Genomic DNA, 57,502 nt, shown 5'->3' on the forward strand with positions numbered 1-57,502 from the left:
CCACTCGAACACGGCGCCCCGATATTCGGGGCGGGTCATGCTGCCCACCACCCCCTGTGGCCGCCGCGGTGCGCCGCGGAATCGGCCGGTCGCTTTGGTGGCTTGCGGCATGCCCGTCCACTAGGGAAGGATCATCCCCTACGTCCCAGGCCGATGGAATGTGCCGTCGGCTGACGGGCCGGACAAGCTTCGCAATTTTAGAAAAACGGAATATGGAGGCTGCTATGCAGCCACAGGAGACTATCGAGCGGTTCGGGTACCGCCAGGAATTGCAGCGGGGCGTCGGCCTTGCCGATCTGGTCTTCTACGGCCTGGTCATGATGGTACCGATCTCGCCATTCGCGATCTTCGGTGACGTCTATCACGTGTCGAACGGCATGCCCGCGCTGGCGTACCTGATCGGGATGGTCGCGCTGCTCTTCACCGCGAGCTCCTACGCGCAGATGGTGAAGGCGTTCCCGCTGTCGGGATCGGTCTACAACTACGCGGGCCGCGGCATCGCGCGCCCGGTCGGCTTCATGACCGGGTGGGCGATTCTTCTCGACTACCTCCTCGCTCCCACGCTGCTCTATCTGCTGGCGTCGATCGCCATGAACGCCGCCGTGCCCGCTGTGCCGATCTGGGCATGGCTGGTCGTGTTCGTGATCGTGAACACGGTGATCAATCTGCGTGGCATCAGGGTGACTCTGTCGCTCACCAAGGCCATGATCGTCGCGGAGTTGATCGTCCTCGCGCTCTTCCTCGCGGCCGGCGTGTGGGCGCTCATGCAGGGCAAGGGGCAGGGCTTCAGCCTCGCGCCGCTGTTCAGCGCGGACACGATCTCCTGGCCCGTGGTGTTCGGCGCGGCCTCCTTCGCGGTGCTGTCGTTCCTCGGCTTCGACGGCATCAGCATGCTGGTCGAGGAGTCCAAGGGCGGCTCGGCCCAGGTCGGCAAGGCGATGAAGGTCGCCCTGATCCTGGCCGGGGTGCTGTTCATCGTGCAGGTGTGGGTCGCCGCCCTGCTGGTGCAGGACCCGGCGGCGCTGCTGGCGGAAGGAGACCACAGCACCGCCTTCTACGACGTCGCCGCCGTCGCCGGCGGCAGTTGGCTGCAGCACACGACGTCGATCGCGACCGGGATCTCCTGGGGGCTGGCCAACACGATGGTCGCGCAGGTCGCCGTGTCACGCCTGCTCTACGCGATGGCACGCGACCGGCAGCTTCCGGCCTTCCTGGCGCGGGTGTCGGTCAAGCACTCGGTGCCGGTCAACGCGACCCTCCTCGTCGCCGCCCTGTCCGTCGTGCTCGGAGTGTGGATGTCCACCCGCGATGACGGTGTGAGCCTGCTCGTCAATCTGATCAACATGGGAGCGCTGGTCGCCTTCATCGTCCTGCATGTGTCCGTTGTCGTGCATTACGTGATCCGGCAGCGATCGAACGATCTCGTGTCCCATCTGATCGTGCCTCTGATCGGCATGTTGATCCTCGTCTTCGTCGTGATCAACGCCAGCGTCATGGCGCAGTGGCTCGGGCTGATCTGGCTGGCCGTCGGCGCGCTGATCATGATCGCGGTGTACGTCAGGGGCCGCCGGCCCGACCTGTCCGGCCTCACCCAGTAAGGGAGCACCCCGACGTCATGAACCGGCCGTCGCTCCATCAGGAGCTGTACCTCATCGCTCACGACGACGATGGCAAGCCGCTGATCCAGCCGCCGTCCCTGCGCCTCGGACTGGCCGGTGCGGTGCTGCTCGACCTCGCCCTGAACGGCCGTGTCAACGTCACCCAGGGCCGGATCGCCGTCTACGATCGCAGCCCGATCGGCGACACGGTCGCCGACAGCCTCATCCCCGCGATCCTGAACGACCGCGTCAACCGCGACCTCAAGCTCTGGATCAAGCAGATCGCCGAGGACATCTACGACCGCACCTGCGGAAGCCTGGTCGCCGCCGGCGTCCTCACCAAGGTGACCAGGCGCCGCCTGGGCGTGCTCGCCCAGGTCCGTTACCAGCCCGTCGACACCACCCCGGCCGTACGCGCACGCGCCGGGGTGCGCGAGGCCACCACCGACGCCCGAGGAACCCCCGACGCCCACTACGCGGCGCTGTGCGGGCTGGTCGGCGTGCTGCGCCTGGAGTCGACGCTCTACATCAATCAGCCGTCGAACCGGCTCGTCGGCCGCCTGCTCACCATCGCGGGCGAGTACTCCCGGCCGGTCCAGGAGATCACCCAAACCGTGGACACCCTCATCGGCGAGACCGCCGTCGCGGCCTACCGGTGACCTCGGGTGCCGCGACCGCGCCCACCGGTCGCCCATGGTCACCATGGGTATTGTCGCGACCGCGTCGCGTGACATCGTTTAACCTTTACCTGTGACGGTTAGAGTAAAGGTTATGGAGCGCCGCGAAAGGACACGGGCCAGGCGGGCGGGGCCCGCGCGTATCTCCAGCAAGAACCAGGTGACCCTGCCGGCCGCCGTGCTGCGCAAGCTCGGCCTGGGGCCCGGTGACCCGATCGACATCACCGAGGAGGGTGGCGACATCGTCATCCGGCGACATCGCAGCCGCTTCACGGGCGTCGTCGGCACCGTTCCCGGTTTCGCCGAAGCCGTGGACGTCGAGGCGAGTCGCGAAAGCTGGGACTGACGGCGTGCCCACGGTGATGCTGGACACGAACATCGTCGCCGGTCTCCTCGATCCCGGCGACGCGCTCCACGAGGGAGCCCTGGACGCGGTTCGCCGCTGGGAGGGGCGGGCGGCGAGCTTCGCCATCTCCGTGATCACCTGGAGCGAGCTCCGGGTCGGCGCCGTCCGCAGGGGGCCCATGGCCGAGAAGGCGCTCGCGGAGTTTCGGTCCGCGGCCGTCGATCGGATCGTCGCGGTGGACGAGGCGGTGGCCGAGAGCGCGGCTCTGCTCAGAGCGCGAGACCTGACGCTGCGGATGCCTGACGCCCTCATCATCGCGACCGCGCGGGAGGCCGGCGCCGAAGCCTTGCTCAGCGGGGACCAGAAGTTCCTCGGCGCCGCGCCCGATCTCGTGGAGCTCGTTCGCGCGTGCTGATCCGGACGGCAGGCCGGGCTCACGCGCGATCGAGGCGAGCGGTGGCGTTGTCAGGTGAGCGTGCGGTTCTTCGTCAGTTGGAGGGTGCGGACGCGGAGGACGAAGCGGGCGCCTTTGGGGGAGTCCGCGACGGTGAGGGTGCCGCCGTGGCGTTCGGCGATCTCGCGGGCGATGGCCAGGCCGAGGCCGGTGCCGTGTTTGTCGCGTTCGCGGCTGGCGGCCAGGCGGGTGAAACGCTGGAAGACGAGTTCGCGGTGCTCGGGGCGGATGCCCTCGCCGTCGTCCACGACCTCCATCACCGCGTCCTCGCCTTCGCGGCGCAGCGCCACGGTGATGGTGGAGGCGGCGTGCCGCTCGCCGTTGTCCAGCAGGTTGGTGAGCAGCCGGGCGAGCTGTAGCCGGTCGCCGCTGACCACCACGCCGGGCTGCAAGTCCAGCACGAGCCGCTTGCCGCGTGCCCGGCGCCCGGTCTCGGCGCGCACCAGCTCGGCGAGGTTGATGTAGTCACGGGTGACCCGTCCGCCGGCGTCCAGGCGGGCGATGTCCAGCAGGTCGGTGACGATGGCCTGTACCCGGTCCAGGCTGGCCATCACCGCTTCGGCGATCTTGGGCCACTCGGCGTCCTCCGGGTGCGCCAGGGCGTCCTCGACCTGGGTGCGCATGGCGGTGATGGGGCTGCGCAGGTCGTGGGAGGCGTCGAAGGCGAACCGGCGCTGCCGCTCGGCCGCCTCCTGGAGCCGGTCCAGCGTCTGGTTCACGGTCTCGGCGAGGTGGCGGATCTCGTCGCGGTGCGGCGGCAGGGGCACGCGGCGGCTGAGGTCGGAGGCGGTGATCTCGGCCAGCTCGGCGCGCACCCGGTCGACGGGGGCGAGCGTCCTGCTCACCATGCGGTGCGTGCCGAACCCCGTGACGGCGACCAGGGCCAGCGTCCCGGCGGAGAGCAGCGCGAACAGGCCGGGGTCGACGTACCAGGGCGGCGTGCGACCGGCGGCGTAGACCAGCCAGTCGCCCTGGCCGTCGTTGGCGTGCCGGGCCACGACCACGTGCACGCACTCGCCCGGGAAACCCGGCGCCGAGCAGACGGCTCTGGCGATGTGCGCGAGATGGTCGGGCGGAACGAGGCGCGTTATCAAGGGCTTGCCGACCAGGTTGGGGGAGGCGGCGGCGATCCGGCCCTTGCCGTCGACGACCTGGATGCCGTCGGCCGCCCGGTCGGTGATGACCGGGGGCAGGTGCCCGTGGTTGATGAGCTGCGCCAGGCGCAGGTGGACGAGCGTGATCTGATGGAGCCGGTACTCGTGGACGGCGTACCGCATGCCGACCAGGACGAGCGTGCACATCCCCGCGCACGCCAGTGCCATCACGGTGCTCGCGACGGCCGTGAACCGAGTCCGTACGGACCGGTCGCGCCAGAAGACCACCGCGCCCCCCTGTCCGCCTCATGATCACACTAAATGTGGATCGTTCGAGGTCAGGGCCGCCACGGGGCAAGGGGCGCGAAACTATGGGTCAAGGACGAGAAGCGCGCCGGGCGCTCGGGTCATGGCGCGGGCCCCGGTCTCTGTACATTCCACTACATCTCCCACCCGCGCTCCGTAAAGGTCGGGCACGTGGATGCCGGGTTCCACGATCATCGTCATGCCCGGGGCCAGGACGGTGCGGTCGTCCGCGGCGAGACGGAGGCCCTCGACCGGCTCCAGGCCGACTCCATGGCCGAGCCCGGGGGAGACGTAGGCGCCGTACCCGCTCTCGTCGAGCACGGCCTCGGCCGCCGCGTGGACGTCGGCGGCCGTCGTGCCGGGCCGCACGGCGTCGGCGGCGGCGTCGCGCGCGGCGAGCAGCACCGCGTACACCGCGTCGAAGTCCTCGGGCGGCTCCGCCACGACGAACGCGCGGCCCGCGTGGGCGTGGTAGCCCTCGTGCCGGGCGGTCACCCGGATCGTGACCGCGTCCCCTGGGTTGATCACCCGCTCGCCCGGCAGGTGGCGCGGACGCGCGGTGTTCTCGCCCGCCGCCACGACGACCGACACCAGCCCGGACGCGCCCGACTCCCCGGCCAGCCGCGCCGCCATGGCGCGCTCGGTGCCGCCGAACCATCGCAGGTGCGGCGCGGTGGCGAGCACCAGGTCGGCCGCGGCGGCGGCCCGCGCGATCGCGGCCAGCTCCTCCGGCCGCTTGACGGCGCGCAGCGGCGCGAGGACGGCGGAGGCCAGCACGAGGTCGGCGGTCAGGCCGAGCGCGAACAGCTCGCGCACCCGCATCTCGGGGTCCACGGCGACCCGCGACGCCGTCCGGGGGATCAGCGCCGCCGCCCGCGCCGCCTCGGTCGCGAACCCGGGCGGACGGCCGGGGGCGAGGACGAGGAAGCCCGAGGCGTCGTGCCCGGCCACGTACCGCAGGTCGGTGGAGGACCGCAGGACCAGCGCGTCCAGCCCCGCCTCCGCCATCGCGGCGAGAACCGCGGCCGGCACTCCATCGGCGGGCGACCAATCGGCCCGCACTTCATCGGCCCGCACTTCATCGGCCCGCACTTCATCGGCCGGCACCCCGGAGGCGGGCACTCCATCGGCGATGGTTAACCCATCGGTGCTTACCCCGTCGGCGCTCAAACCCTCGCCGTGCCCCTCGGCCTTGTTCGTCACGGGTACAGCCAGCAGGACACCGGTCCCGGAGCGGGCTCCTTCTCCGCGCAGACGTCCATCGCCATCGGGCAGCGCGGGTGGAAGCGGCAGCCCGGCGGCGGGTCGGCGGGGTCGGGGACGTCCCCGGCCAGCTCCTGCGGCAGCCTGCCCAGCCCGTCGGCCTCCGGCACGGCCCGCAGCAGCGCCTGGGTGTACGGGTGGCGGGGGGCGGCCCAGACCTCGGCCGTCGGCCCGGTCTCCACGATCTTCCCGAGGTACATGACCGCGATGCGGTCGGCGATCAGCCGTACGACGGACAGGTCGTGGCTGATGAACAGCAGCCCGGCCCCCGACTCCACGGCGAGGTTGCGCATCAGCGTCGCGACCTGCGCCTGCGCCGAGGCGTCCAGCGCAGAGATGGGCTCGTCCCCGATGAGCAGGGTGGGACGCGCGGCGAGCGCGCGGGCGATGGCGATGCGCTGCCGCTGCCCGCCGGAGAACTCGTGCGGGTAGCGCGAGGCCATCGCGCCGGGCAGGCCGACCCGCTCCAGCATCCCCGCGGGCGTGGTGCCGCGGTCGCCCGCGATCTCCAGGCCGTCGGCGATCTGCGCGCCGACCCGCCGCCGGGGGTTGAGGGAGGCGTACGGGTCCTGGAACACCATCTGGATCTTGGTGAGGGCCTTGTCCCTGCGGCGCAGGCCGAGCCGGGTCACCGTCCCGCCCTCGAACCTGATCGCGCCCCCGCCGGCGGGGACGAGCCCGCACACGGCCCTGGCCAGCGTGGACTTGCCGCACCCCGACTCGCCGACCAGCCCGACGACCTCGCCCGCCGCGACGCTCAGGCTCGCGCCCGCGACGGCCCGCACGGCGGGGCGGCCCGGCGTCCGGTGGTCGACGACCAGGTCCTCCACGGTGAGCAGGCTCACTGGCCCTCCCTCGGCAGCGCGTCCAGCAGGGCGCGGGTGTAGGGGTGTTCCGGCTCGCGCAGCACCCGGCCGCGCGGGCCGGTCTCCACGACGAGGCCGTCCTTCATGACGCTGACGTCGTCGGCCACGGCGGACATGACCCCGAGGTCGTGCGTCACCAGCAGCACGGCCAGCCCGAGGTCGTCGCACAGGCCCCGCAGCAGCCGCAGGATGCCGGCCTGGACGGTGACGTCGAGCGCAGTGGTGGGCTCGTCGGCGATGAGGATCTTCGGCCCGCAGGCGAGCGCGACCGCGATGGCGACGCGCTGGCGCATGCCGCCGGAGAACTGGTGCGGGTAGCGGTCCACGGCCGCGGCGGGCCCGGGGATGCGCACCTGGCCGAGCAGGTCCACGGCCCGCGTCCGCGCCTCGGCCTTGCCGATCCCCAGGTGGTGGCGCATGTGCTCGGTGAGCTGGCGTCCGATCGACAGCATGGGGTGCAGGCTGGTGGCGGGGTCCTGGAAGACCATGGCGATCTCGCGGCCCCGCACGGCGTTCAGCTCCCGCGGGCGCAGCCCGAGCAGGTCGCGGCCGTCCAGCAGGATCCGCCCCGAGGCGCGCGCGCCGTGCGGGAGCAGGCCGAGCGTGGCGAGGCCGGTCATGGTCTTGCCCGAGCCGCTCTCGCCGGCCAGGCCATGAACGCGGCCTGGGGCCAGGGCCAGGTCCACGCCGCGCAGGATCTCGTGCGGGCCGATGCCCACCGTCAGGCCCTCGACGCGCAGCACGTCACCGGAGGGGCTCACAGTGCACGCTCCTTGATGGCGCGGGCGGTGCGGGGGTCCAGGGCGTCGCGCAGGGTGTCGCCGAGGAAGTTGAACGCCAGGACCACGGTGAGGATGGCGAGGCCGGGGAAGGTGGCGACCCACCAGCTGTCGAAGACGTCCACGCCCGAGGCGACCATCGCCCCCCACTCGGGGGAGGGCGGCTTGGCGCCGAGGCCGAGGAACGACAGTCCGGACAGCAGCAGCAGCGCCGTGCCGATGTCGAGGGTGGCGAGCACGAGGACGGGTCCGGTGACGTTGGGCAGGACGTCCACGCGCAGCGACCGCCAGGCCGAGAAGCCGAGCAGTCGCCCGCTGAGCACGAACTCGCGTTCCCGCATGCCGAGGACGAGGCCGCGGGTCACGCGGGCGTAGGCGGGCCAGGCGACGACCAGGACGGCGAGCACGGCGTTGGTGAGGCTGGCGCCGAGCGCGGCGGCGACGACCATGGCGAGGATGACCGTGGGGAAGGCGAAGACGAGGTCGGCGAGCCGCATGATCGCCTCGCCCACCCATCTACCGAAATATCCGGCACAGGCGCCGAGGACGCCGCCGATCAGCAGCGACATCGCCACCAGCAGCAGCGTCAGCGGGATCGACACCCGCGCCCCGTACATCACCCGCGACAGGATGTCGCGCCCGAGCTGGTCGGTGCCGAACCAGTGTCCCGGCCCGGGAGAGGCGAGCCGGGGCAGGTCCTGGGCCAGTGGGTCGTGCGGCGCGAGCAGGGGAGCGGCGACGGCGATCACCAGCCAGGCGGCGGCCACCACGCACCCCGTGACGGCGAGCGGCCGGCGCCACGCCTCGGGCAGCCGGGAGAGGATTCTCATCGCAGCCCCACGGTTGGACGCGGATGTGTCACGACAGTCTCACTCTCGGGTCGATGACCCCGTACAGGATGTCGACCACCAGGTTGATCACGACGTACACGCAGCCCACTACCAGGCCGACCCCCATCACGGCGGGCAGGTCCAGGGTGGTGGCGCTCTTGTAGGCGTACTGGCCGATGCCGGGCCGCGCGAACACCGACTCCACCAGCACCGTGCCCGACAGCAGGCTGCCGAACGCCAGGCCCGCCACCGTGATGATCGGCACCAGCGCCGAGCGCAGCACGTACCGGAAGAGGATCACCCGTCCCGGCAGGCCCTTGGCCCGGGCGGCGCGCACGTAGTCCTGCCCGAGCACCTCCAGCACCGCCGAGCGGGTGAACCGGGTCAGCAGCCCGATGGTGTACGCGGCGAGCACCAGCGCCGGGGTGATCAGGTGGCCGACCGCCGAGGCGAACACGTCCCACTGGCCCGCGAGCGCGGCGTCCACGGTGAACAGGCCGGTCACGGCGGGCGGCGCGCTCATGTCGGGGTTGATGCGCCCGCTGCCCGGCGTGAGCTGGAGGCGGAAGAAGAACACGTAGAAGGCCACCAGGGCCAGCCAGAACGTCGGCACCGAGATGCCGATCAGGCTGAGCACGCGCAGCGCCTGGTCGGAGGGCCGGTCCCGGCGCAGCGCGGCGACCACGCCGAACGCCACGCCGACGACCAGCGAGACCAGGATCGCGCTCCCGGCCAGCTCGATCGTGGACGGCACGAACTCGGCCAGGTCGGTGAGCACGGGGCGGTGGCTCTGCTGGCTGACGCCGAGGTCCCCTTGCAGCAGCCCGCCCAGGTAGGTCAGGTACTGCTGGGGCAGCGACTTGTCCAGGCCGTGCTCGGCACGCCACTGCGCGACGATCGCCGGGTCCCCGAGCGCGCTCTGCCCGAGGTTGGCCGTGACCGGGTCGCCGGGCACCAGGTTGGTCAGGACGAACGTGACCAGCGTGATCCCGAACGCCAGCAGCACCGCGATCGCGACGCGGCGCAGCAGGAAGCGGGCCAGAGGGTGGCGCGAGCGGCCCGGGCGGGCGGCGCGGCCCGGTGCGCCGCCCGCCCCGGCCTCACTTGGCGCCGAGGGCTGCGACATCGACCGTCCACACGGGGTGGAACGCCAGGCCCGTGACGGAGGCGGCCGTCACGATGTTCTGGCTCGGCTGGATGAGCGGGACGAACGGGCCGGTGGCGTTGAGCTTGGTCTGGATGTCGGTGTAGAGCTGCTTGCGCGCGTCGTCGCCGATGGTGACGGCGGCCTTGTCACCCAGCTCCTCCAGGGCCTTGTCGGCGCCCTTCTTCCAGCCGGAGCGCAGGCCCACGGTGTTGCCGGGGAGGAAGACCAGGTAGTCGGTCGGGTCAGGGTAGTCGGGGCCCCAGTACCACAGGCCGAGCTCCTCCTTGCCCTTGCGGTAGTTCTCCAGCGCGGTCGCCACCGGGGCGGGGGCCAGGTCGACGGTGATGCCGACCTCCTTGAGGTTGGCCTGGATCCGCTCGGCGAACGGCTGGAACGACAGGCCCTGCAGGGTCAGGTCGCTCGGGTACTCCAGCTTGAGCGTCGGGTTGCTCACCCCGCTGGCGGCGACGGCGGCCTTGGCGCCCTCGACGTCCCGCTTGACGGCCTGGTCGGGCGGCAGCGCGCCGAGCAGCATCGTCGGGATCACGCCGGGGGCCTGGACCGAGCCCTCGCCGGCCAGCTCCAGCAGGCCCTGGTAGTCGATGCCCTTGCGGACCGCCTCGACGATCTTGGGGTTGCTCGACGTCCTGCTGACGGCCGTGTCCTGGTTGGCGAGCAGGAACACCATGTTGGCCGAGGCCGTCTTGGTGGTCTGCTGGCTTCCGCTCACCGTCTTGATCTGGTCGCCGGACAGGTCCAGCGCCACCTGGCTGTCGCCGCGCTGGACGTTCAGCTTCTGGGTGGCCGACTCGACGTTGCGCAGCACGACCTTGCCGTAGGTGGGCTTCTTCTGGCCCCAGTACTTCGGGTTGGCGGTCAGCACGACCTGCGACTGGGCGTTGAACGACTGCAGCGTGTAGGGCCCGGACCCGGCGGAGGCGCCGTTCAGGTACTGCTCGGCCTTGTCCGAGGAGTCCTCGGCTCCGCCGTTGGCCTTGACGACCTTGGAGTTCAGGATGCCGAGCGCGGGGTTCGGCAGGATGAACGGCAGCGCGGGCTTGGGGGTCTCGGAGGTCAGCGCGACCGTCGTGTCGTCGGTCTTGGCCACCTTGACGCCGTCGAGCAGGAAGGACGGGTTCCCCTTCAGGTCGCGCACGCGGTTCAGGGAGAACACGACGTCGTCGGCCGTGACGGGCGACCCGTCGGAGAACGTGGCGCCCTGGCGCAGCTTCAGCGTGAGGGTCTTGCCGTCGGAGGACTGCTCGTAGGACTCGGCCAGCGCGGGGACGGGCTTGGTGACGTCCGACCCCTCGAAGGTGAGCAGGGTGTCGTAGAGGGCCTTGCCGATGATCAGGCCGGTGGGCTCGTAGTTGCGGCCGGGGTCCGCGGTCTTGAGGGTGAAGGACGCGTCCATCACCAGGGTCTTGCTCGCGGTCCCTCCCGCGCTCTGCGCGGGCGTGGTGGACGTGCCGCCACCGGAGCAGGCGGCGAGGGAGAGGGCGCCCGTGAGCAGGACCGGCAGCAGAGCCGCCCTCGCCTGCCGTGCCGGACGGCGCCGCATACGGGTCGCCATGCTGTTTCCTCCGGAAATGGTGCTATGTAGACGATTGGTAGCGTGTCGTCCAGGATTGTCCGCTAGAACGTCCAGCTCATGGCAAGAAGGCGAGACGAATATGACGCCGAGGATGCACCCATGACCGATATGTCAGGCTCGCCATCGCCCGGGACCGGCGTCCCTGGACGGATCGGCATCGGCCTGCAGCTCGACGCGATCCACATGAAGATCCTGGAGGTCCTGCGCGAGAACGGCCGCATCTCGGTCGCGGCCCTCGCCGAGCGGGTCGGCATCTCCCGCGCCAGCGCCTACACCCGGTTCGAGGCGCTGCGCGCCGACGGCGTCATCAAAAGGTTCACCGCCGAGGTCGACCACCTCAGGGCCGGCCTCGGCATCACCGCGCTCGTCTTCGTGACCGTGCGCCAGCAGATGTGGAAGCAGTTCCGCGCCCAGCTCGCCCAGATGCCCGAGGTCGAGTACTGCGCGATCACCACCGGGCAGCACGACGCGATGATCCAGGTCAGGATGGCCGACGTCGCCGCCGTGCACGCGCTGGTCACCGAGCGGCTGGCGAGCATCCCCGCCGTCAAGGCCACCGAGACCGTGTTCATCCTGGACGAGGTGCTGCGCCGGCCGTACGTGCTGCCCTCCGACCGGCGCCAGGGACGGCCGCAGCACCGCGCCGCCCCGGCCGAGCCCCCGCCCCCCTCCGGCGTGCCGCTCGGCAAGATGCGCTTCACCAGCGCCGCCGAAGGCCGCGCCTCCATGCACAAGGAGCCCTGACCGTCAGACCTCCTCGCACACGCTGACCTGCGGCGTGTCGTCCCCGTCGAAGGTGAACTCCTCCACGAGGCGCAGGCGGCCGTCCGGGAGCGTCTCGATGCGGCTGGAGCTGCGCCCCCCGGCCCGGCCGCCCGCCTTCAGCGCGTGCACGTACGACAGCTCGACGCGGTCGTCGTCCCGGGTGCCGACGAAGCGGCCCTGGATCACCGTGTCGCCGTCGTAGCTGCCCCAGATCAGGCCGTCGGCCTCCTCGTAGGAGAACCGCGTCGGCGCCTCGGCGTTCACCTCGCTCGCCGTGGAACTCACCATGATGAAACGCCGGCCGTTGAGAAGATTCGCACTCGTGTCGCTCACGTCACCGCATCGTGCCCTTCCCCGCCGACGGCGCAACCAGGGCTGGACGTTTCGCTCCCGGTTCCCGGGACGACGGGGTGATCCGTCTGGCCGGCGGCGTCTCAGGCGGGGATCCACTCGGTGGACGTCGTCACCTCGCGCAGGACGCCGGCGAGCGGCGCCACGCCGAGGCCCGGGCCCGCGGGGACGGGCAGGTGGCCGTCCCGCAGGACGAACGGCTCGGTGACGTCGGTGGCGAAGTAGCGGCCGGAGGCCGAGGTGTCGCCGGGCAGTGTGAACCCGGGCAGGGCGGCCAGCGCGACGTTGGCGGCCCGGCCGATCCCGGTCTCCAGCATGCCCCCGCACCAGACCGCGATCCCGTGCGCCCGGCACACGTCGTGGACGCGCCGCGCCTCGATGTACCCGCCCACGCGCCCCGGTTTGATGTTGACGATCGAGCACGCCCCGAGCGAGATCGCCGCCGCGGCGTGCCCGGCCGAGAGGATGGACTCGTCCAGGCACAGCGGCGTGTTCAGCCGGCGGGCGAGCGCGGCGTGCTGGACCAGGTCCTCCTCGCCGAGGGGCTGCTCGATCAGCAGGAGGCCGAACTCGTCCAGCCTCGCCAGGTGCGGGGCGTCCGACAGCGTGTAGGCCGCGTTCGCGTCCACCTGAAGGAGCAGGTCGTCCCCGAACCGCTCACGCACCGCGCGCACGGGAACGAGGTCCCAGCCCGGTTCGATCTTGAGCTTGACCCGCACGTACCCCGCCTCCAGATAGGCGGAGACCGCGTCCAGCAGCCGCGGCACCGAGTCCATGATGCCGACCGACACCCCGCACGGCACCCGGTCGCGGGCCGCGCCGAGGAAGCTCCCGAAGGAGCGCCCCGCCGCGCGCAGCTCGGCGTCGAGCACGGCGCACTCCAGCGCGGTCTTGGCCATCCGGTGCCCCTTGAACGGCGCGAGCGCGCGCTCGACCCCGTAGGCGTCCACGTCCGGCAGGGCGGTCACCGCCGGGACCAGGAAGCGGCGCAGCACGTCCGCGGCGCCGTCGGCGTACTCCGAGGAGTAGAGCGGCTCGGACATCGCCACGCACTCGCCCCACCCCTCCGACTCGGGCGTGACGACCCTGACCAGCAGCACGTCCCGCGCGGTCTCGGTCCCGAACGACGTGCGGAACGGCGCGACCAGCGGCATCGCGATCCTGCGCAGCTCGACCCCGGTGATCTTCATGATCGCGTCCCGTCCACCACATGTCCTCTCAAGAGCGTTCCACGACGTACTCGCCCGCCGCGGTGAAGCCGGTGATCCGGGCGCCCTCGTCCAGCAGCGCGCCCAGCGTCTCGCGCACCGCCCGCCGCCACGCCGTCGCCATGGCCGGATCCTCCCGGCGCAGCCTCTCGGCGTCCCGCGGCGTGCCGACCAGCAGCGCCCGCCCGTCCATGATCCCGCGGACCGGACGGTCCTCCCGCTCGGCCAGCGCGGGCACGGCGTCCCGCGGCGGCACGGCCGGACCCGGCCCCGCGTCCGAGCCCGGCGCGGCGATACGCCAGACCGCCAGCAGGCGGTCGGACTCGTCGCCGGCGTTCACCGCGTCCTCCATGCGGCCGTAGAAGGACGGCAGGTACCGTTCGGGCCGCGCGCCCAGCTTGGCGATGTTGAAATGCGCGTTGCGGCGCACCAGAGGGTCGTACGTCCAGGCGATCTTCTCCAGGCCCCGCGCCAGGGCCCACGCCCGCTGGTGGAGCTTGAGCGCGAGGCCGATGCCCCGGCCCATGACGGCGCCGGTGACGTGGGAGTGCAGCCCCGTCCCCGGCGGCCCCGACAGGAAGCCGACGCTCGCGCCCACCAGCCGCTCGCCCGCGTACGCCCCGGCCACGTAGTTGCCGCTGTGCGCGAAGGCGGCCATCAGCTCCACCGTGATCGGCACGCCCGAGGGCGGCGCCTTCCATATGGCGTCGAACAAGGCGGTGACCTGCTCGAACTCCGCGATCTCGCGCAGCTCGCGCACCCGCGCCCCGGCGCGCCGCGCGGCGTCCTCGTACGCCTGTGTCACGCCGGCCCCGCCAGGACCGCCGCCACCAGCCCGGCCAGCAGCGAGCAGCGGCGCGGCATCTCCTCGACGATCACGTGTTCGTGCGCCGCGTGCGCGCCACCGCCCACCGCGCCGAGGCCGTCCAGCGTGGGGCAGCCCACCCCCGCCGAGAAGTTGCCGTCCGAGCCGCCGCCCACCGCCACGCCGCGCAGCGGGCCGAGCCCGCGCTCGGCCGCGATCCGCTCGGCCAGCTTGAACAGCGCGGCGGACGACGCGGCCTCCATCGGGGGCCGGCTGAGCCCGCCGGACAGCTCCAGCCGTACGCCGGGGACCTTGGGGGTGAGGGCGCGCAGGCGGGCGTCCACCTCCCGCTGCGAGGCCAGGTCCACCGCCCGCACGTCCACGGCGACCGATCCCCGCGCGGGGACGGTGTTGACGCTGGTGCCCGCGCTCAGCAGCGTCGGGGTCACGGTCGTGGCGCCGTCCCCGCCGTCCATCGCCGCGATGGCGAGCACCTGGTGGGCCACCTCGATGCCCGCGTTCCGGCCCTTGTGCGGCTCCAGGCCCGCGTGCGAGGCCAGGCCCTCCACCTCCAGCCGGTAGTGCGAGACGCCCTTGCGCGAGGTCTTCAGCGCCCCGCCGTCCGCGCTGGCCTCCAGGACCAGGGACGCGGCGCAGTCCCGCGCGATCTCCTCGATCAGCGGGCGGGAGGTCGGCGAGCCCAGCTCCTCGTCCCCGGTGACCAGCACGCACACCCCGTCCAGCGACGGTAGCGAGCGCAGTGCGTGGAAGAGCTGTACGAGCCCGGCCTTCATGTCGAACACGCCGGGACCGCGGGCGACGCCGCCGGTCACCGAGAAGGGATGGGCGCGCAGGGAGCCGGTCGGCCACACCGTGTCGTGGTGGCCGAGCAGCAGGACCCGGGGCGTGCCGAAGCTCCAGCGCAGGTGGGTCACGCCCTCCACGACCAGCGTCTCCGGCTCGGCGCCGAGGTGGCGGACGCCCAGCCTGGCCACGACCGCCGCGCTCGCCGCGACCGCGCCGTGGTCGGAGGAGAACGACTCGCACAGGACGAGTTCCTCCAGGTCGTCCAGCATGGCGGGCAGGTCGCCGGGCGTCATAGGACGTCCTCCGGCTTGCTCTCGGCCGGACGGCCCAGCTCGGCGCGGAACAGCCGCATCACGTTCCCGCCGAGGATCTTGCGCACCTCGTCCTCGCCGAAGCCGCGCCGCAGCAGCTCCTCGGTGACCAGCGGCATGCCCGACGGCCCGTCCAGCCCCGGCACCGACGCGAGAACGTCCAGGCCGGTCGTGCTCGGGCTCTCGCACGGCGGGGTCAGGTCGTCCATCACCTCGCGGACGAAGTCCGGGCCCAGGCCGACGTGGTCGATGCCCGCGACCTCCGCGACGTGCGCGATGTGGTCGCCGAGCCGCTCGATCGTGTACCCCTCCGGCTTCTCCGCCAGGAACGCGGCCAGGAAGTTCACGCACACCACGCCGCCGCCCGCCGCGACCGCGCGCAACTGGTCGTCGGTGAGGTTGCGGTGGTGGTCGCGCAGCGCGCGGGCCGAGGAGTGCGTCGCGATGACCGGCCGCGTGGCGATCTCCAGCACGTGCGCCACGCCGGACGCGCCGAGGTGCGAGATGTCGAAGACCATGCCGAGCCGCTCCATCTCGGCGAGGGCGGCCACGCCCTCGCTGGTCAGGCGGCTGCCGGTGCCGTCCTGGCCGCTGCCGTCGGCGAGCGGCGTGCGCCCCCAGTGCGCGATGGAGGCCACGCGGACGCCCAGGCGGTGCAGGGTGGGGATCAGCTCGACGCTGGCGTCGACGCCCGGCATGCTCTCCAGGGCGATGACCAGGGCGATCCTGCCCAGCGCCACGGTCTCGTCGATCTGCGCGCCGTCGTGGCAGATGCCGACCTCGCCGGGGTTGCCCTCCGCGATGACGTGCGCGCACTCGATCATCCGCAGGGTCTGGCGCAGCGCGCCCTCGGGGCGGTACTGCGCGTCGATGAAGACCGGCAGCACCTGCACGTCCACGCCGCCCTCGCGAAGCTGGGGCAGCCACCGCTCACGGAAGAACGACGCCCACCGCTCCGGCGGCCTCGCCGCGACCGCCATCAGCAGGTCGTTGTGGGTGTCTGCCACGATCGCGTCCCGGTGGAGGTCAGCGAACACGTGTGGACTCCTCTCGCCGCCGCGCTCCCGGCCTGACGCCAAAACCCGCGCGGAGCAGGCCGGGCTCGTCCTGGATGGTCCGATGTCCTCGACGGTATACGCACGATGCGGCGAAGAGAAACGTGGCCGGGACCTCAGCCGAAGGTGAAGGAGCCGGGGCGCGGCGCGCGGGTGATCCGCCGGTACGCCGACGCCGGGCCCGGCCAGTTGTTGACCACGCGCCCGGCGGCGTTCTTGTACCAGCTGTCGCAGTCGGCCTGCCAGACGGTCCGCGCGAGCGCCCGCTCCAGGGCGCGGCGCCAGGCGTCCATGGCCGCCGGGCGCACCTCCATGGGGCCGTGCGCGCTCAGCAGCGGCAGGCAGCCCATGATGTAGCGCACCTGCGCCTCGATCATGAGGATGATCGAGTTGTGCCCGAGGTTGGTGTTCGGGCCGTACAGCAGGAACAGGTTCGGGAAACCCGGGACCGCCATGCCGAGGTAGGCCTCGGCGCCGTCCTTCCACGCCTCGCCCAGGCGCCGCCCGCCGCGTCCGACGACCTCGATGGGCGCCAGGAAGTCGGTGGTCAGGAAGCCGGTCGCGAAGATGATCGTGTCCACCTCGCGGAGCGTCCCGCCCGCCGTCTCGATGCCGTTCCGGGTCACGCGGGTGATGGGGTCGGTCACGACCTCCACGTTCGGCCTGGTCAACGCCGGGTAGTAGTCGTCGTCCAGCACGATGCGCTTGCAGCCGATCGGATAGGCCGGGGTCAGCCTGGCCCGCAGCGCCGGGTCGGGCACCTGCCGGTTGAGGTGCTCGGTGGCCCGCCGGGTCATCAGCGGCCGGCTCCAGCCGTCCACCAGCGCCGGGTACACCACGCTCTCGATGAACCGGTTGACCCTCCGGCGGTTGGCCGAGCGCAGCGGCGGCAGATGGCGGAACGCCGCACGCAGGCCGGGGCCGTACGCGCCGTCCGGCTTGGGGATCACCCAACTCGGCGTGCGCTGGTAGACGTCCAGATGGGCGACGACCGGGGCGACGCGCGGGATGAACTGCGCGGCCGAGGAGCCGTTGCCGATCACGGCGACCCTGCGCCCGGCGAGGTCGTGGCCGTGGTCCCAGCGCGCCGAGTGGAAGCTCGTCCCCGCGAACTCCCGCAGGCCCGGGATGTCGGGCAGGCGCGGCCGGTTGAGCTGGCCCACCCCCGACACCACCACGTCGAACGGCCCGTGCTCGCCGTCGGCCGTCGTCACCCGCCAGCGTCCGCCGGCCTCGTCGAACACCGCGGCCGTGACCTCCGCGCCGAGCCGCAGCCGCCGGTGCACGCCGTACTTGCCCGCGCACCGGTCCAGGTAGGCGAGGATCTCCGGCTGGCGCGGGTAGCGCCGCGACCAGTCGTGGTCCTGCTCGAACGAGTAGGAGTACAGGTGGGACGGCACGTCGCACGCCGCGCCCGGATAGGTGTTGTCCCGCCACGTCCCGCCGAGGCGATCCGCCTTCTCGAAGATCGTGTACGTGGTGACGCCGGCCTTCCGGAGCTGGATCGCCATGCACAGCCCGCCGAAACCGGCCCCGATGATCGCTACGTTCAGTGCCATTCGGCGGCCCCCCGGGTGTCAGGACCTCCTCACGCTAGGACGTGCCGGTAGTCTGCGCACGTGTCCCCGACGACCTTGGCCGCGATCATCGCGGAACTTGAATCGGCGTATGACCCCGCTTGGGCCGAGCCCTGGGACGCCGTAGGCCTGGTTTGCGGAGACCCGGGGCGCCCCGTACGCAGGATCCTCTTCGCCGTCGACCCGGTGGCGAGCGTCGGCGACGAGGCCGTGGCCTGGGGCGCCGACCTCATCGTCGCCCACCATCCCCTCTACCTGCGCGGCACCACCACCGTCTCCGCCGCCACCCCCAAGGGCGCCCTCGTGCACCGCCTGATCAAGCACGACATCGCCCTCTACACCGCCCACACCAACGCCGACGTCGCCGACCCCGGCGTCTCCGACGCCCTGGCCAGGGCGGTCGGCCTGACCGGCGCCCTGCGTCCCCTCCAGCCCTCCGCCGAGGACCCGCGCCGCGGGCTCGGCCGCGTCGGCGACCTGCCGGCCCCCATGACCCTGCGCGAGTTCGCCGCCCAGGCCGTGCGGGGGCTGCCGCGCACCGCCTGGGGCCTGCGCGTCGCCGGCGACCCCGGCCGCACCGTGCGCACGGTCGCCGTCAGCGGCGGCGCGGGCGACTCGCTGCTCGGCCTCGGCGCCGTGCGCGCCGCCGACGTCTTCCTCACCGCCGATTTACGGCACCACCCCGCCGCCGAGTTCCTGCAGGCGGGGGAGTCCGGCGGCGGCCCCGCGCTCATCGACGCGGCCCACTGGGCGACCGAATGGCCCTGGCTTCCGCAAGCGGCCGACCTGCTCGCGTCCGCATTGGCCGCCAAGGGGATTAATGTTGAGACGCGCGTATCGCGGACGGTGACGGACGCCTGGACCACAACAGCACAGTGCGAGGATTAAGTGAAAGCAGCCCCGGAAGCCCAGAAGCGCCTGCTCGAACTGGCCGAGCTCGACGCCGTCCTCGACCGGCTGGCCCACCGCCGCCGCACGCTGCCCGAGCTGGCCGAGATCGAAGAGCGCTCCGCCCGGCTCGCCCGCCTCGCCACCGAGGTGATCGCCGCGGAGACCGAGGCGTCCGACCTCGCCCGTGAGCAGGCCAAGGCCGAGTCCGACGTCGAGGCCGTGCGCGTGCGCGCCGAGCGTGACCAGAAGCGCCTCGACTCCGGCCAGGTCGGCTCCTCCAAGGACCTGTCCAACCTCCAGTCCGAGATCGCCTCGCTGCACCGCCGCCAGGCCGACCTGGAGGACGTCGTCCTGGAGATCATGGAGCGCCGCGAGGCCGCGGACGCCGCCGTCGCCCGGCTCGGCGCCGAGCGCGCCGAGATCGGCGCGGGGCTGTCCACGCTGGAGGAGAAGCGCGACGCCGCGCTCGGCGACCTCGACCGCGAGAGCGCCGAGACCAAGGGCAGGCGCGGCGGCGTCAGCCCTGACATCCCCGCCGACCTGCTCGCCCTCTACGAGAAGCTGCGCGAGCAGTACGGCGTCGGCGCGGCCATGCTCCAGGGGGGCCGCTGCCAGGGCTGCAAGGTGTCGCTGTCCATCGCCGACCTCAACCGCATCCGCGCCGCCGCCAAGGACGAGGTGCTGCGCTGCGAGGAGTGCCGCAGGATCCTCGTCCGCACCCCCGAGTCGGGCCTGTGAACCTCGTCGTCGAGGCCGACGGCGGCTCCCGCGGCAACCCGGGGCCCGCCGGATACGGCGCGGTCGTCAAGGACACCGACGGCCAGGTCCTCGCCGAGGCGGCCGACGCGCTCGGCGTCACCACCAACAACGTCGCCGAGTACCAGGGCCTGATCGCCGGCCTGCGCTCCGTCCTCGCCCTCGCCGGGGACGGCACCGCGGTCGAGGTCCGCATGGACTCCAAGCTCGTCATCGAGCAGATGGCCGGCCGCTGGAAGATCAAGAACGAGGGCCTGCGCCCGCTCGCCCTGGAGGCCCGCGGCCTCGCCGGCCGGCTGCGCGTCACCTGGCGCTGGATCCCCCGCGAACGCAACCGCGACGCCGACCGCCTCGCCAACGAGGCCATGGACGCCGCCGCCAAAGGCACCCACTGGCAGTCCAAGACCTTCCCCTCACCCCCCGGAACTCCAGGCCCCGGCACTTCCATTTCCGGCGGCCCTGGTAGGGGCGCCCTGCCTTCGGACGCTGCCGGCTCCGGCGGCCTGGGTTCGGGCGGCGCGGGTACGGGCGGTCCCGGCTCAAGCGCCCCGGGCATGGCTGCTTCAGGGCCGACTGCTTCAGGCTCGCGTACCGCCGGCGCGAAGACCGCCACTCGGGCCGCCAGAGGGTCCGCCTCGAATGCCGGCCGGGCGGGAACCACCGAAGCCCTGTTCGACATCCCCTCCAGCGCCGCGGAGACCGCCGCCCCTGAAGCCACGGCCGGCGAGGTGGTGACGAGTTCCGTGTCCGCCGAGCAGGCTCGCGTCGTCGCGGCGAAGCCCGCCGCCACCAGCGGCTGGCAGGCCCCCGCCCCCGCCACCTCCCTCCTCCTGCTCCGCCACGGCGAGACGCCCTTCTCCATCGACCGCCGCTTCTCCGGCACCGGCGACCCGGACCTGACGCCCGCGGGTGTCGCCCAGGCCGAGGCCGCCGCCGCCCGCCTGTCCCGCCCCCCGTACGCCGTCGAGGTCATCGTCAGCTCCCCCCTGCGCCGCGCCCGGCAGACCGCCGAGGCCGTCGCCGCCCGCACCGGCCTGACGGTCGCCGTGGACGAGGGCCTGCGCGAGGTCGACTTCGGTGACTGGGAGGGCCACACGTTCACCGAGATCCAGCGCCGCTGGCCCGGGGAACTCGCGGCCTGGCTGGACGACCCGTCCGTCGCCCCGCCCGGCGGCGAGAGCTTCGACCGGGCGGCCATCCGCGTGGAGGAGGCCAGGGAGCGCCTGCTCGCCGACTACCAGGGCAAGAACATCCTGGTGGTCTCGCACGTCACCCCGATCAAGCTGCTGCTGTCCTCCGCACTGCTCGCCCCCCTGGCCGCGCTGTACCGCATGCACCTCGACCTGGCCTCCCTGTCCTCGATCGACTACTTCACCGACGGCCCCCAGCTCGTCCGAGCCTTCAACGACACCGCCCACCTACGCTGAGCCCGCCCCTTCGCCCCCGCCCTGATCGATCGGATAGGGCTCCGGCCCTACGACCCCTGCCCCATCGGATAAACTTGCCCGGATAGCGGACGAGTCGGCCGGGCGACCGCGTCAGGGCTTTCGGGCCCTGCCGAGGAAGGTCCGGGCTCCACAGGGCAGGGTGGTCGGTAACGCCGACCCGGGGTGACCCGCGGGACAGTGCCACAGAGAACAGACCGCCTCCCCTCGCGGGAGGTAAGGGTGAAACGGTGGTGTAAGAGACCACCAGCGCCCACGGCGACGTGGGCGGCTCGGTAAACCCCACCCGGAGCAAGGTCAAGAAGGGACCCTCCCCGGAGGGCCCCGCGCGCGGCGTTCGAGGGTGACCCGCCCAAGCCGCGCGGGTAGACCGCTTGAGGCCGTCGGCAACGACGGCCCTAGATGGATGGTCGCCCCTTTGCACCGCAAAGGACAGAACCCGGCCTACAGGCCGACTCGCCCGCTCTCACCCCTGACCTGCGGCGGAGCTCTCCTTCAGGGGGCTTGAATCCCCGAGAGGGCACATTCAGGTGAGTTGAAGCGCGGTGGCGAAGGCGTTGCCCGGCGCCGTCCGCGCCCGCTCGGACGCCTCCCGAACCAGATGTCCGTACAGATCCACGTGGATGGTGCCCATGGTGGTGGAGTAGTGGTGGGACCAGGTGGAGAGGTGGCCGCGGAAGCCCAGCATGTGGGCCCACTGGGTCAGCCGCAGGTCGGCGTATTCGTCGAGGTCGCCCAGGCGCACGCAGTCGAGGAGGCTGCGGGTGCCGTGGGCTCCGGAGTCACCGCCGAGGCTGGAACCTCTCCGGTCGGTACGTCACGGGGTGACCTTCGCCTGGACCGCCGAGGCCGTGCCGATCCGGACATCTAGTAGTACTTCGTTAGGTTGGTTCTGGTGGGTGGTGTTCTGGCCGGACTGAGCCGGGAAGGGGATCGAGCCCGTCTGGCGGCCCGCTCCGCAGGTCCGGGTAGCCGGGGATGAACGCCCCGGCCTCCCGGAGTTCGCGGACGATCTGGACGAAGGCCAGGACGGCGGGATCGGTGGTGTCCCGCCGCCATACGATGCGCTGGTCGGCGAGCGGGCTCGGCTCGGTGAAGGGCCGATACACCACGCCGGCGAACGGCCGGGCCGCGGCGGAGGCCGCGACCGTGATCCCGATCGCCGCGTCGGCGAGGACCAGCGGCAGCAGCCGGTCCAGGCTGGAGATCTCCCGGTGGATCGTCACCACGGTGCCATGGTCTCGTAGGTGGCCGACGATGTGGTCGTACAGCCAGGGGCTGAGGTCCCGCTCGTGCACGATGATCGGCTGGTGGGAGAGCCGTACGGGATCGATGGCGGCCTCGGCAGCGAGGGGATGGGTGGCGGCCAGGGCGAGGACGAACGGTTCGCGGACCACCAGCAGCGAGTCCAGCCCTGACCGGGCCTCGGCGTTCCAGCAGAAGCCGATGTCCAGGCGGCGGTCCTCCAGTGCGGCAAGCTGGTCGGCGGTGGCCATCGGACACGGCGCCAGCCGTACCTCGGGCAGATGCGCGCGTAGCGCGGGGATGACGAGCTGGAACAGGCGGAGGCCGAGGTCCGCGGCGTGACCGATGCGAAGTTCGTCGGCCGGGCCGGCGGCGCGGCGTCCGACGTCGAGCGCGTGGCGGACGGCGGCCACCGCCCGGCGGGCCTCGGGCAGGAACGCCTCACCCACCGCGGTCACGGTGACGCGGCGGCTGGTGCGGACGAACAGTTGGGCGCCGATCTCCTTTTCCAGCCGGCGGATCTGCTCGCTGACCGATTGCTGGGTGACGTGCATCCGGGCCGCGGCCTTGCCGAAGTGCAGTTCCTCGGCGACCGCGATGGCGTATTCAAGCTGGCGGAGGTCCACGCCTTCATGATCTCAGTGCGCTGACAGGCGCGGACAGGATCGACAGGCGTGGCCTGTCAGACATACGCCGATCAGTCGTTGATCCTCGCTCGGTCCTGGGCTGACATTTAGACAAATTAGACCAATGCCCTCCGTTCCACCCGATCGACATCGTGATCACCCGTGCCCGGACAGAACCGCCGAGTGGAGGTTTCGGATTTCTCCTCTAGGCCGTCAGGGCTGTTCCGCAATGCCCCCGATTGGAGAACTTCATGGACCGACTCCGAACATTCACCATGGTGGCCGGGGCGATCATCACCGCCCTGGTGAGCATCACCCCGAGCGGGACGGCGAGCGCCGCCCCGTCATCCTCCGGGCTCGCCCAACCCGGGAGCGGGACCCAGGTGTCGGAGGTCTACCCCGGGTGCGAGGTGTTCTTCGAAGATCCTCACATGGTGGACGGCAAGGTGCGCTTCAACGGCGGCGCCCGATGCTCGGAATCCGCTCCGGCCACCGTTGACTGGCTGCTCGTCTGGCTCACCCCGCAGAACAACGCGCCCTACGACGAAGCGGTCGGCGAGGGAAGGGGCCCCAGGAAGTTCCACTCCGCGAGCAGTACCGTGCCATGCGTCGGCGGCACCTACCAGGGCACCATCTTCGCTTCCGTGTTCGGGAACAAGGGCGTCGACCAGATGTGGGTGGACCGTGAGGTGACCATCGACTGCTGACCGTTCGCCTGGAGTACGACCTCGGGTGCGAGCAGGCGTTCTCAGCCGGTGGAGCTCACCTGCCGAGTGACCGGTCGCGCCTGCGGGCCGGGGCCTGGCGCGGGAAGCGCGGCAGGCCCCGGCGGAAGCGGCGACCGATCGATGACCCGCCCGGCCGTGCCGTCGCCGACGCGGCATTTCTCACCGTGTGGCGTCGCTGGGCTGTGGACAACGCCCCGGCCCGCGGCGCCCAGGCCGTGAGGTTGAGATCTTTTCACCGCCTCGCGGGTCGCCGTGGTTCCGGGACATCCGGGTGGCGCCCGGCCCGGCAGAACTGGAACGGCGGAGATCATCCGGCCCAAAGCATCGAATGAGTACCTGACAGGGGCGTTTCGGAGGGCCAGCGTGAGGCGTGGGCGGCGGGAGACTCGCCGTGCCGTCACGGCCCTTTCCTCCGCGCCCGGAGTATAGGAACCCGCGAATACCACCGACATGTCTATATGTGCTCTGTTAAGAGCACGCTGTGAAACAGCGTCCACCCCCTTGCTCAGCCGCAGTGGCCTGGCCTGGAACACCACCCGGCTCGTCGCGATCGTGGTCTCCGTCGCGCTGGTCCTTACCGGCATCGCCGCACCCACGCAGGCGGGCGTGCAGGCCCTGTCCGCGTGCGAAGGCGCGAAACGCGCCGGCGCCCAGCTGGCGGCCAGTAAGGGAGGAACGATACGCCTGATGTGCGCGGCCGACGCCCCGGCGAGCCTCGCTGCGCTGGCCGCGGACGACGACGACCTAGTGGCGACCATCAAGGTGGAGGGGGACCGTGCGTACCTCCAGGCGGAGGGCGACATGGCCCACAAAGCGCAGGCGGCGGGCAAGCCGCTGGGCGACTATCTCATTTCATACCTCAAGACATATGAGGTGGGCGTCTACCCAATCGAATGGGAACTTTCGGGTTCCACGGCTCCATCGAGCTGACTCCCGATGGAGTGGCCATGGTGATATCGGCCGACCAGGTCGGCACGGAGGCGAACTGGTGGCAGAAGGCTCTCAGCACAGCTGTGGCAGGAGTCGCCGGTATTGCGGCCACGATGGTGTGCCCTGTGCTCGTCGCTCCCGCCGGGCCAGGATCCGGCCAGTCTGGGCCAGCACTGGCAGGCCCGCGGCGTCATCCAGCCCCAGGGGCTTTCCGATGCGGTCAAGTTGTGGATGACGGACGGGAGGAGCGGGAAGCCCGTCGGGGCGCACAGGAAGGGCCGCTGGTGGGCGGCCCATCCTGTGGTGTGAGGTCAGCGGCGGATCTGGTCGGCGGGGCGGCCCAGGAGGGTTTTGTGGGTGGGGGTGAGGGTTGCGGTGTAGGCCAGGGCCATGGTGGCCAGGGCCATCGTCGCGTAGGTGAGGGAGGGGATGTGGGGGAGGGGGGAACCCGTCAGGCCGTAGGTGAGGGCCATGAGGGTGGGGGCGGTGATCAAGGTGCCGGTTACCACTGCGAGGGCGCCGATCAGGAGGGCTTCCCAGCGGACCATGGCGCGTACCTGGCGGCGGGTGCCGCCGACCAGGCGGAGGAGGGCGAACTCGCGTACGCGTGCGCCGGTGGCGGTGACCAGCGTGTTCACCACGGAGATGACGATGAAGACGATGATCATGCCGAGCAGCAGGCGGTTGACCCAGTCGTTGAACTCCTGCGCCGTGTCGATCGCCGCGCGGGCGGCGGCCCGGTCCAGGACGGTGAGGCCGGGAGCCAGTGCGGCGAGACCTTCCTTGGCGCCGCCCGTGACGTACAGCTGGGAGGACATCCCGGACGCCGAGTGGTCGCGGGCCAGCGCGTACGGCAGCGCTACGTCGCCGTAGCCGAGGCCGCGCTCGTAGAGGGCCACGACGGTCAGCCTGACCGGGGTGCCGTCGCCCATGAGGAGACGGACCTTGTCGCCGACCGAGGCGCCGAAGCCGCCCGCGGCGAGCGTGCTCAGCGCGACCCCGTTCCCGCGGAGCCGGTCCAGCGAGCCGGAGGTGACGCCGAGGTCGATTCCGCGCACGGGGACGGTGAGGCCGATCGCCGCCATGGGCTTGAGCGTGCGTGATCCCAGTTCGGTCGTGTCGCCGATCACCTTGGTGCGGATGGTCTCGGTCACTCCCGTGACGCCGGGCAGCTCGCGCGCGGCCCGCGCGACCTCGGGAGGCAGGCCGGGCCCGGCCGCCTGCAGGATGTGGTCGGCCCGGTTGCCGTCCAGGGCCTGCCGGGTGGTGGCGTGCGCGATGGTGGACTGGGAGAACAGGGTGGTCGCGGCGAAGGCGAACATGAGGATGAGCGGGCCGGCGACGGACGCCAGCCGCTTGGCCGCCGTCCGGGTGTTGGCCACGGCCAGGTAGCCGCCGACCGGGGAGGTCCGCCCGATCACCCCGCCCGCCAGGCGCGCGGCCAGCCGGACCAGCCAGGGGCCGAGCAGGGTGGCGGCGGTGATGAGCAGGAGCACGATGGCGCCGGCGGTCGCCGCGGCCGTCTCCCCGGCCATGTACATGGCCATGGCGGAGGCGGACAGGCCGAGGGCGAGGAAGACGAGGCCGGCGATCATTCGGCCGCGGCCGAGCTCCCGGCGCTCGGCGGCGGCCTCGCCCAGCGCCTCGGTGGGCTTGACGCGGGCGGCGCGCCGTACGGCGCCGCGGGCGGCGAGCCAGGCCGTGGCCAGCCCGACCGCGGCGGCGACCAGCAGCGGAAGGGGGCCGGTCACCGGGGTGAATCCCCGCGGCAGCATGCCGCGCGCGACGAACTGGTCGAACAACCACCTGCCCAGCGCGACGCCGAGCGGCAGTCCCGGCACGACGGCCGCGACCCCGATGACCAGCGACTCCTGGCCGATCATGGCGCGGATCTGCCGGGGCGTCGCCCCGATGGCCCGCAGCAGGGCGATCTCGCGGTCCCGCTGCCGGACGGCGAGCCCGAACGCGCTCGCCACCACCAGCACCGCGACCATGAGGATCACGCCGCCGAGGCTGCCGCCGATGGCGATGAGCATCTCGCGGCCCTCCCGCGCGGTGACGTCCTCGGCCATCCCGCGCCGGTCGCCGGCGTAGACGGTCACCGTGTCGCCGAGCGCCCGCTCGACACGCCGCGCCAGCTCTTCGCTCTGGCCGTCGCCGAAGACGCCGAACGCGAGCACCTTGCCGGGGCGGGCGAACAGCTCGGCGGCGCGCCCGGGGGTGAAGAAGACCGACGCCCGCCCGTCCGCACCGGGTCCGTCTTCACCGGGTCTGTTCGTGCCGGGCTCGGCGGTGCCGGTTACGGTGTACTCGCGTAGGCCGTCCCGGCCGGTGACGTGGAGCTTCTGCCCGATCTCGTGGCCCAGCGTGACGTCCGTGACGATCTCGTGCGGCGTGGCGGGCGCGCGGCCCTTCTTCAGGGTGTACGGCGTGAGTGCCGCCGATTCCCAGGACCGCCCGGTCACAGACTCCCGCGCGCCGGTCAGGCCGACCGGGAAGCCGATCTCAGGCACGACCTTGGCGACGCCCGGCACCTTGGCGATCTCTCCGGCGAGGGTGGCCGGGATCGCGACCGGCTCGGTCAGGGGCACTCCCAGGAAGTCGTCCTCGGTGGCGAGTACGGCCTGTTCCAGGCCGGCCACCACGACCGGGGCGGCGCCGTACCGTTCGGCGGGGACGCGGGCGCGCAGGCCGCTCTCCATGAGCATCCCGCACGCGGCGACCAGGGCCACGGCGAACATCAACGCGACGAACGAACCGGCCAGGGAGGCCATGCGGCCGCGCGAGGCGGCGAAGGCGAGCCTCAGCACGCGACGGCCCTGCGGCGGCCGAGCGCGGTCACGCGCTGCGCGATGGTCTCGGGTCCGGCGGCGTACACGTCGTCCACCAGCGCGCCTTCGGCCAGGAACAGCACCCGGTCGGCGTAGGAGGCGGCCACCGGGTCGTGGGTCACCATCACCACGGTCTGGCCCGTGGCGTCGACCACCTGGCGGAGCAGGGTGAGCACCTCGGCGGCGGTCTGGGTGTCGAGCGCGCCCGTCGGCTCGTCGGCGAAGACGACCTCGGGCCTGGTCACCAGCGCGCGGGCGATCGCCACCCGCTGCTGCTGCCCGCCGGACAGCTCCGAGGGCCGGTGCCGTGTGCGCCCGCCGAGCCCGACCCGTCCGATCACCTCGTCGAGCCAGGCGTGGTCGGGCCGCGTGCCGGCGAGCCGGAACGGCAGCAGGACGTTCTCGGTCACGCTGAGCGCGGGGATCAGGTTGAACGCCTGGAACACGAAGCCCGCCTTCTCCCGGCGCAGCTCGGTGAGCTGGGTCTCGTTCATCCGGGACAGCTCGGTGCCGCCGATGTGGACGGTGCCCGACGTGGGGGTGTCCAGCCCGGCCGCGCAGTGCAGCAACGTGCTCTTGCCGGACCCCGACGGGCCCATGATGGCGGTGAAGTCGCCGCGGGGCAGGTCCACCGAGACGCCGCGCAGGGCGTGCACCGCCTTGCCGTACGTCTTCGTCACCGCGTTGAGGCGTACCGCGTGCGTCGCCATTTATCCGTCCCTCGTTTCAGCGCAACTCTCGTCAAGGCCACCCTCACGGTAGGGATCCGGACGTTCCGGGCACGAGCCCGCGGGCTGGACAGCGATGGTAGGGCTGGCTGTACCACCGGTGGTGGGGACGGGCATAGGACGTGGGGATGTCAAGCTGCGTGGTGGTCCGGGCGGAGCGTGATTCCTACACTGTGGCCACGCGCCATGTAATGCCCGTAGTCAGGACGGAGCGCCAGGACCCCGGCCACCCCTAGGAGCCCTCTGTGACCATCAAGCGAGCCGTGTCGCACGCCCTGCTCGTCACGTGCGCCTTCGGCCTCTCCCTGACCATCGCCACCCCCTCGGCCGCGGGGACCTCGTCGTCGAGCCGCGCCGCGTTCACGGTGACGAGCACCGCCTTCACCGAGGGCGGTCTGATCCCCAAGGTGCACGAATGCACCAGCAGCGGCACCGGCGACCCGCGCCAGAAGAACGAGTCGCCGCCGCTGGCGTGGAGCGGCGCGCCCGCGGGCGCGCAGAGCTACGCCATCGTCATGCGCGACCTGGACAACAACAACCTCATCCACTGGGTCATCTACGACATCCCGCCGGGCGTGACGTCGCTACCGCAGAACGTCGACCACGCCTACCGGCCGTCGGTGCCCGCGGGATCCCGGCAGATCTACTACCGCGGGAGCGCGAGCCTGTACGGGTATCAGGGGCCGTGCTCGCCGAGGACGGTGAACACCTACGAGTTCGTGGTCCACGCGCTCAACCGGGCGACCCTGTCGGAGCTGACCTCCTCGTCCTCGACGACCACCGCGGCCCGGGTGATCGCCGGCGCCTCGATCGGCTCGGCGAGGATCACCGGCGAGTCGTGAGCCGGCGACGTCACATCTGCGTGCGGTTGTGACCGGCCCCCGTGTCCCGCCGCGGATCCGTCCGCGGGGGAGGGGCCGGCCACAACCGGTGGCGGCCGGTCAGGCGACCAGGACCTTGGCGGCCTCGCGCGTCTCGTCGGTGAACGGCGTGGGGCGCAGGGTGGCGGGGTCGAGGTTGACGTTCACCCGGCGGCCCTCGGCGTGCACCGTCGCGCCGTCGGGTGACAGGACGCGGAACCCGTACACGCCGCTGCTGGTGCCCAAGTGCTCGATCCAGAACTGGACCAGCGGCTCGCCCACGCCCATGATCGGCACGTGGTAGGTGATCTGGAACTCGCGGACGGCGAGGAAGACGTCCTTGAACCGGGAGCGGGCGGGGTCGAAGTGCCAGCCGAGCTCGCTCCAGAAGGCGCTGATCGCGCGCTCCACCAGCACGCCGTAGCGGGCGTTGTGCAGCAGGCCCATGGCGTCGAGGTCGTCGAAGTGGACCTGGACGGGACGGGTGTGGGACACGGTCAGTCCTCCGGGAGGATCGAGGGGTCGGTGGCGAGCGCGCGCAGCCGGTCCAGGACAGCGGTGCGGGCGCGGCGGTAGGCGGCGTCGCCGGAGCGCATACGGGAGTGGGTGACGGTGGCCTCGCCCAGCGCCTCGATCTCGTAGGCGAGCTGGGCCGGGTCGGCGGTGAGCTCGCCGAGGTCCACGGCGTCCTTGACCCGGCGTTCCAGGTAGCCGAGCCAGTCGCCCATGGCGGCGGCGACCGCGTCCCTGACCGGGCCGGGACGGTCGTCGAACTCGACCTGGGCGACGAAGAAGAAGCAGCCGCCGGGCAGCACGCCGTCGGCGTAGAAGGCGAGGCGGGACTCGTGGAGGGCGAACAGCCGCCGGAGGCCCTTGGGGACGGTGGCGGTGGGCGCGATCACGCGCTCCTCCCAGAGGCGGCGGGCCCAGGCGACGCAGTCGAGCTGGAGCTGCTCCTTGTCACGCCAGTGGGCGAAAAAGCCTGACTTGCTGACCCCGGCGGCCTCGGCCAGGCGCGCCAGCGTGAGCCCGCCGAGGCCGTCCACGGAGGCCAGCGCCACGGCCCGTTCCAGGATCGCCTCACGGCTGCGCTGGCCGCGCAACCTCCGTCCATCGTGCATGGGGGCACGGTAGCACAATACGAACGATCGGTCGTTTAGTTTTCTGGCCGATGGCGTTCGAGCGCCCGGCGCTCTCCGCCGGCGGGCTTCCGGCCGGCCTGGGCGACGGACGGCCCTCTTGTCGAGGAGCCGGGGGGAGGCCCGCGGGGTGGCGGGCGTGCCCTGTCCGTCGCTTCCTATTTGTGGTGCGGCGTCGTGAAAGATGGTGAGCGGGGGATTTTATGCTCGACGCCGGTATTGCGGCTCTGTGTGCCGTTAGAAGGCAGAAGCGGGATTGGACGGAGATTGCGGTGGCCGTGGTGACTTACGCGGTGAGAAGCGGATGAATTCGGTTATCGGGGCTTCGGCAGGGAATCCAACCCACGCTGGCAGACGGCCCACCGAATCTCCTCGCTCCCGGCGTCCGAAAGCAGGACGCTGGCCACGATCGGGTCGTGACACGGTGGGGTTCCGTGCTGGCTGCACCCGCCCTCGTAGGCCGTCGTGCCCTCCCGGTACCACTCGCGCGGCTGGGGTTCGAGTATTGACGTGATGGTTGACTTCATGGGCTGAAGCCTAAGAAACCCGGCCATTCTCCGCAACGGCCGTGCTTGTCGTCCCCGTGCCGTCCATTTTCCCTATCGGTACTTCCGCGTCGCGTCACGCCGGGGCCGGACGGGTATTCCACGGGCGCGGTGCCGCCCATGGGGCACGAGAAATATGTGATGTGTACGGAATCAAGGGATATGGGGGGACCGAGTGATTCCTCGGGGACAAGCGCTTTTCGCAGGTACATGGGTCGCGGCGCTCGCGCTCGCGGGAGCGGCCGTGACGCTGTCCGCTCCGGCTCCGGCGAGCGCCGCGACGGCGGGTGACCACGGCCGGCGGGTGTCGCAGGACGTGGGCCACGCCGCGCCGGCCGTCCCGCCCCGTCCCGCGGGCGACGACGAGGACGAGGTCGTCAGCACGAAGAAGAGCTGCGCGAAGTGCCCACCCGGCCCTCCGGGCCCGCCCGGACCTCGGGGCGCCTCCGACGGGATCGACTCGGCGGTGGCCACGCCGACCGGCCTCACCGCGCCGGCGCCCCTGCTCTACGTCGCGGTGGCCCAGCCCAACGGCGTCGTGCTGGTCCGCGACCAGACCTCGCTGGGCCCGGCCAACCCGCCCTGGCACGACCTGTCCACGGTGACGAACCATCCGTCCGGTGTCACCGACGTCACGCTGGCCGCCGACCCACGCGGCAACGTGTTGAGCGTCGCGGTGCGTACGCGCACGGGGTTGGTGCGCCGGAGCGACTGCACGTTGTCGGTGAACGTGACCTGGCCCGCCAACTGCACGGCCTTCATCGACATCACCCCGCCGCTGTAGACCGCACCGCACGCCGCAGGGGTAAGGGCGCGCGCCGTCGCCACGGCGCGGCGCGCGCCGTTCCTCTAGCCGCTCAGCGCCCCGTCGATGACGACGCCCGGCGGCACGAGCAGGAAGACCTTGTGGGCGACGCGGTCCATGTCACCCCGGAGGCCGAGGACGAGCCCGGCGGCGAAGTCCACCAGCGGCTTGGCGTCGGCATCCGCCAGGCCGGTCAGGTCCATGATCACCGGCAGGCCCTCGCGGTAGTAGTGCCCCACGAACAGGGCCTCGTTGTAGTCCCGGGGGTGCAGCGTCTTGATCACGGAAGGGTTCGGCCGGGGTGCCAGGGGGGCCGCTGGGGACGTGCGCGCGTCGGCGTCGCTGAAGCTCCGGGGGTCTGCCACGTCGCCGACGTTAACACCCGCCCTCCCCGTTCGGCGGTCAGCGCGCCGGGCTTCGGCGGATTCGCCCCGCTTATCCCGGCCGTGGCGGCGTACGGTCAGCGGGCGTCCCACTCGCTCAGGATGCGCGCCTCCTTGTCCGGCGCCATGCCGTGCCGCCGCCAGTGCGGGAGCCGTTCCTCCAGGGCGGCCACGTCGCGGTCCTTCAGCCAGTCCCACGTGTCCCGGACGGTCTCGCGCACCGGACGGCACCGCAGCCCCGCCGCCTCGGCCCTGGACGTATCGACGCTCCACGTGCCGACCTCGCCCTCGCCGGGGGGAATCCACAGCGGCAACTCGGTCCACGGCTCCACCTCGCGGGCGCGCAGGAAATCGTCGTCCACCCAGACGAACTCGGCGTCGGACCCGGTCACCTCCGCGCAGTCGGCCAGCCACCGGCCGAACGTGGTGTTGCCCGCCGGCCCGGTGAGCAGGAAGCGCCCCTCGGTGCCCTTGGCCGCCTGGTCCACCGTGAACGTCGCGATGTCACGGGCGTCGATGAGCTGCATCTCCAGCTCGGGATCGCCCGGCGCCAGCACCCGGCCTCCCCGGGCGACCCGGCGCAGCCACCCCGGCAGCCGCCCGACGTTCTCCCACGGTCCGAGGATCAGCCCCGGCTGGAGGATCAGCGCGCCGCCGTCGAAGAAGCTCTCGACCGCGCGCTCGCAGCCGGCCTTCAGGACGCTGTAGTCGCCGTCCTCGGGACCGGCCTCAGGGCCGCACTCCCACAGCGGGGAGGTCTCGTCGACGCGCTCGGCCGGCCACGTCGAGATGGCCGAGACGGTGGACACGAACGCGTACAGCGGGGCGTGGCCGGACAGCGCCCGCGCGGAGGAGGCCACCACCCGCGGCGTGAAGCCGCACACGTCGACGATCGCGTCCCACGTGCGGCCCTCGGCCAGCGCCCGTAGGTCGTCCGGATTCTCCCGGTCGCCGCGCACGGCCGTCACCCCGGGCAGGTCCTCGCCGGACCTGCCCCTGTTGAACGTGGTCACCTCGTGGCCCTGCCGCAGGGCCTCCTCGACGATGGACCGGCCGAGGAACACCGACCCACCGATCACCAGAAGTCTCATGCGACCACTGTGGTGCCGATCACCCCGGGAGGCCGAGACGTTTCACAATGAGCGAATCCGCCCACAGCGGAGCGTCCCGTCCGCCGCGGGTCAGCGCGAACCGGCCGACACCGGGGTGAAGCCCTCGCGGTCCAGGACGTGGACCCGGGCCGCGCCGATGTCGAAGTACAGCCCGACCAGCTTGAGCCGTCCCTCGGCCTCCAGCCGCGCGACCTCCGGGTAGGTGCGCAGGTTGTCGAGCTGCTGGGCGACGTTCACCCGGCACAGCCGGTCGAGCGGCCCGTCCTCGCCGCCGGTCGCGTCGGACAGGATGTAGCGGGCCAGCGTGTGGTCGCCGTGCCGCAGCCAGCGCTCCAGCCCGTGCAGGCCGGAGATCTTCTCTCCGGCGCTCAGCAGGGCCGCCATCGCGCCGCACCCCGAATGCCCGCACACCGTGATCGTCTGGACGTTCAGCGCGGTCGTGGCGTACTCGATCGCCCCCGCCACCGAGTCGTCCGGGAGAGTCGCACCGTACCGGGGGACGAGGTTGCCGATGTTGCGCACCGTGAACAGGTCGCCCGGGCCGCTCGCGGTGATCAGGTTCGGCACCACCCGGGAGTCGGCGCAGGTGATGAACAGGTGCGACGGGTCCTGGGTGCGGGCCATGCGGGTGAGGAACGGCCGGACCAGGGGAGCGGTGCGGCGCTGGAAGTCCACCGCGCCCGCCAGCAGGTCGGGCACCGCGCCCGACTCCTGGCGCGGAGGGATCCACGCGCCGGAATGCCGGACCGGGAGGGCCGACAGCGGGCCGCCCCTGCGGTACGCCCGGGGCAGCCACCAGCGCTCGGGAGCCTTCGGCGGCGACTTCGCCGGCGACGCCCGCGTGCCCTTGGCCGCCGAGGTGTACCACTCGTCGTGCATCTCGTCGATCGTGACCGAGCCACCCGTGCGCTCGTGCTCCAGGCGCCAGCCGTGCAGCGCCTCGAACGCCGCGTTGTCCAGGAAGTCGACGTTCAGGTCCAGGTGGACGTCGGCGCCCGGGGGGACGCCCCGCAGGCCCTCGGTCAGGCGCGGAACCCCCACGAAGGTCAGCGAACCGGTCACCACGACGTGCCAGCGGTCGTCCGGCTCCAGCGCCACGTGCACCCACACCTTGGTCAGGCGGCGCAGCGCGAACAGCGCGGCGAGGCCGAGGCCCAGCAGCACCCCCTCGGCCAGGCCGATCAGGATCACCGCGCCCATGGTCAGCACGTAGATCGGCAGCTCGCCGTGGCCGTGCAGCCCGCGCACCGTGCCGAGATTCACCATGCGGATGCCGATGAAAACCAGCAGCGCGGCCAGCGCCTCCAGGGGGATGAGCGTGACCGTCCAGCCCAGGCCCACCGCGAAGACCAGCACCCACACCCCGTGCAGGATCGTGGACCACCGGCTGCGCGCCCCCGCCCGGATGTTGGTGGTGGTGCGGACGATGACGCCCGCGACGGCCAGGCCGCCGAGCGCGCCCGAGACCAGGTTGGCCACGCCCTGGCCGGTGAGCTCGCGGTCCAGGTCGGCGCGCGGGCCCTCGTGCAGGCGGTCGGCCGCCACCGAGCACAGCAGCGACTCGACCCCGGCCAGCAGCGCCACCAGCAGCACCGCGCCCGCGATGCCGTGCCAGTCGCCGGCGGGCCACGCGGGGAAGGCCCACTCGCTGAAGCCCTTGGACAGGTCGGCGCGCGCCACGTCCCAGCCGAACGCCGCCGCGGTCAGCGCCGCGCACGCCAGCGCGGCCAGCGGCGCGGGCACCGCGTTCACCCGGGGCAGGCGCGGCCACAGCAGCAGGACCGCGATGGTCAGCACGCCCACCATGACCGCGTGGCTGTGGTTGTCGATGATCTGGTTCGGCAGCTCGATGAGGTTCTCGACCGCCGAGTTCTGCGGACGGCCGCCGAGCACCACGTGCAGCTGGGAGAGGGCGATCACCACGCCGACCCCGGCCAGCATGCCGTGCACCACGGCGGGCGAGACGGCCAGCGCGGTCCGCGCCACCTTGAAGGCGCCGAGCACGATCTGCAGCACGCCCGCCATCAACGTGATCATGCAGGTGGCGCGCCAGCCGTACGTCCGCACCAGCTCGGCCACCACCAGCGCGAGCCCGGCCGCGGGCCCGCTCACCTGTACGACAGAACCGCCGAGCGCCCCCGCCACCAGCCCGCCCACGACGGCGGCGACCAGGCCCGCGATCAGCGGCGCCCCGGAGGACACCGCGATGCCCAGGGAGAGCGGCACCGCGACGAGGAAGACCACCAGTGAGGCGGGAAGATCGTGCCGGAGCACGGAGGTGAGACGCTCGGTCGTCGTTCGGCTACGTTCCGTGTCCCCGGTCATGAGGCGACCATACGACGCCGGGGCCGATTGATTAAGCCTTTCCCGGATGCGTTTTACAACTGACGGTGGAAATCTGGGTGATCAGCGGTAATAGTCGGGATAGTCGGTCTCGGCCGGCCGGCGGTGGCCGCCACGCGACGGCGACCCCTTCTGCTGCGCCGGATCCTCGCCCGGCCCGCCGTTCCCGTACAGCTCACCGTAGGAAGGCCAGCTTCCGCCCGTGTTCTGGCGCGGCTGCGACCACGAGGACGAGACCGGGGAGGACGGGGTCGCGGCGGAGCCCGTGGGATACCCCGGGCCGTAGCCGCCGTAGCCCTGTCCGGAACCGGACGGCGGCGCGTCGTCCCGCCTCGGCAGCTCGTGCGCCACCGTGGCGTCGTAGGCGGAGGTGTCGCGCCGGGGGGCCGGCGTGGACCCGGTCACCGCGTCGGAGTCGTCGATGGTCGCCCACCCCGGCCGCACCTCGTACGACTGGGCCGACGGCCCCGCCGGGTAGGCGGGCTCGGACGGGTACGACTCGCGCGCGGCGTACCGGTCGTGGCCGGGAAGCTGGTAGTCGGCGCTCTTCCGGTCCGAGGACGGCGCGGCGGGCGTGCCCGCAGGCGGGGTGGCCGGTCCGTCCAGGATGTCGTAGGAGCCGGTGGCCGGATACGCGGGCTGCGCCGGCCACGACCCGGCCGCCGCGCCGGGCGCGCCCGTGCCCAGCGGGTCGGGCGTGCGGCCGTAGGACGGGGAGGACGCGAACGGGCCGGTCTGCTCGGACCCGGTGCGCGGGGTCTCCTGCGCGGGGGAACGGCCCGCGTCGTCCTGGGGACGCCGGCGGGAGTCCTCACCGGAGCGCGGCCGGGTGGCGCCGCTGGGCAGCGGCCCGCTCGACAGCGGATCACCCGCGATCGACCCCGCGGGGAACGCGCCGCCGGGCATGGGGCCGGTGGTCAGCGGGTTGCCGGACAGCGGGTCCGACAGGGGATCGGCCGGGCGCGGCGCGTCGGAGCGGCCCTGGCGGCCCGTCCCCAAGGGGCCGGTCGCCGTGCGGCCGGAGTCGGCTCTGTCAGAAGGGGCGGCGTCGGGACGGGGGGCGTTGGAACGGCCGGGGGCCGGCGTGCGGCCGGAGTCGGCGCGCGATACCTCCGGGCGCGCCGGGGCCGAACGGCCGGGCTCGGCGGGCCTGCCCGGGCGGCCGCTCCTGCGCGGGTCGGCGGGACGGGCGGGCGGGGTGGCACGGGAGGCGTCGCCCGCGTCGCCGCGCCGGCGCGGCTTGGTGCGCGAGGAGTCGACGCCGAGAGGGTCGGCCGGGTCGGGACGCGAACCACGGCCCGAACGGGGAGCGGCCGGCGGGGAGCCGAGCGCGCCGAGCACGTCGGCGGCCGAGGCGGCGGGCGGGGAGCCGGCCGCCGGTGGCTGCGGCACGGGGGCCGGGAAGGTCACGGTGCGGTCGGAGGCGGCGGCGGCCGACGAGGGGGCGGCGGCGCGCGGAGAGTCCCCCTGGCCGGCATGGCCGGCCGGCCTGGGGGGAAGCGGAGCCTGCACGGTGGCCGCGTTGGCGTCCACCTCGTCGGGCTTGGCCGAGTCGCGCGCGGCGGCCGGCTTGGCGGCCGGAGGGGAGGACGGGGAGGCGAGGTCGGGGCGGCTCGCGCCCATGCGCGCCGCGATGGTGCCGCCGAACGCGCCGTCGTCGGCCCGCACCCGCGTCCAGTAGTCGTCGTCGTAGTCGTCGGAGTCGCCCCACTCGTCGACGCCGCGCCGGCCGCGCGAGGACGCCGACTGCTTGCCGCGCGGGGCCGAGCGACCGCCCGGCCGGCCCGCGGGCCGGGCCCCGGGCTTGCCGTTGCCCGGACGCAGCCGTGCCGTGGCCCGCTCGGGTTCCTGGAAGGCGTCGAACCCCTCGGGGAAGCTCTCGAAGAACGTCTCCTCGGCGGGGCGGCCGGGGCGTTTGGCCTTGGTGGGATCCTCCGCCTGCTCGGCCATCTTGCGCAGCCGCTCTGGGGGCAGATTGCTCTCCCGGCGGTTCATCGACCGCATGCCGAGTGCCACGACCATCAGCACGAGCAGCACGACGGCGACGAGGCCGACAATGACCGCGATAATCATTGCACCACCTTCATGGCCATGGCCTTCCAGTGGCGCTGGTGAGATCGCGCGGCCATCGACGCGACCTGCCCCCTTTGACCACCTGCGCTCAAGGATTGCACCTGATTCTGTCCGACCACTATGACCGTTGTCACACCCTACGAGAAGATCCGGTATTGAGTATCACCTTCGGTGCGCATCGCGTCACTCGATGTGGGACGCCGAGAGACGTCCACGGGCGATGGTGTGCTGCGCGATGTGCTCCAACGTCTCCCGCAGGGCGGCGCCCTTCTTCAGATCCAGCTTCTCGTCGAGCGCGTAGACACTGAAACGATAAATGTCGTCCTGGCGGCATGGGGGCGAGTAGCCGACCTTGCCGCTCGACGTCATGCCCTGCACCGCGCCGCGCGGCACGCTGTTCTGCGTGAGCTCGGTCGTGAGCGGGTCGATGTTGAACACCACCCAGTGCACCTCCGCCGCTCCCTGCGCGTTGTTCGCGTCGACCACCAGGGCGATCGACTTGGTCAGCTTCTGCGCCACACCGGACCACCGCAGCGGCGGATTCCCCTCCTTGCCGGCACAGGAGTAATCGGCCGGCAGGGGCGCCTCGTCACGGAACCTCGGGCTGGAGACGCTGAGCTCGCCCAGCGACCCGTCGGTCGGCGAATTGCTGCCGACGATGCCGCAGCCCGACGTCACGGCGACCGCCGCCGCCACCACGACCGCACGCCAGTCGCGTCCCAGGCGCCCGGCGCGCACGGACTTTCTCGGCTGCCCCATGCCCGCTGATGCTACGCGGATCTGAGGAGTGCCCTGACCCCATCACAGGAATGAGGGTCAACGGCGATGGGCCCGATCGGCCAGAATCGATGCATGGACGGGGTGCGGGCGACGGCGCGGACCGGCTTCGCCGTGCTCGGGCCCCTGGAGGTCCGCCGCGACGGCGCGCCGGTGCGCGTCGGCGGCGGGCGCCTGCGTGCTCTGCTGACGTTGCTGCTGCTCAGCCCCGGGCGGACGGTTCCGTACGACCTCCTGGTCGAGGGCGTGTGGCACTCCGCTCCTCCCGCCGCGGCCGGCAACGCCCTCCAAGCCCTCGTGTCACGGTTGCGCGCTTCGCTCGGCCGCGACACTGTCCAAGTCGCCCCCTCCGGTTACCGTCTGGCCATCACCCCCGACCAGGTCGACACCCACCACTTCACCCATCTCACCACCAAAGCCACGAAACACTTATCGCACGCCGCGCGCTCCCTGCCCACCTCCGCGTGGGCGCCCGCGCCTGACGCGGCGGAGGCGGTGCGCCTGCTGGAAGAGGCGCTGGCGCTCTGGCGCGGGCCGGCCCTGGCCGACCTGGCCGGGTCCCCGGTCGCGGCGGCAGAAGTCGCCCGGCTGGACAACCTGCGCCTGACCGCCACCGAGGACCTCATCGACGCGCGCCTCCTGCTCGGCCACCACGAGGAGGTCATCGGTGAGATCGTCCCGCTGATCGCCGCCCACCCGCTGAGAGAACGGCTGCGCGGCCAGCACATGCGGGCACTGCGCGCGTCGGGACGCCAGGTCGAGGCGCTCGCTGCCTACGAGGCCGCCCGCACCGACTTCGCCGAGCGCCTCGGCAGTGCCCCTTCCGCCGGACTCTCCAGCCTCCACGTCAGCATCCTCCGTGACGACTCCCCACCCGGCGCGCCCACTCCCGACCACCGTGCCGCGGTGCCGGAGGGCAGGAAGGGGAATCTGCGGGCGCGGCTCACGAGCTTCGTCGGGAGGGAGCGGGACGTCGCGCAGGCGCGGGCGCTGCTCGCCCGGCACCGGCTGGTGACGCTGGTGGGGCCGGGCGGCGCGGGGAAGACGCGGCTGGCGATCGAGTCCGGGGACGCGCTGCGGGCCGGCACGCCGGACGGGGTGTGGCTCGCCGAGCTGGCGCCCGTACGCGACCCGGCGGGCGTGCCGCAGGCCGTGCTGTCCGCGCTCGGCATGCGCGACATCGGCCGCGCGTCCGTCCGCACGCCCGGCGCGGTCCCGCCCGAGGTCGTGGATCCGGTCGACCGGCTGGTGACGAGTCTCGCCGGGCGACGCAGGCTCATCATCCTCGACAACTGCGAGCACGTCGTCGAGGCCGCCGCGCTGCTCGCCGAGAAGCTCCTCCTCGAATGCCCGGACATCCGCATCCTCGCCACCAGCCGCGAACCGCTCGGCGTCTCCGGGGAGCTCGTCTGGCCCGTGCGGCCGCTCGACCAGGCGAACGCCGAGGCCCTGTTCGCCGACCGCGCCGCGACGGCCAGGCCGGGGTACCGCGTCGAGGACGAGCCCGAGGCCGTCGCCCGTGTCTGCCGCGAGCTCGACGGCATGCCGCTCGCCATCGAGCTGGCCGCCGCGCGGCTGCGCGGCCTGTCGGCCGCGCAGATCGCCGACCGGCTCGACGACCGCTTCCGCCTCCTCACCGGCGGCAGCCGCACGGCGCTGCCCCGCCACCAGACGTTGCGCGCGGTCGTCGAATGGAGCTGGGACCTTCTCGACGAAACGGAACGGCTACTCGCCGCGAGGTTCGCCGTCTTCGCCGGTGGCGCCACCCTTGAGGCCGCCGAAGCCATCTGCTCCGACACTCCTCCACCCCGCGAACAGTCCCATCCGTCCTCATCCGAGGCCACCTCGCACGCCGCCGCGCACGGCCACCTGCCGGGTGAGGACGTGCTCGATGTGCTGGCGCGGCTCGTGGACAAGTCGCTGGTGGTGCGCGAAGGCGTGCGCTACCGGATGCTGGAGACCGTGCGGGCGTACGCGGCGGAGCGGCTCGCCGAGTCGGGGGAGCGCGATGCCGTACGCCGGGCGCACGCCGGGTTCTTCCTGGAACTGGCCGCGACCGCCGACCCGGAGCTGCGCCGGGCTCGGCAGGTCGAGTGGCTCGCCGTCCTGTCCGCGGAGCACGACAACCTGACGGCGGCGCTGCGCTGGGCGATCGACTCGGCGGACCGGGATCTCGGGCTGCGGCTGGTCGGGGCGCTCGGCTGGTACTGGTTCCTCGCCGGCCGCCGCCTCGAAGGCGCCCGGCGCGCCGCCGAGATCCTCGCCCTCACCGCCCCCGCCCTTGTGACCGCCTCGCCATCACGACAGCCCCCTGCCCCCTTCGCCCCGCCGCCGTCGTACGCCGCCTTTGCCGCCACGGGGCCGGCCTGGCAGGGAGACGCCGGGCCAGGGCCTGAGGAGGGTGTGGGGATCGATGAGGCGCGGAGGTTCGTGCTGGCGCTGACCGTTTACGGCATTCTGCTCGCCGGGGGGACCAACCACTGGCAGGAGGCCAAGGAGGTGCTGGGGCGGGCGGTGGTGCTGGGCAGGGCCTGGGTGCCGCGTCCGTGGCCGCCGTTGATGTCCCTGGCCGAGCCGGTGCACGCGCTGTTCGTCGAGGAGGCGGCCGACGCGCACGGCGTGGTGGGGACGTTGCTCGACGACGCCGACCCGTGGGTGGTGGCCTCGGGGCATCTGCTCCGCGCGCACGTCTACTACACCGCGGGACGGATCGACCTGGGCGAGGCCGACCTGCGCGTGGCCGTCGACAGGTTCCGCGAGGTGGGCGACCGCTGGGGAGTCTCGGCGGCGCTGGGGTCGCTCGCCGAGGCGATCACCATGCGCGGTGACAACGCCACCATCATCGAGGTGATCAGGGAGGCGCTCGCGCTGACCGACGAGATCGGCTCGGTGGAGGACACGCCCTATCTGCGCGCCCGGCTGGCGATGGCCCTCAGCGCGTCCGGTGACGTGGCGGGCGCCCAGGCCGCGCTGGAGGAGGCGATAGAGATCTGCCGCGCCACGGGCGACCGCATGGGCGAGGTGTGCGTGCAGAGCGCACGCGGCGACCTGGCGCGCGAGGCGGGCGACCATGTCACCGCTCGCCGGTTCTACGAGGAGGCGGTGGGCCTGGCGGCGGACGGCCGCGACTTCCCCACTCCGTTCACCGCGGTGCTGCACGCGTCGATGGGCATGCTCGCCGAGGAGGAGGGCCACCTGGAGGCGGCGCGGGCCTCGCACGCCGAGGCGCTGCGGCTGGCGCGCGGCACCCACGACGGCGCCGCGATCGGCCTGGTGCTGATCGCCCGCGCCGGCCTTTCCGTCCGCGAGGGCGACCCGGCGACGGCGGCCAGGCTGCTCGGGGCGGCGGCGGGGATCCGCGGCGTCGACGCGGTGGTCGGGTACGACCATGCCCGCATCACCGAGGCCGTCGCCGCCGCGCTCGGCCAGGAGCGGTACTCCCGGCACTTCGCGCACGGCCGGTCGATGTCCCGCGAGCGTGCCCTCGGCCTCGCCCGGCCCTGACGGCGGCGGGACGAGGCGGGGGCATGCGGTGGCGGGGCCAGGCCGTGGCGGAGGCATGGGGCGGCGGGCTCAGGCGCGGGAGCGGAAGGCGCGGAGGGACAGGGGGATGAACACCAGGGCGATGCCGAGCGCCCAGATCAGGGAGATGGTCGCGTGGGTGGCGACCGGACCCCCGCCGAGCAGGCCGCGGACGGCGTCGGCCAGGTGGGTGACGGGGTTGACGTCGACCCATCGCTGCAACCACTCGGGCAGCGTCTTGGTGGGCACGAAGGCGTTGGACGTGAAGGTGAGCGGCATCATCACCGAGAACGCGATGATCTGCACCTTCTCCGGCTCGGCGGCCGTCAGGCCGATGAGCACCGACATCCAGGACATCGCCAGCGCGAACGCGACCAGCAGCGCCAGCGCGCCGACCACCCCGACGACCCCGGTCTGCACCCGGTAGCCGAGCACGGTGCCGAGGCCGAGGAACAACGCGAACGCCCAGACCTGCTTCAACGTGTCGGCGACGATGCGCCCGGCGAGCGGCGCCGACCGCGCGATCGGCAGGCTGCGCAGCCGGTCGAACACACCCTTGTGGATGTCGGTGCTGAGCCCGATGGCCGTGGTCAGCGTCGCGAACAGCATGTTCTGGACGACCAGGCCGGGCAGCGAGAACTGCAGATAGTCGGTGGTCGATCCGGAGATCGCGCCGCCGAAGACGTAGGTGAACAGCAGCAGGAACATGATGGGCTGGACCGACAGGTCGAGCAGCTCCATCGGGTTGTGCTTGATCTGCACCAGGCTGCGCCAGGCGAGCGTCATGGTGTGCCGCAGCCCGGCCGCCGGGCCGATCCGGCCGGGAACGGCCGCGCGGGGCGCGGTTCCGGTCAGCGAGGTCACGCGGGCACCTCTTCCTTCTGCTTCCGGACCTGCCCGGAGGCGGACTGATCTTCGGCGCGGTGGCCGGTGAGGGCGAGGAACACCTCGTCGAGGCTGGACTTGCGCAGGCTGAGCTCGGCGGCCACGACCCCGAGGTCGTCGAGCCTGCGCACGATCGCCGGCACCACCGTGGGGTCCTTGATGTTCACGGTGGCCTCGCCGCCGGTCAGGTCGGGCCGGTCGCCGAGGAGATCGGCGATCACGTCGGCCACGAGGGAGAGATGACGCTCGTCCATGGGCCGCACCTGGAGGACCTGCGCCCCGGTGGTCGCCTTGAGCTCGTCGGAGGTGCCCGAGGCGATGACCCGGCCGTGGTCGAACACCACGATGTCGTCGGCCAGCTCGTCGGCCTCCTGGAGGTACTGCGTGGTGAGCAGCACGGTGACGCCGTCGGCCATGAGGTCGCGCACGACGTTCCACAGGTCGGTGCGGCTGCGCGGGTCGAGGCCGGTGGTGGGCTCGTCCAGGAACAGCACCTGCGGGTGCCCGACGAGGCTCGCCGCGAGGTCGAGGCGGCGGCGCATGCCCCCGGAGAACGTCTTGGCCGCCCGGCCGCCCGCGTCGGTCAGCGAGAAGCGGTCGAGCAGCTCGGCGGCGCGCCGCTTGGCCGCGGCGCGGCTCAGGCCCAGCAGGCGCCCGATCATCACGAGGTTCTCGACGCCCGTCAGCGTCTCGTCCACCGCGGCGTACTGGCCGGTCAGACCGATCTGGGAACGCACCTTGTGGGGCTCTTTGGCGACGTCGAAGCCGCTCACCGTGGCACGGCCGCCGTCGGCGCGCAGCAACGTCGCCAGGATGCGCACGGCGGTGGTCTTGCCGGCGCCGTTCGGGCCGAGCACGCCGAGCAGGCGGCCCTCGGGAATGGCGAGGTCGACGCCGTCGAGCGCGCGGGTCTCACCGTAGCGCTTCATCAGGCCTTCGGCCTGGACCGCGTATCGCATGGCATTGGCTCCTCGGTCAACGGGTTGGGGGGTCACACGGCCCGTGGGCCCGGTGACCGAGACGCAGTCTTGCGGACGCCACTGACATTTCTCTGACCGTCCGAGGCTCAACCCCCGCCCGGGCTGACAAATCGCTGACAGACCCACCCGGAGGCGGCGGACATGGGGGCATTTGGTGGGATGGAGAGCAGGTGATGGAGATGAGGGCCTTCTCCGGTGATCTAGCTAGGCTGGATCCGTGACAGCTCCCCTGCGCGACCCCGCCCACAGGGTGGCGCGCCGCGCGATCACCCTGTGGCTGCTGGAGGCCCTGGTCGGGTTCGTCCTGCTCGTCGGCCTGTCCTCCCTGGCGGCGGCCTGGATCGGAGGCTCCGGCCGCCGCTTCCTGCCGGACTGGGTGACCGATCACATCTGGTGGGTTCCCGCGGTGCTCGCCATCGTGGAGCTGCCCTTCATCGTCGTCGAGCCGCTGTGGCGCTACGCCGTCCACCGGTGGGAGCTGTCGCAGGACGTCGTGTACGCGCGGTCCGGCTGGTTCAGCAGGAAGTGGGTCTTCGTCCCGGTCAGCCGCATCCAGACCGTGGACAAGGAGCAGGGCTGGTTCGAGCGCCTGCTCGGCCTGGCGACCGTCGAGATCCGCACCGCCTCCTACGCCGGGTCGTCGTCCATCGAGGGCCTGGACGTCGGGGTGGCCGCCCGTCTGGCCGAAGACCTGGCCCACCGCGCCCACCAGCTCAGGGACGACGCGACATGACCGCGCCCGAGCCCACCCCGGCGGGCGAGGAGCCCGCGCAGGGCACGGGCGGGGAGCCGGCGCCGGGCGGTGACCCGCTGTGGGTGCCGCCGTCGCGGCTCAGCCCCCTGGTGATACTGATCGACCCCGTGCGCATGCTGCCCTCGCTGTTCCTGCCGCTGGCGGGCGTGCTGTTCTTCGGGGGCCTGTCCGGCAACTCCATCATCTGGGCCGCGCTCGCGATCGTCGGCTCGGTCGCGTACGCCGCCGTGCGCTGGGCCACCTTCACCTACCGGGTGGCCGGGGACAGGCTGGAGCTCACCCGGTCGCTGGTGAGCCGCTCGGTGAAGACGATCCCCCTGGACCGCGTCCGCGGCGTGGACGTCACCACGCCGCCCATGCACCGCCTGTTCGGCCTCTCCGTCGTCAGGATCGACACCGGGGCGAGCGGCGGCGGCAAGCAGGAAGGGGAGCTGGACGGCGTCTCGCTGCCCGAGGCGGAGCGCCTGCGCGAGGTCCTGCTGCGGCGTAGCCGGTCGGTACGCGGCGAGTCGGCGGGCGCTGCGCAGGGCACGGCCGCCGCCCCCGAGGCGCCCGTGGAGGAGCGGGTCTACCTGCGCGTGCCGCGGCGGTGGCTGCTGTACGGCCCGCTGTCCGGCGCGTTCCTGTTCGCGCCGTTCGTGCTGGCCGGTGGCGCGATCGGCCTGGTCATCCAGTGGGGCAACGATCTCGGCTTCGGCGACGACCTGCCGATCACGGTGGGGGAGTGGCTGTGGCACCGGCCGTTCCTGCTGGTCGCGATCGGGGTCGTGCTCGTCCTGGCCATGCCGGTGGCCGGGGGCGCCATGTACATGATCTTCAACTGGAACTTCACCCTCCGCCGCCGCGACGCCTCGCTCGTCGCCGAACGGGGACTGATCACCCGGCGCAGCGTGGCACTCGAACACGCGCGGATACGCGGGTACGAGATCGCCGACGGGGTGCTCGAACGAAGGGCCAAGGTGGCCCGGCTGTGGGCCATCGTCACCGGCCTCGGCGACTCGCGCACCCGGGGGCAACTGCTGCCCGTCACGCCCCGGGCGTCCGTGGAGAAGGTCGCCGGCGAGGCCGTCGGCCCATTCCGCGCGCCGCTGCGGGGGCATCCGGCGGCGGCGCGGCGCAGGCGGCTGTTCCGGGCCGTCGCGCCGGGCCTGGCGGTGGCCGCGGCGGGCTTCCTCTTCGGCTGGGCGTGGATCGGCTTGCTGGGACTGGTCGCCGCGGCCCTGGGCGTGTTCCTCGGCCTGGACCGCTACCGCTCGCTCGGACACGCCTACGACGGGGCCCGGCTGTCGGTCCGCTCAGGGTCGCTGCCCCGGACGCGCGCGGTCGTCGAGCGGCGCGCGGTCGTCGGCTGGACCATCCGTCAGACGTGGTTCCAGCGGCGTGCCCGTGTCCTGACGGTGATCGCGGGCGTCGGCGCGGGCAGCGGCGGTTACTCGGCGATCGACACGGGCGAGGAGCAGGGTGTCGCCTTCGCCGCAGAGGTCTCCCCGGAGTGGATCACCCCGTTCCTGGAACGGCGGACCTGACCCACCGCACGGCCGCCCACCGACATCCCGCCCAGCCCGTCGTTCCACTCAGCCGGTGCGTCACCGCCGGCGCACCACACGATCGGCCTTGAACGGCCCCGCGCGACTCCGTTCGGCCTTGAACGGCCCCGCGCGACTCCGTTCGGCCCTGAGCGACCCCGCGCGACTGCGATCGGCCTAGAACGGCCCTTAACGACTGCGGTCGGTCCTGAACGACCTCGATCGTCGCGATCGAACCGATACCTCGGCGGCATCGGGGCGACCTGGCAAGACATGACCCGGGCCGGTCGTGGTGACCGGCCCGGGTCATGGTGTGGACGCGGGCGGGGCGGGTCAGTCCTGGCGGCGGGCGCCGAACATGATCTCGTCCCAGGTGGGGACGGAGGCGCGGCGGCCGCGTCCCCCCTTGCGGACCGGGCGGGCGTTCGGCTTGGGCGCCTGCTGCGGGATGGGAGGCTCCGGCTTCGGCTTGGCCTCGCCCCCGGGAGCGTCCGGCTGCTCGATCTTGTCCGGCTCCGCGGCGGCGGCAGCGGGGCGGTTGGCCAGGTCGCCGCTGTTGCGCGCGGCGGGCACGGCGACCGCGGCCTCCTCGGCCTCGGACTTCTTCGCCGCCGCGGCTTTGCGGGCAGGGGTGCCGACAGGCGCGGGACGCGCCACCGGAGCCGCGGGCCGTGCCGCCTTCCCGGGACGGGCCTCCTCGGACGGCGTGTCGCCGCCGGCCCGCCCGGGCGGGACCCTCGGGATCGGTGGCCTGGGGACGGGACGGCGCGGGGCGCGGACGTTCGCCGCCTCCGCCGCCTCCTCGGAACCCGGCGCGCCGGGAGAGGGCGTCACGGGACGCTCCGCACGGTCGTGCGACGCCGCGACTTCGGCCTCTTCCGCCGCGACCTCGACGTCTTCCGCAGCGACCGGGGCCTCCGGTGCGACCGAGCCTTCCGGCGCGGCAGGACCGTCCGCGCTCTCCGGGACGGCCCGCTCGGCCTGAGCAGGGACGGCCCGTTCGGTCTGAGCCGGGGTGGGCTCGGGCTGGGGCGAGGAGGTGGTGGGCTGCGCGTGGTCCGTGGCGTGTTCGGTCTCACGAGGGCCGGCCGTGTGCGCGGTCTCGGCCTCGGACACCGTCCGCTCGGACGTGGCGTGCTCGCTCTCGCGAAGCTCGGCCGTCTGCGCGGTCTCCGCCTGGGAGGCCGTCCGCTCGGGCGCGGCCTGGTCGGGCGTGAGCTCGTGCGCCGGGGAGGCAGTCCGCTCGGACGTGGCCCGTTCCGGTGTGGCCGTGGTCGCGGGCGCCGGAGAGGACTCCGCGTCGCGAACCTCGACCGGCTCGGACCGCTCCCGCACCTCGACCGGGGCGGACCGCTCCCGCGCCTCGATCGGCTCGACCGGGACGCGCGTGACCCTGCTCTCCTCGGCCTTCTCGCCTTCCCGGTGCTCCTCACGCGTCTCGGCGGGCGGCGCATCGGACTGGATCATGGAAGCGCGGACGGCACGGGCCACCGCCTCGGGCGTCGCGACGTCCCCTGCCCCGGCGTCTCGGTCCGGGGAGGCATCCGTGGGGGAGGGGGCGACCGGGCGCAGCGGGGTCGGCTGAGCGGGGGGCTCGGCGACCTCGGGCCGGACACCGCCGTGCTCGGCACGCGCGCCGGAACGCTCCTGGCCGTCGCCACCGAACTCCGCGGCACGAGACGGCTCGGCGACACGAGGCTCGACGCCGCGCGGCTCCTCGGCACGGGACTCGGCGGAACGGAACTCATCGGCACGGCGCTCGGCGGGACGAGCCTCAGAGAGATGAGACTCGGATGGCCGAGTTTCGGCGGGACGAGGCTCGGCGGGTCGGGAAGGCCGGGCGGTTTGGGAGTACTCGTCGGCGTCCCTGGCGTCGCGGGGCTCGGCGGACGGCCGGTGACCGGTGGAGACGTCGTGGTAGGCGGAGGGGGCTTCCCTCACGGGGGACGACGGCTCGTCACGAAAGCGCTCGTCACGGAACGACGCGGGCTCCTGCCGGACCGCCAGGGGCTCTTCCCGGTAGGCGGAGGGAGCCTGGCGGAACGGGTGGTGCTGGTCCCGCCGGGCGGGCCGCTCGTCCTGGGACGTCGTGGACGGCTCGTCCCTGGTGAAAGAGGCGGCCTCCCCCCGGAACGCGGGGGACCCCTGGTAGGAAGCCCTTCCCTCCTGGGGGAAGGACGGCTCGTCAAAGGCGGCGCGGGAATCGCGCCGCGCCGGTTCGTCATGGAACGCGGGCCGGTCTTCGCGCCGCGCCGGTTCGTCCCGGAAGGTGGGCCGCTCTTCGCGCGGGGCGCGCTCGTCGCGGAACGCGGGCCGGTCTTCGCGCCGCGCCGGTTCGTCGCGGAAGGTGGGCCGGTCTTCGCGCAGGGCGGGCTCGTCATGGAACGTGGGCCGCTCTTCGCGCGGGGCGCGCTCGTCGCGGTACGTGGGGGTCTGTTCCCGTGTGGAGGACGGGCCGGTGGTGGGCACCGGGGTCAGCTTGGCGGCCAGTCGCGGCACGAACGGCGTCACCGTGGCCTCTTCGACCGGTTCGACGTACTCGGTGGCGGACAGCCGCAGCGCCTCGTCGTCGTACGGCGTCACGTGCCGCCGCCTGATGTCGAACAGCCATTCGGCGTTCCTGGTGTGACCGTTCCACACGAAGCCGAGCTTGATGCGCCACAGGCCGTCGTCGCGCTTGCAGGAGTCCCAGTCGATCTCGTCGCTGGGGACGCCGCGGCGGCTCAGCCGTTCGGTGACGAGTTCGCCGAGGGTGGGCCCCGGAGTGGACTCGCCCGGCAGGCGGACGGCGACACGCTGCGCCTGCTGCGCGGTGTACTCCCGTTCCTGCAGGACCGGTCCCTCGAACCAGCGGACACGCTCCACCGGGATACCCGCGGTGGCGGCGATCTCCTCCGCGGTCTCCCCCGCACGGATGCGGGCCTGGATCTCCTTGGGGCGCAACGGACTCTCCACTTCGATCTCGTACTGGCCGAGACGGGAGAAGTTGCCGCGGACCGCCGCTCGGAGCCGTTCGTCGACGGGAAGCGTGAATCGTGTGCCCCGGCCGGCCGTAGCCAGCACGAGGTAGGTACCGTCCTCGCTTACCGCGACGAGTCGGAGCTCCTGCATGCGAGTCCCTTCGTCGTCGTGCTCATCTTCCCCCGGACCCTTGAGTCTCTCGCGAGAGCCCGTCGCCTGCCAGCACCGTACCCGGCATGTCCGAACATCGCCTTGGTCAGAGGCATGGGGTGGTGATGAGAGGCGGGCAAATATGTCGCTTTCACCCTATCCAGCGGCTGCTCCATATGCAGCAAACGGGTTGGGCCTCCTTCCGGGATTCTCGCGAATCGCGGACCCGCGCGCCCTGCAGTTCACCCAAGAGACACCAGAAATGCCGCGAAGGCAAGGGGAACGTGGCGACCACGGCGGACCGGATCCCGCATCACGAGGGCGGGCCGTACGGGCGCGTGACGAGCCGGTGAGTCCGGGAATCCACCTTCTACCGGGCAAAACCCGATCAAATGTTCAATTCCCCGCATCACGGATAGAAGCGATGTGGCGGGCTCCGCGGGCGCGGATTCCGCCCGCGTGCCCCCGATCGCGGAGACGCCCACGGCACGCGAACGCACGGGCACATCGTCAGGGCGAGGCCGATCCATGCGCGGCGAGGAGACGGATGGCTGACAAGAACCGGCTCGATCTCAGCGCGCCGCAGATCGTGGGCAGCGCCCTGGCGGCGGCGACGGCGGCCGTGGCGGCGTCGTTCCTCGGCGTGGCGGGGACGGTGGCCGGGGCGGCCCTGGCCAGCGCGGCCACCACGGCCGGCAACGCGATCTACACCCACTACCTCCACCGCACCAGGGACCGCCTCAAGGACGCGCACAGCCTGATCACCGGCGCGCGGGCGGAGGCGGAGGAACACGCCCACGAGGACGCCGCGGTCGCCCGGCCCGGCGAGGAGGGCCTCGCCACGGCCGTCCACGCCACCGTGCGCGACCACGGGCCCGCCGACCTGCCGCTGGACGACGCCGCGCCGCCGGTCGGCGCCGAGCAGGCGCCCCCCTTGCGGGCGGAGGGGCCGCGCGCGCCCCTCTGGGCGACGGCGGCCGTGGCGGCGGTGGCGACCTTCGCGCTGAGCATGGGCGGCATCCTGGCGTTCGAGCTGGTCAGCGGCAAGCCGTTGAGCGCGACCGTCCAGGGCAGGGACGGGTCGGGGACCAGCCTAGGCGGACGGGTCTCCGGGCCCGCGAACCCCGCCGTGATCCCCTCCGGGACGGAGGAGCGGGAGACCGGCACGGCCCCGGACCGCGAGAAGCAGACCCCGACCGCGACGCCCGGCGGGACCGCCCCCGCCAGCACCGCCCCCGCGGCCCCGTCGGAGGAACCCCCGGCCTCCTCCGCGCCGTCGGCCCCGCCCGCGGACGGCACCGGTGAGGAGCCGCCGGGTGGCTCGGACACCGGCGACCGGAACGGTACGGACGGCGCCCCCGGCGACCAGGGCGACCCGACCGGCGAGGCGCCCCGGGAGGGCACCGGAGAAGGCGCGCCCTCCGAAGGCTGACGAGGCCGGGATGGGGCCTCAGCCGAGCACCTGGTCCAGATAGTCGTTGGAGAAGACGCGGCCGGGGTCGAGCGAGTCGCGCAGGGCCACGAAGTCGCCGAACCGCGGGTACACGCCCGACAGGTACGCGGCGTCGCGCGTGTGGAGCTTGCCCCAGTGCGGGCGCCCGTCCAGGCGCGCCATGATCTGCTCGGCGGCCTCGAAGTAGGCGGGGTTCGGCGCGCGCCGGTAGACGTGGCAGGCGATGTAGGCCGACTCCCTGCCGTAGGCGGTGGACAGCCAGGCGTCGCTGGGCGGGGTGACCCGCACCTCGACGGGGAAGGTGATCCGCCAGTCGCTCAGGTCGATCAGGTCGCGCAGTTCGCGCAGCGCCTGCCCGAGGCGCTCCCGCGGGACGGCGTACTCCATCTCCAGGAAGCGCACGTCGCGCACGCTGGTGAACACCTTGTAGGCCGTGTCGGTGTGCTCGGAGGCGCTGAGCGCGCCCGCCGAGACGCCGTTGAGCCGGGGTACGGCGGCGGGGAAGCGGGCGCCGACGGCGCACAGGGCGCCGAACAGGGTGTTCTCCAGGAACACCTCGTCCAGCCAGCGCCGCAGCGCCCCGGGCGGCGCGGCGGGGCCGGGGGAGCGGTTGTTGCGCTTGACCAGGCAGGTGTCGGTGTGCGGCAGCCAGAAGAAGTCGAGGTGCTCGTCGGCGGCGACGACCTCGTCCAGGGACGCCAGGATGCGGCTGAACGGCATGGGCGTGCGGGCGCTGCGCAGCAGGAACGACGGTTCCACCCGGAAGGTGACGGCGGTGAGGACGCCGAGCGCGCCGAGGCCGACCCGCGCCGCGTCGAACAGGTCGCCCTCGGAGACGGTGGTGATCGACCCGTCGGCCAGCACCATCTCCAGTTCGGTCACCTGGTCGGCGAGGCCGCCGACGTCCCTGCCGGTGCCGTGGGTGCCGGTCTGGATGGCGCCGGCCACGGTCTGCTCGGTGATGTCGCCCATGTTGGCCAGCGCGAGCCCGCGCCGGTCGAGCTCCTCGTTGAGGACGCGCAGCGGGGTGCCGGCGGCGACCTTGACCCGGCCCTCGCCGGCGGAGAGCACGCCGGTGAGGGCGTGGGGGCGCAGGAGGACGCCGTCGGTGAGGGCCACCCCGGTGAAGGAGTGGCCCGTGCCGGTCATGCGCACCCGCGTCCCGCGCGCGGCGGCGTCCCGCACGGCGTCGGCCACCTCCCGCGCGGAGGAGGGCACGCGTACCTCGGCGGGTGTGATGGCCTGGTTGCCGGCCCAGTTCCGGAAGACCGCTTTCATGCTGGAGCACGATAACCACGAACGCGCTGATAGACCAGATATATGAGCCTGGCTCATGAGCCGGCGTCAGCACGTGCTGGGGGCCTCCGAGGCGCCGGTCTCCGGGGTGCGCAGCAGCGAGCCGCCCCCGACGCCGATCGCCAGCGCCAGTAGCGCGCACCCGTACGAGAAGACGTAGGCGTTGGACGGCCCGAACGCGTCGGTCATCCGCCCGCCGGCCCAGGCGCCGATGGCGACGCCGAACCCGACCGCGGTGGAGATCCACGACATGCCCTCGGTCAGCAGGTGGCCGGGGACCAGGCGCTCGACCAGCGCGTAGCCCGTGATGATGATCGGCGAGATCGCGAACCCGGAGACGAACGCGACCAGCGCCATGCTCCACAGGCCGGAGACCAGAAGGATGGGGGCCATTCCGACGGCGAAGATGATCAGGCCGCGCGTGAACCGCCGGCCCAGCGAGATCTTCCAGGCGCGCGAGCCGAACCACAGACCCGAGATCATGCTGCCGCCCGCGAACGACGCGAGCAGCAGGCCCGAGGCCGCCTTCGCGCCGTGGTCCTCGGCGAAGGCCACGGTGATCAGGTCGATCGAGCCGAACACCGCGCCCATGGCGAGGAACACGCAGGACATCAGCGCCACCCCCGGGATCATGATCGGGCTGCCGCCGTGCTCGGTGGCCGGACGCACCGGGGGCTCGGTGCCGCGCTGCACGGAGAAGGCGATGGTCCCCGCGACCGTGCACACCAGTGTGAGGATGAGCCCCGCGTACGGGTTGACCATGGTGGCGAGGCCGGTGACTAGCGCGGGCCCGGCCACGAACACCACCTCGTCGGCCACGGACTCGAACGAGAACGCCGTGTGCAGCATCGCCGAGCGGCCGAGCAGGTGGGACCAGCGGGCCCGGACCATCGAGCCGAGCGACGTCGCGGTGCCGCCGACGACGATGCCCGAGGCGAACAGCGTCCACTGCGGGGCGCCGTACTCGGCGAAGAGCATCAGCGACGCCAGCGCGGCGCCGTGCGTGAGGACGAACGGGATGAGTACTCTGGCCTGGCCGAACCTGTCCACCAGCCGGCCCGACAGCGGGGCGGCGATCGCGAAGGCGACGGAGACGGTCGCCGAGACCGCCCCGGCGGTCGCGTAGGAGCCGGTGAGCGCCGAGATGAGCAGCACGATGCCGATTCCGAGCATCGACATCGGCATCCGCCCGATGAATCCGGCGATGACGAACCCCTTGGCCCCGGGCATGCGGAACAGCCCTCGATACGGCCCGACCACGATTCCGCCCCTTTCGCGCGCCCCCGGCACGCGTCGATACGAACCCGCCAAACCTTCGCGTATGGGACGGCGAGGCGGCAAGTGAATTTCGGGCAACCTACACGAAGCCGGATTCCCACGGTTAACGTGGGTCGAGTGTCGCAACCTTCTCGGCCGATGCCCGCGGGCGCCGCCGTGGTCGGGCTCGCGCTGCTGATCGTCCTCGGCGTGACGGCCGCCGCGGCCCTGCTGATCACCCGGGACACCGCCCGTGACGGGGCCGCGGAGCGGACCGGGGCTGCGCGCACCCCGCTCGGCGACGTCCGCGACCTCACCGCCCCGGTCTCGCCCTTCCCCGCGCTGCCCGCCGGGCCCTCGTCCCCGGCCCGCGTCGTGCCCTCGTCCCTGGACAGGGCGAGCGCGTCCGTGCGGCTCACCCCGCCCCACCTGATCGCCATCGTGCGCCGCGCCCTCACCCCCGCGGCCCTGGACGGGATCTCCGCGCTGCGCGACGTCAGGAAGGTGGCCGTGGCCGACGCCGGGGCCATCCGCTTCTCCACCGCCACGCTGAACCTGCTCGCCGTGGACCCGGCGGAGTTCCGCGCCTGGGCGCCCAAGGCCGTCGCCAGGGAGCCCGAGGTCTGGGACGCGCTCGCGCGCGGCGAGTTCGTCGCCGACTCCAAGATCGCCGCTTCCTACCTGCTGAAGCTCGGCGGCGAGTACGCGACCGGCGGCGGGTCGCGGCTGCGGGTCGCCGCCGCGGCGCCGCTCGGCCTGCCGGGCGTGGACGGCCTGGTCGGCAAGGAGACCGGCCGGGCGCTCGGCCTGCTCCCCGGCGTCGCGGTCCTGCTGCACACCGCCAGGGGCAAGGAGTCCGCCGTCGTCCCCCGGGTCAGGAAGCTGCTCGGCGCGGAGGCCCAGGTGGTGCCGGTCGGCCGCGCGGCGGCGGCACGCCCGTCCGCCTCCGCCGCGCCGTCCCCGCCCTCTCCGCCCCTGGTGGCCGCCGCGGGCTCCTACCGGGTCGGGCGGCCGGGCAGCTACCTGGAGCTCTACAAGATCGCCGCCGCCCGGGTCTGCCCCGGCCTGTCATGGACCGTCCTCGCGGCGATCGGCCAGGTCGAGAGCGGCCACGGCCGCAACAACGGCCCCTCGTCGGCGGGCGCGCTCGGGCCCATGCAGTTCATGCCCGCCACGTGGAAGGCGTACGGCGTGGACGGCGACGGGGACGGCACGCCGGACATCTGGAGCCCCTACGACGCGGTGCCGTCCGCCGCGCGCTACCTGTGCGCCAACGGGGCGGCCCAGGGCGGCGCCAAGCTCCGCTCGGCCGTGTACCGCTACAACCACTCATGGGCCTACGTCGACAAGGTGCTGCGCATCGCCGACGGCTACGCCCGCGCCTACTCCTGAACGGCCTGGGCGGCCTGCGCGGCCTGGGCGGACCCGGCGGACTCGGGACGGCCGGGGCGTCGCGGCGCGGGGCAGCACGCCGCCCCGCAGGCGGCGGGCTCCGGCTCCGCCAGCAGCTCGGCCACCATCGACACGAACCGCGGGTGGGTGCCCGCGGTCGCCGCCCGGGTCATGGGCAGCCCCAGCTCGCGCGCCTTGGCCGCGGCCTCGGTGTCCAGGTCGTACACGACCTCCATGTGGTCGGAGACGAAGCCGATCGGCACCAGCACCACCGCCGGGGCGCCGGCGGCGGCGAGCGCCTCCAGGTGGTCGCAGACGTCGGGCTCCAGCCACGGCACCTGCGGCGGCCCGCTGCGGCTCTGCCACACCAGGTCCCACGGCCGGTCGCCCGCCACCAGCGACGCGGTGGCGCGGAGCTGGGCCTCGTAGGCGCCGCCGGACGGCCCGGAGGACGCGGCCATCGAGACCGGGATGCTGTGCGCGGTGAACACCAGGCGGGCGTCCGCGCGGAGCTCCGGGGGGAGCCGGTCCAGGGCCTCGCGGGTGTGGTCGGTCATGGCGGCGATGAAGCCGGGGTGGTCGAAGTAGTGGCGCAGCCGGACGACCTCCGGCGCGCCGGGCACCTCGGCGCGCGCCCGCGCGATGTCGTCCAGATACTGGCGGCAACTGGAGTAGGAGCTGTAGGCCGCGGTGATGAACGCCGCCGCGCGCGTCACGCCGTCGGCGGCCATCTGGCGCAGGGTGTCGGCCAGGAAGGGGTGCCAGTTGCGGTTGCCCCAGTAGATCGGCAGGCCGACCCGCGGCCGCAGGGCCTCGATCAGGTCGCGGCACTGCCCGTTGATGGGGCTGACGCCGCCGAAGCCCTGGTAGTGGGCCTCCACCTCCAGCAGCCGCTCGCGCGGCACCCCGCGGCCCCTGACGACGTTCTCCAGGAACGGCATGACGTCCTCGGGCTTCTCCGGCCCGCCGAAGGAGACGACAAGCAGCGCGTCGTAACGTCCCATGGGACCATCCAACCGCATCTCCCGGGGTGCGGGTGCTATGGGACCGGCCGGGCAGGAGGGTAGGTTCGGAAAAGTGAGCCTCTTTAAGGACATTCGCGATTATGTCGGTGTGCCGCGCGTGTTGTCGCTGCGGCTCTCTCCTGACGGATCCCGCCTGGTCTCCGTCGTCCAGGCGCTCGCCCCCGACGGCAGGTCGTACGGGACCTCGATCTGGGCGGTGCCCGTCGAGCCCGGCGGCGAGGCGTACCGGCTCACCCGCTCGGCCAAGGGAGAGACCGGCGCCGAGTTCACCCCGGACGGCGACGTGCTCTTCGTCTCACGGCGCCCCGACCCCGCGGCGGAGGACGAGCCCGAGGACGGAGCCGCCGCGCTGTGGCTGCTGCCCGCCGCGGGCGGCGAGGCCAGGAAGGTCGCCGGGCGTCCCGGCGGCGTCACGGGCGTGCGGGCCGGCGGCGGCACGGTGGTGTTCGGCGCCGACGTGCTGGACGGCGACGCCGACACCGACGGCGACCGGCGCAGGTCCCGCAAGGAGGGCGGCGTCAGCGCGATCCTCCACGAGGGGTACCCGATCCGCTTCTGGGACCAGGACCTCGGCCCGGGCCGCACGCGCCTGTTCGCCGCCCGTCTGCCCGGCCTCGCCGAGCCGCGCGACCTCACCCCCGACCCCGGCGGGGCGCTCCTGGAGGCGTCCTTCGCGGTGACGCCCGACGGCGGCGAGGTCGTCACCACCTGGCGCGTCGCGCTGCCCGCCGGGCGGTCCCGCTCGGAAGTGGTCGCCATCTCCACGGCCACCGGCGAGCGGCGCGTCGTGGTCGCCGGCGACGACACCGACTTCATCGGCCCCGTCGCCGTCTCTCCCGACGGGCGGCACGTCGCGTTCGTCCGCGAGACTCACGGCACCGAGGAGCGCGCCGTCGAGTTCTCGCTGCTGATCGCCGTGATCGCCACCGGCGAGGTGGTCGCCCGCGCCGACGACCTGATCCCCGCCGGGCTCGCCTGGGCCGCCGACTCGGCCTCGGTGTTCGCGTCGTGCGACCACCACGGCCGCCGCCCGATCTTCCGGGTGCCCCTGGAGGGCGGGGCGGAGCGGCTGACGACCGGCGACGACTCCTACCAGGAGCTGTGCCCCTCGCCCGACGGCCGCCACCTGTACGCCCTGCGCAGCTCGGTCGGCCGGCCCCCGGCCCCTGTGCGCGTCGCCCTGGACGGGGGAGAGGTCGCCGAGCTGACCTCGCCCGCCCCCGCCGTGGAGATCCCCGGCACCCTCACCGAGGTGACCGCCGTCGCCGACGACGGCACCGAGATCCGGGGCTGGCTCACCCTCCCGGCGGGCGCGTCGGAGCACGACCCCGCGCCCCTGCTGCTGTGGATCCACGGCGGCCCGATCGCGAGCTGGAGCGATTGGATGTGGCGCTGGAACCCGTGGATCATGGCCGAGCACGGGTACGCCGTGCTGATGCCCGACCCCTGCCTGTCCACCGGCTACGGCCAGCAGATGATCCAGCGGGGCTGGGGCGACTGGGGGCCGCGCACCCACGCCGACCTGATGGCGATCACCGACGCCTGCGTCGCGCGCCCCGACATCGACGAGGGCCGCACCGCCGTCATGGGCGGCTCGTTCGGCGGCTACATGGCCAACTGGGTCGCCGGGCACACCGACAGGTTCAGGGCGGTCGTCACGCACGCGTCCCTGTGGAACCTCGACCAGTTCGCGGGCACCACCGACTGGTCGATGTACTGGCAGCGGGAGTTCGGCGAGCCCGGGTCCGACCGCTACCACCGGCTCTCGCCGCACGCCTCCCTGTCCGAGATCAGGACCCCGATGCTGGTGATCCACGGCGACAAGGACTACCGCGTCCCGATCGGCGAGGCCCTGCGGCTGTGGTGGGATCTGCGCAGGTCGTCGGTGGAGTCCAAGTTCCTGTACTTCCCCGACGAGAACCACTGGATCCTCAAGCCCGGCAACACCGTCGCCTGGTACGAGACGATCCTCGCCTTCCTCGCCCAGCACGTGCTCGGCGAGGAGTGGAAGCGTCCGGAGTCGCTCGGATGACCGGCCTGCTCGACCTGGCGGCCGGCATCGCCCGCGAGGCGGGGGAGATGCTGCTCGCCAAGCGCCCGGCACGCCCGGAGGCGGTGAGCACCAAGTCCAGCGCGACCGACGTGGTCACCGCGCTCGACCGCGCCTCAGAGGACCTGATCAGGGCGCGGATCCGGGCGGCCAGGCCCGGCGACGCCGTCCTCGGCGAGGAGCGCGGCGAGAGCGCGGGTG

General features: G+C 72.8%; 48 protein-coding genes, 1 other RNA gene and 1 pseudogene (1 of these 50 only partly in view). 20 read left to right on the forward strand and 30 right to left on the reverse strand.

The genetic code is table 11. The features are described from left to right. The first annotated feature begins 158 nt into the window (after positions 1-158). From BJ982_RS20875 to BJ982_RS20890, 4 genes are all read left to right on the forward strand, one after another. Positions 159-1,598, forward strand: coding sequence for an APC family permease (locus BJ982_RS20875; RefSeq protein WP_239122822.1), 1,440 nt, complete (start codon positions 159-161; stop codon positions 1,596-1,598). Between the two features lie 17 nt (positions 1,599-1,615). After that, positions 1,616-2,257, forward strand: a complete 642-nt coding sequence (locus tag BJ982_RS20880) for a GOLPH3/VPS74 family protein (RefSeq protein ID WP_184882564.1) — start codon at positions 1,616-1,618, stop codon at positions 2,255-2,257. Positions 2,258-2,369: 112 nt separating this feature from the next. After that, the gene (locus tag BJ982_RS20885; RefSeq protein WP_184882566.1) at positions 2,370-2,621 is read left to right on the forward strand and encodes an AbrB/MazE/SpoVT family DNA-binding domain-containing protein; all 252 of its coding nucleotides are present in this window, start codon (positions 2,370-2,372) and stop codon (positions 2,619-2,621) included. Positions 2,622-2,625: 4 nt separating this feature from the next. Continuing rightward, complete coding sequence (locus BJ982_RS20890) at positions 2,626-3,036, forward strand: type II toxin-antitoxin system VapC family toxin (protein ID WP_184882568.1); 411 nt, start codon at positions 2,626-2,628, stop codon at positions 3,034-3,036. Between the two features lie 50 nt (positions 3,037-3,086). On the opposite strand, the gene BJ982_RS20895 is transcribed toward BJ982_RS20890, so the two are convergent. The 7 genes from BJ982_RS20895 to BJ982_RS20925 form a co-directional block, all read right to left on the reverse strand. After that, positions 3,087-4,457 (reverse strand): sensor histidine kinase, encoded by a 1,371-nt coding sequence (locus BJ982_RS20895; RefSeq protein ID WP_239122821.1) that lies wholly within the window; start codon positions 4,455-4,457, stop codon positions 3,087-3,089. A gap of 81 nt (positions 4,458-4,538) precedes the next feature. Beyond that, on the reverse strand, positions 4,539-5,582 hold the full coding sequence (locus BJ982_RS20900) for a M24 family metallopeptidase (RefSeq protein WP_239122820.1): 1,044 nt from the start codon (positions 5,580-5,582) through the stop codon (positions 4,539-4,541). A 92-nt stretch (positions 5,583-5,674) separates the two neighbouring features. Then, the gene (locus BJ982_RS20905; protein WP_184882570.1) at positions 5,675-6,583 is read right to left on the reverse strand and encodes an ABC transporter ATP-binding protein; all 909 of its coding nucleotides are present in this window, start codon (positions 6,581-6,583) and stop codon (positions 5,675-5,677) included. Then, the gene (locus BJ982_RS20910) at positions 6,580-7,365 is read right to left on the reverse strand and encodes an ABC transporter ATP-binding protein (protein WP_184882572.1); all 786 of its coding nucleotides are present in this window, start codon (positions 7,363-7,365) and stop codon (positions 6,580-6,582) included. The genes BJ982_RS20905 and BJ982_RS20910 overlap by 4 nt, the downstream gene beginning before the upstream one ends. After that, positions 7,362-8,213 (reverse strand): ABC transporter permease, encoded by an 852-nt coding sequence (locus BJ982_RS20915; RefSeq protein WP_184882574.1) that lies wholly within the window; start codon positions 8,211-8,213, stop codon positions 7,362-7,364. The genes BJ982_RS20910 and BJ982_RS20915 overlap by 4 nt, the downstream gene beginning before the upstream one ends. Positions 8,214-8,241: 28 nt before the next feature. Further along, on the reverse strand, positions 8,242-9,339 hold the full coding sequence (locus BJ982_RS20920) for an ABC transporter permease (RefSeq protein ID WP_184882576.1): 1,098 nt from the start codon (positions 9,337-9,339) through the stop codon (positions 8,242-8,244). Continuing rightward, a complete protein-coding gene (locus tag BJ982_RS20925) occupies positions 9,314-10,933 on the reverse strand; it encodes an ABC transporter substrate-binding protein (protein ID WP_184882578.1) in 1,620 nt (539 codons plus the stop codon). The genes BJ982_RS20920 and BJ982_RS20925 overlap by 26 nt, the downstream gene beginning before the upstream one ends. Before the next feature lie 120 nt (positions 10,934-11,053). Between BJ982_RS20925 and BJ982_RS20930 the strand changes: the two genes are divergently transcribed. Continuing rightward, positions 11,054-11,698 (forward strand): Lrp/AsnC family transcriptional regulator, encoded by a 645-nt coding sequence (locus BJ982_RS20930; protein WP_184882580.1) that lies wholly within the window; start codon positions 11,054-11,056, stop codon positions 11,696-11,698. A gap of 3 nt (positions 11,699-11,701) precedes the next feature. On the opposite strand, the gene BJ982_RS20935 is transcribed toward BJ982_RS20930, so the two are convergent. From BJ982_RS20935 to BJ982_RS20960, 6 genes are all read right to left on the reverse strand, one after another. After that, on the reverse strand, positions 11,702-12,052 hold the full coding sequence (locus BJ982_RS20935) for an avidin-fold protein (protein ID WP_239122819.1): 351 nt from the start codon (positions 12,050-12,052) through the stop codon (positions 11,702-11,704). A 101-nt stretch (positions 12,053-12,153) separates the two neighbouring features. Further along, positions 12,154-13,260 (reverse strand): o-succinylbenzoate synthase, encoded by a 1,107-nt coding sequence (gene menC / locus BJ982_RS20940; protein WP_184882582.1) that lies wholly within the window; start codon positions 13,258-13,260, stop codon positions 12,154-12,156. Positions 13,261-13,288: 28 nt separating this feature from the next. Continuing rightward, positions 13,289-14,083: a GNAT family N-acetyltransferase gene (locus tag BJ982_RS20945; RefSeq protein WP_184882584.1), complete on the reverse strand. Its 795-nt coding sequence runs from the start codon at positions 14,081-14,083 to the stop codon at positions 13,289-13,291. Then, complete coding sequence (locus tag BJ982_RS20950; protein WP_203958928.1) at positions 14,080-15,183, reverse strand: M20/M25/M40 family metallo-hydrolase; 1,104 nt, start codon at positions 15,181-15,183, stop codon at positions 14,080-14,082. The genes BJ982_RS20945 and BJ982_RS20950 overlap by 4 nt, the downstream gene beginning before the upstream one ends. Beyond that, positions 15,180-16,238 carry a dipeptidase gene (locus BJ982_RS20955; protein ID WP_184882586.1) on the reverse strand — a complete coding sequence of 353 codons (1,059 nt, stop codon included), beginning with the start codon at positions 16,236-16,238 and terminating at the stop codon, positions 15,180-15,182. The genes BJ982_RS20950 and BJ982_RS20955 overlap by 4 nt, the downstream gene beginning before the upstream one ends. 134 nt (positions 16,239-16,372) lie before the next feature. Then, on the reverse strand, positions 16,373-17,815 hold the full coding sequence (locus tag BJ982_RS20960; RefSeq protein WP_184882588.1) for a flavin-containing monooxygenase: 1,443 nt from the start codon (positions 17,813-17,815) through the stop codon (positions 16,373-16,375). A gap of 60 nt (positions 17,816-17,875) precedes the next feature. On the opposite strand from BJ982_RS20960, the gene BJ982_RS20965 reads away from it, so the two are divergent. From BJ982_RS20965 to rnpB, 4 genes are all read left to right on the forward strand, one after another. Further along, entirely contained in the window at positions 17,876-18,721 is an 846-nt protein-coding gene (locus BJ982_RS20965; protein ID WP_184882590.1) for a Nif3-like dinuclear metal center hexameric protein, read from the forward strand. Further along, a complete protein-coding gene (locus tag BJ982_RS20970; protein WP_184882592.1) occupies positions 18,722-19,462 on the forward strand; it encodes a zinc ribbon domain-containing protein in 741 nt (246 codons plus the stop codon). Beyond that, on the forward strand, positions 19,459-20,907 hold the full coding sequence (locus tag BJ982_RS40525; RefSeq protein ID WP_184882594.1) for a histidine phosphatase family protein: 1,449 nt from the start codon (positions 19,459-19,461) through the stop codon (positions 20,905-20,907). The genes BJ982_RS20970 and BJ982_RS40525 overlap by 4 nt, the downstream gene beginning before the upstream one ends. 90 nt (positions 20,908-20,997) lie before the next feature. Continuing rightward, an RNA gene (gene rnpB / locus BJ982_RS20980) (RNase P RNA component class A) lies at positions 20,998-21,388 on the forward strand. 63 nt (positions 21,389-21,451) lie between these two features. On the opposite strand, the pseudogene BJ982_RS40950 reads toward rnpB, so the two are convergent. Together BJ982_RS40950 and BJ982_RS20990 are read right to left on the reverse strand one after the other, a co-directional pair. Continuing rightward, positions 21,452-21,688, reverse strand: a pseudogene (locus tag BJ982_RS40950) (replication initiator); the annotation flags it as partial. 118 nt (positions 21,689-21,806) lie between these two features. Continuing rightward, entirely contained in the window at positions 21,807-22,796 is a 990-nt protein-coding gene (locus BJ982_RS20990; protein ID WP_184882596.1) for a LysR family transcriptional regulator, read from the reverse strand. Positions 22,797-23,047: 251 nt separating this feature from the next. Between BJ982_RS20990 and BJ982_RS20995 the strand changes: the two genes are divergently transcribed. Both BJ982_RS20995 and BJ982_RS21000 read left to right on the forward strand, forming a co-directional pair. Beyond that, positions 23,048-23,503 carry a hypothetical protein gene (locus BJ982_RS20995; RefSeq protein ID WP_184882598.1) on the forward strand — a complete coding sequence of 152 codons (456 nt, stop codon included), beginning with the start codon at positions 23,048-23,050 and terminating at the stop codon, positions 23,501-23,503. A gap of 522 nt (positions 23,504-24,025) precedes the next feature. Continuing rightward, positions 24,026-24,454 carry a hypothetical protein gene (locus BJ982_RS21000; RefSeq protein ID WP_184882600.1) on the forward strand — a complete coding sequence of 143 codons (429 nt, stop codon included), beginning with the start codon at positions 24,026-24,028 and terminating at the stop codon, positions 24,452-24,454. Positions 24,455-24,765: 311 nt separating this feature from the next. Here BJ982_RS21000 and BJ982_RS21005 read toward each other — a convergent pair whose 3' ends face one another. Next, positions 24,766-27,264, reverse strand: a complete 2,499-nt coding sequence (locus BJ982_RS21005; RefSeq protein WP_184882602.1) for an FtsX-like permease family protein — start codon at positions 27,262-27,264, stop codon at positions 24,766-24,768. Continuing rightward, positions 27,258-27,995, reverse strand: a complete 738-nt coding sequence (locus tag BJ982_RS21010) for an ABC transporter ATP-binding protein (RefSeq protein WP_184882604.1) — start codon at positions 27,993-27,995, stop codon at positions 27,258-27,260. The genes BJ982_RS21005 and BJ982_RS21010 overlap by 7 nt, the downstream gene beginning before the upstream one ends. 263 nt (positions 27,996-28,258) lie before the next feature. On the opposite strand from BJ982_RS21010, the gene BJ982_RS21015 reads away from it, so the two are divergent. Next, positions 28,259-28,855, forward strand: a complete 597-nt coding sequence (locus tag BJ982_RS21015; protein ID WP_203958927.1) for a YbhB/YbcL family Raf kinase inhibitor-like protein — start codon at positions 28,259-28,261, stop codon at positions 28,853-28,855. A 99-nt stretch (positions 28,856-28,954) separates the two neighbouring features. Here the strand turns inward: BJ982_RS21015 and BJ982_RS21020 are convergent, their stop codons facing one another. Together BJ982_RS21020 and BJ982_RS21025 are read right to left on the reverse strand one after the other, a co-directional pair. Then, positions 28,955-29,368 carry an acyl-CoA thioesterase gene (locus BJ982_RS21020; RefSeq protein ID WP_203958926.1) on the reverse strand — a complete coding sequence of 138 codons (414 nt, stop codon included), beginning with the start codon at positions 29,366-29,368 and terminating at the stop codon, positions 28,955-28,957. Positions 29,369-29,370: 2 nt separating this feature from the next. Further along, positions 29,371-29,994, reverse strand: a complete 624-nt coding sequence (locus BJ982_RS21025; protein ID WP_184882606.1) for a TetR/AcrR family transcriptional regulator — start codon at positions 29,992-29,994, stop codon at positions 29,371-29,373. A gap of 807 nt (positions 29,995-30,801) precedes the next feature. Here BJ982_RS21025 and BJ982_RS21030 point away from each other — a divergent pair. Beyond that, on the forward strand, positions 30,802-31,341 hold the full coding sequence (locus BJ982_RS21030; protein WP_184882608.1) for a hypothetical protein: 540 nt from the start codon (positions 30,802-30,804) through the stop codon (positions 31,339-31,341). A gap of 65 nt (positions 31,342-31,406) precedes the next feature. Here the strand turns inward: BJ982_RS21030 and BJ982_RS39515 are convergent, their stop codons facing one another. From BJ982_RS39515 to BJ982_RS21055, 5 genes are all read right to left on the reverse strand, one after another. Then, positions 31,407-31,727, reverse strand: a complete 321-nt coding sequence (locus tag BJ982_RS39515) for a cell division protein SepF (protein ID WP_373869607.1) — start codon at positions 31,725-31,727, stop codon at positions 31,407-31,409. Positions 31,728-31,822: 95 nt separating this feature from the next. Then, a complete protein-coding gene (locus tag BJ982_RS21040; RefSeq protein WP_184882610.1) occupies positions 31,823-32,836 on the reverse strand; it encodes an NAD-dependent epimerase/dehydratase family protein in 1,014 nt (337 codons plus the stop codon). A gap of 90 nt (positions 32,837-32,926) precedes the next feature. Beyond that, entirely contained in the window at positions 32,927-35,182 is a 2,256-nt protein-coding gene (locus tag BJ982_RS21045) for a SulP family inorganic anion transporter (protein WP_184882612.1), read from the reverse strand. A gap of 81 nt (positions 35,183-35,263) precedes the next feature. Then, positions 35,264-37,273: a hypothetical protein gene (locus tag BJ982_RS21050; RefSeq protein ID WP_184882613.1), complete on the reverse strand. Its 2,010-nt coding sequence runs from the start codon at positions 37,271-37,273 to the stop codon at positions 35,264-35,266. Between the two features lie 183 nt (positions 37,274-37,456). Further along, positions 37,457-38,032: a YbhB/YbcL family Raf kinase inhibitor-like protein gene (locus BJ982_RS21055; protein ID WP_184882615.1), complete on the reverse strand. Its 576-nt coding sequence runs from the start codon at positions 38,030-38,032 to the stop codon at positions 37,457-37,459. Positions 38,033-38,125: 93 nt separating this feature from the next. Here BJ982_RS21055 and BJ982_RS21060 point away from each other — a divergent pair, with 93 nt between their 5' ends. Beyond that, entirely contained in the window at positions 38,126-41,554 is a 3,429-nt protein-coding gene (locus tag BJ982_RS21060) for an ATP-binding protein (RefSeq protein ID WP_184882617.1), read from the forward strand. A 69-nt stretch (positions 41,555-41,623) separates the two neighbouring features. On the opposite strand, the gene BJ982_RS21065 is transcribed toward BJ982_RS21060, so the two are convergent. Then, the gene (locus BJ982_RS21065) at positions 41,624-42,436 is read right to left on the reverse strand and encodes an ABC transporter permease (protein WP_239122818.1); all 813 of its coding nucleotides are present in this window, start codon (positions 42,434-42,436) and stop codon (positions 41,624-41,626) included. Further along, positions 42,433-43,416 carry an ATP-binding cassette domain-containing protein gene (locus BJ982_RS21070; RefSeq protein WP_184882619.1) on the reverse strand — a complete coding sequence of 328 codons (984 nt, stop codon included), beginning with the start codon at positions 43,414-43,416 and terminating at the stop codon, positions 42,433-42,435. Before BJ982_RS21070 ends, BJ982_RS21065 begins: the two co-directional genes overlap by 4 nt. Before the next feature lie 238 nt (positions 43,417-43,654). Between BJ982_RS21070 and BJ982_RS21075 the strand changes: the two genes are divergently transcribed. Then, positions 43,655-44,170: a PH domain-containing protein gene (locus BJ982_RS21075; RefSeq protein WP_239122817.1), complete on the forward strand. Its 516-nt coding sequence runs from the start codon at positions 43,655-43,657 to the stop codon at positions 44,168-44,170. Next, on the forward strand, positions 44,167-45,717 hold the full coding sequence (locus tag BJ982_RS21080) for a PH domain-containing protein (protein ID WP_221482353.1): 1,551 nt from the start codon (positions 44,167-44,169) through the stop codon (positions 45,715-45,717). The genes BJ982_RS21075 and BJ982_RS21080 overlap by 4 nt, the downstream gene beginning before the upstream one ends. A gap of 333 nt (positions 45,718-46,050) precedes the next feature. On the opposite strand, the gene sepH is transcribed toward BJ982_RS21080, so the two are convergent. Then, positions 46,051-48,828 (reverse strand): septation protein SepH, encoded by a 2,778-nt coding sequence (gene sepH, locus BJ982_RS38570; protein WP_203958925.1) that lies wholly within the window; start codon positions 48,826-48,828, stop codon positions 46,051-46,053. A gap of 547 nt (positions 48,829-49,375) precedes the next feature. Here sepH and BJ982_RS21090 point away from each other — a divergent pair. Continuing rightward, positions 49,376-50,260, forward strand: a complete 885-nt coding sequence (locus BJ982_RS21090) for a hypothetical protein (protein ID WP_184882622.1) — start codon at positions 49,376-49,378, stop codon at positions 50,258-50,260. 18 nt (positions 50,261-50,278) lie between these two features. On the opposite strand, the gene BJ982_RS21095 is transcribed toward BJ982_RS21090, so the two are convergent. Continuing rightward, positions 50,279-51,559 carry a D-arabinono-1,4-lactone oxidase gene (locus BJ982_RS21095; RefSeq protein WP_184882624.1) on the reverse strand — a complete coding sequence of 427 codons (1,281 nt, stop codon included), beginning with the start codon at positions 51,557-51,559 and terminating at the stop codon, positions 50,279-50,281. A 66-nt stretch (positions 51,560-51,625) separates the two neighbouring features. Continuing rightward, on the reverse strand, positions 51,626-52,837 hold the full coding sequence (locus BJ982_RS21100) for an MFS transporter (protein WP_184882626.1): 1,212 nt from the start codon (positions 52,835-52,837) through the stop codon (positions 51,626-51,628). Between the two features lie 135 nt (positions 52,838-52,972). On the opposite strand from BJ982_RS21100, the gene BJ982_RS21105 reads away from it, so the two are divergent. Then, positions 52,973-54,226: a lytic transglycosylase domain-containing protein gene (locus BJ982_RS21105; RefSeq protein ID WP_239122816.1), complete on the forward strand. Its 1,254-nt coding sequence runs from the start codon at positions 52,973-52,975 to the stop codon at positions 54,224-54,226. On the opposite strand, the gene BJ982_RS21110 is transcribed toward BJ982_RS21105, so the two are convergent. Beyond that, the gene (locus BJ982_RS21110; protein WP_184882628.1) at positions 54,217-55,230 is read right to left on the reverse strand and encodes a ferrochelatase; all 1,014 of its coding nucleotides are present in this window, start codon (positions 55,228-55,230) and stop codon (positions 54,217-54,219) included. The genes BJ982_RS21105 and BJ982_RS21110 overlap by 10 nt on opposite strands. A gap of 37 nt (positions 55,231-55,267) precedes the next feature. On the opposite strand from BJ982_RS21110, the gene BJ982_RS21115 reads away from it, so the two are divergent. Together BJ982_RS21115 and BJ982_RS21120 are read left to right on the forward strand one after the other, a co-directional pair. After that, positions 55,268-57,283: a S9 family peptidase gene (locus BJ982_RS21115; protein WP_184882630.1), complete on the forward strand. Its 2,016-nt coding sequence runs from the start codon at positions 55,268-55,270 to the stop codon at positions 57,281-57,283. After that, positions 57,280-57,502, forward strand: the 5' end (the start) of a protein-coding gene (locus BJ982_RS21120; RefSeq protein ID WP_184882632.1) for an inositol monophosphatase family protein. It continues 581 nt past the right edge of the window; only the first 223 of its 804 coding nucleotides appear in the window; it begins with the start codon at positions 57,280-57,282; its stop codon lies off the right edge, out of view. The genes BJ982_RS21115 and BJ982_RS21120 overlap by 4 nt, the downstream gene beginning before the upstream one ends.

It is taken from the genome of Sphaerisporangium siamense, assembly GCF_014205275.1.
Lineage (GTDB): Bacteria > Actinomycetota > Actinomycetes > Streptosporangiales > Streptosporangiaceae > Sphaerisporangium > Sphaerisporangium siamense.

Excerpts from the sequence above, each read along its gene's own strand:
- BJ982_RS20875 (WP_239122822.1), top strand. The coding sequence starts at position 159 with ATGTGCCGTCGGCTGACGGGCCGGACAAGCTTCGCAATTTTAGAAAAA.
- BJ982_RS20880 (WP_184882564.1), top strand. The coding sequence starts at position 1,616 with ATGAACCGGCCGTCGCTCCATCAGGAGCTGTACCTCATCGCTCACGAC.
- BJ982_RS20885 (WP_184882566.1), top strand. The coding sequence starts at position 2,370 with ATGGAGCGCCGCGAAAGGACACGGGCCAGGCGGGCGGGGCCCGCGCGT.
- BJ982_RS20915 (WP_184882574.1), bottom strand. The coding sequence starts at position 8,213 with ATGAGAATCCTCTCCCGGCTGCCCGAGGCGTGGCGCCGGCCGCTCGCC.
- BJ982_RS20920 (WP_184882576.1), bottom strand. The coding sequence starts at position 9,339 with ATGTCGCAGCCCTCGGCGCCAAGTGAGGCCGGGGCGGGCGGCGCACCG.
- BJ982_RS20925 (WP_184882578.1), bottom strand. The coding sequence starts at position 10,933 with ATGGCGACCCGTATGCGGCGCCGTCCGGCACGGCAGGCGAGGGCGGCT.
- BJ982_RS20930 (WP_184882580.1), top strand. The coding sequence starts at position 11,054 with ATGACCGATATGTCAGGCTCGCCATCGCCCGGGACCGGCGTCCCTGGA.
- menC (WP_184882582.1), bottom strand. The coding sequence starts at position 13,260 with ATGAAGATCACCGGGGTCGAGCTGCGCAGGATCGCGATGCCGCTGGTC.
- BJ982_RS20950 (WP_203958928.1), bottom strand. The coding sequence starts at position 15,183 with ATGACGCCCGGCGACCTGCCCGCCATGCTGGACGACCTGGAGGAACTC.
- BJ982_RS20960 (WP_184882588.1), bottom strand. The coding sequence starts at position 17,815 with ATGGCACTGAACGTAGCGATCATCGGGGCCGGTTTCGGCGGGCTGTGC.
- BJ982_RS20995 (WP_184882598.1), top strand. The coding sequence starts at position 23,048 with ATGGACCGACTCCGAACATTCACCATGGTGGCCGGGGCGATCATCACC.
- BJ982_RS21010 (WP_184882604.1), bottom strand. The coding sequence starts at position 27,995 with ATGGCGACGCACGCGGTACGCCTCAACGCGGTGACGAAGACGTACGGC.
- BJ982_RS21025 (WP_184882606.1), bottom strand. The coding sequence starts at position 29,994 with ATGCACGATGGACGGAGGTTGCGCGGCCAGCGCAGCCGTGAGGCGATC.
- BJ982_RS21040 (WP_184882610.1), bottom strand. The coding sequence starts at position 32,836 with ATGAGACTTCTGGTGATCGGTGGGTCGGTGTTCCTCGGCCGGTCCATC.
- BJ982_RS21045 (WP_184882612.1), bottom strand. The coding sequence starts at position 35,182 with ATGACCGGGGACACGGAACGTAGCCGAACGACGACCGAGCGTCTCACC.
- BJ982_RS21050 (WP_184882613.1), bottom strand. The coding sequence starts at position 37,273 with ATGATTATCGCGGTCATTGTCGGCCTCGTCGCCGTCGTGCTGCTCGTG.
- BJ982_RS21055 (WP_184882615.1), bottom strand. The coding sequence starts at position 38,032 with ATGGGGCAGCCGAGAAAGTCCGTGCGCGCCGGGCGCCTGGGACGCGAC.
- BJ982_RS21060 (WP_184882617.1), top strand. The coding sequence starts at position 38,126 with ATGGACGGGGTGCGGGCGACGGCGCGGACCGGCTTCGCCGTGCTCGGG.
- BJ982_RS21070 (WP_184882619.1), bottom strand. The coding sequence starts at position 43,416 with ATGCGATACGCGGTCCAGGCCGAAGGCCTGATGAAGCGCTACGGTGAG.
- BJ982_RS21080 (WP_221482353.1), top strand. The coding sequence starts at position 44,167 with ATGACCGCGCCCGAGCCCACCCCGGCGGGCGAGGAGCCCGCGCAGGGC.
- sepH (WP_203958925.1), bottom strand. The coding sequence starts at position 48,828 with ATGCAGGAGCTCCGACTCGTCGCGGTAAGCGAGGACGGTACCTACCTC.
- BJ982_RS21090 (WP_184882622.1), top strand. The coding sequence starts at position 49,376 with ATGGCTGACAAGAACCGGCTCGATCTCAGCGCGCCGCAGATCGTGGGC.
- BJ982_RS21095 (WP_184882624.1), bottom strand. The coding sequence starts at position 51,559 with ATGAAAGCGGTCTTCCGGAACTGGGCCGGCAACCAGGCCATCACACCC.
- BJ982_RS21110 (WP_184882628.1), bottom strand. The coding sequence starts at position 55,230 with ATGGGACGTTACGACGCGCTGCTTGTCGTCTCCTTCGGCGGGCCGGAG.
- BJ982_RS21115 (WP_184882630.1), top strand. The coding sequence starts at position 55,268 with ATGGGACCGGCCGGGCAGGAGGGTAGGTTCGGAAAAGTGAGCCTCTTT.